Origin of the sequence: Methylobacterium sp. J-026, from assembly GCF_022829585.1 — a bacterium.
Taxonomy (GTDB): Bacteria; Pseudomonadota; Alphaproteobacteria; order Rhizobiales; family Beijerinckiaceae; genus Methylobacterium.
In genome coordinates this window covers 1-42,998 of sequence record NZ_JAKSYC010000183.1, presented here as the reverse complement: position 1 = coordinate 42,998, position 42,998 = coordinate 1, and the positions used below count along the sequence as shown (strand labels likewise).

Genomic DNA, 42,998 nt, shown 5'->3' with positions numbered 1-42,998 from the left:
CCGAAGCTGTCGGTGCCGATGCCGGCATAGGCCTGGCCGATGCGCTGCTGGGTGCCGGACTGGCCGACGCCGGAATAGCCGGTGCGGGCGCCGGCGTCCAAGCGCACGAAGGCGCGCAGGGTGCCGTAGGCGGTCTGGGTGCGGGCATCGAGGTTGATGCGCATCCGGCCCTGATAGCCCGACGTGTCGCCGGCATTGGTGCCGGCCTGGCGGGTGTAGCTGGTCTGGTAGCCGCCCTCGAACCGGGCGCGGCCCGAGACGCGCAGGCAGGTATCGGTGCCCGGGATGTAGAAGAAGCCGGCGCCGTAGGCGTTACAGACTCGGACGTACTCGACCGGCACCGCCTTCTTGACCGGCAGGTCGGCGGCGTGCGCGGCACCCACCGCCGCGAATGCGGCGGCGGACCCGAGCAGCGAGCTCTTCAAGAGCTTCATAGACATCTCCAAAACTTCGAGACCCAATGATGCGGACGTGTCCGGTTCTCCGGATCTTGCCGCGTTCCATGCGTTCGGCCCGCGTCTCGGGCGGCCGGACGATCCGGACCCGCGCTGGGCGTTGCCCGACTGCGCGATCATCATGCGCAGGCCGCCCGGTGGGAACAATACAATTTGGGTAACCGAAGCTATTGTTGGCGGCGCATGTGCTCTTTGGGCCACGAAATACCGATCCAGAAACAGTAGTAGCCGGCAAAATCTAGAAATATTTCGAAATGTATCTAGAATTTCAGGCGCGGATGCACACTCGGTGGCCTGCCTGCCGCCTTTATATCCAACGGCCCGGTTTGGGTTGGGTTCGTGAGGGCTGCCGGGCGGGAAGAGCGCTCCGGTGTGACCGGCCGCGTTCGACCCGCCGCGTCCCGGTCCGCCATCCCCGCTTCCCGCGGGTCCGCTGCGGGCGCTCCAGATCCGACGGGCGTCGGGATCGTCAGCGGGGCGGCACCGAATCGGGACGCGCGCGGCCCCGATATCCACACGCGACCCCAGCATTTTCCGGCGTGAGACCAGGAAAGCGAGAAACGGCCGCTTTCCGCCTCAATTGCCTATGGTTTGATAAGTAAAAGAGGAAAATCTTCGGCTGGGGCGTGCGCGATGTTCGAGAACTGGTTCTGGGGTGCGACGCTGGTCGCACTCATCGGCGTGGCGGCCCTGGTGGCGATCGGCGCCACCCAGGGGCCGCGCGTGGTCCGGCGGGACGTCGAACGCTCCCAGCCCGATCCGCGCCGGTCATTCGGACGCAAACGGCGTTGGCGCCGCCTCCCCGGGGCGGCGCGCCGCCCAGGCACCCTGCCGATCCGGTAAGTCGTTACATCCGCGCGCGGCTGCCCTCGCCGCACACCGGGGCAATTGCATATCAGCGACGCGGACGGTCGCCGTCGCCCGGCCGCCAGCGTGGCCCCGCGCCGCAGCCCGATCCTCGGAGATCCCTCATGAAGACCTACACCATCGCGGCCATCCCGGCGGACGGCATCGGCGTCGAGGTCATCGCCGCCGGCATCGAAGTGCTCGACGCCCTGGCCGAGAAGGCGGGCAGCTTCGCCTTCACGTTCGACCACTTCGACTGGGGCTCGGACTACTACAAGGCGCACGGCGTCATGATGCCGGCCGACGGCCGCGATCGGATCCGGAACCACGACGCGATCTTCTTCGGCGCGGTGGGCGCGCCGGACGTGCCCGACCACATCACCCTCTGGGGCCTGCGGCTGGCGATCTGCCAACCGTTCGACCAGTACGCCAATGTCCGTCCGACCCGGATCCTGCCGGGCATCACCAGTCCGCTGCGCCACGTCTCGGGTCCGGAACTCGACTGGGTGATCGTGCGGGAGAACTCGGAGGGCGAGTATGCCGGCGTCGGCGGCCGGGTCCATCAGGGCCATCCCAACGAGGTCGCCACCGACGTCTCGATGATGACCCGCTCGGGCGTCGACCGGATCATCCGCTACGCGTTCCATCTCGCCCGCTCCCGTCCGCGCAAGCTGCTCACCGTGGTGACGAAGTCGAACGCGCAGCGCCACGCCATGGTGATGTGGGACGAGATCGCCGCCGAGGTCGCCCGGGACTTCCCCGACGTGACCTGGGACAAGATGCTGGTCGACGCCATGACCATGCGGATGGTGATGAAGCCCGGGACCCTCGACACCATCGTGGCGACGAACCTGCATGCCGACATCCTGTCGGACCTCGCGGCGGCGCTGGCGGGCTCGCTCGGCATCGCCCCCACGGCGAACATCAATCCCGAGCGCACCTTCCCGTCGATGTTCGAGCCGATCCACGGCTCGGCCTTCGACATCGCCGGCAAGGGCATCGCCAACCCGGTCGCGACCTTCTGGACGGCCTGCCAGATGCTGGAGCATCTCGGCGAGAAACCCGCCGCCGACCGGCTGATGCGCGCGGTCGAGCGGGTGACGGCGGACCCGACCCTGCACACCCCCGACCTCGGCGGCACCGCCACCACGCGGCAGGTCACCGACGCCGTCCTCGCGGCCATCCGCGGCGACAACACCTGACGTCGGGAGATCGATCGCGACCCATGCAGGCCTCGGCGGCCGCCGCTCTGGCGTTCCCCGAAGATCCGGTGCGGGGGCCGCGATGGTTCCGCCCTGCGCCTCGCGCGGGCGGGACGTCCTCACGCGATGTCGGTCTGCCCCCTGCAGTGCGCGTGGCCCTCGATCACGCGGCGCAGGAGCCCGGAGAGGACGTCCTGCTCCGCCGGCGTGAGCGCCTGGACGGTCAGGGCGTGTGCCGCCCGCGCCGCCGGCTCCATCGCCCTGTGGAGTGCCGCCCCCTCGGCGGTCAGGCGACAGACCTGCGCGCGCCGATCCAAGGGCGATGACGCCCGGCTGACCAGGCCGCGCGCCGCCAGTCGCTTGAGGGCACCGGTCGTCGTCGTCCGGTCGAGGGCGACCGCGCTCGCGAGCGTGGTCTGATCGGCCTCCTCCAGATCCTGCAGGATCGAGAGCAGGCTGTACTGCAGCGGGGTGATGCGGAATGCGGCACAGCGCTCGGCGAACAGGCTGACGTGGATCTGGTGTAGGCGGCGGGCGAGGAAGCCCGGCCGCTCGACCAGGGGCCAACGCTGCGCTGCCGCAGATGCGTCCGCCCCCGTCGCCCCCTCCGCGCCGCCGACGTGCAGACCCTCAACCATCGAACCGTCTCCACCGAACCGTTCCGAACTTGGCACGCCCTGTGCGTGACGGAATACGAAGCATGCTTCGCTTTTGGCAAGCGTGATGCCGAAACGGGCGGGCCAGGATCACGAGGTCGAGATGGACAATCGCCGCTACGATCTGGTTCTGAGAGGCGGGCGCGTCATCTGCCCGGCCTCCGGCCTCGACGGGATCCGTGACGTCGCGGTGCAGGATGGGCGCATCGCCGCCGTGGCGGAAACCATCCTGCCGTCGTCCGCGGCCGCGGTGGTCGACGTCGCCGGCAAGCTCGTCTTGCCCGGCATGATCGACACCCATGCCCACGTCTATCAGTACGTCACCGGGCGCTTCGGCCTGAATCCCGACATGGTCGGCGTGCGCTCGGGCGTCACCACGGTGGTGGACCAGGGCGGCCCCTCCTGCATGACCCTTCCGGGCTTCCGCCACTTCATCGCCGAGCGGTCCGAGACGCGGGTGCTGGCCTTCCTGTCGGCCTACCTCGTCGGCGGTCTGGAGGGGCATTTCTACCCGAACCTCTACAGCCCGGACGGCGTCGATATCGACGCCACGGTGAAGTCGGCCACCGAGAACCGCGACCTCGTGCGCGGCATCAAGGGCCATGCCGAGATCGGCGGTTTCGCCCGCTGGGGCATCAAGGTCATGGAGATGGCGGCCGAGATCAGCCGGCGCTCCGACCTGCCGCTCTACGTGCATTTCGGCCAGCTCTGGGGCCTTCCGGAATCGGGCGCCAACGGCGAGGATGCCGACACCATCGTCGAGCGGGTGATCCCCCTGCTGCGGCCGGGCGACGTGCTGGCTCATCCGTTCACCCGGCATCCGGGCGGCTTCATCAACGAGCAGGGCGAGGTCCACCACATCATCCGCCGGGCGATGGACGCTGGGCTGAAGGTCGATGTCGGCCACGGCAGCCACTTCTCCTACCGCGTGGCCCGGGCGTCCCTGCCGGCGGGCGTGATCCCCTACACGCTGGGCGCCGACATGCACGGCTACAACACCGAGGTCCCCCAGCCCGCCGGCACCCCGGACGAGCATCACGACGACGAGAATCATCCCTTCCTCGGGCAGGCCCGGTTCAGCCTCACCCAGGCGATGAGCTCGATGATGGCGCTGGGCATCCCGCTGGAGGACGTGGTGCCGATGGTGACGTCGCACCCGGCCGAGATGCTGGGCCTGAGCGACAGCATCGGCGCCCTGAAGGTCGGCTACGCGGCCGATATCTCGGTGCTGCACGACGAGCGCGGCCGCTTCCTGCTGCGCGACAACGAGGATACGCGGGTCATCGCCGAGCGCCTGCTGCGCCCCGCCTTCTGCCTGCGCGCGGGGACGCGCTTCGAGGCCGATTCGCCGATCCTGCCTCAGGCGATCGCGGCCTGAGATGGCGCCGATGCCCGCCTTCGTCCTCGACGACCCGACACCGCCGGATCCCCGCCGCCGCTGGGCCGGCCTGGACCCCGCGGCCCGGGGCGCCTGCTACGACAACAACGCGGCCGTGGCCGACGCCGCGGCCCAGGTCGCAGCGCGCAACGCCGCCTCGGCGACGTACCGCGCCGCGCACCCGGCCGGCCTCGACATCGCCTACGCGGCAGGCGCCCGCACGGCCTTCGACCTCTACCCGGCGGCGGACGCACGGGCGCCCTGCCTGGTCTTCATCCATGGCGGCTACTGGCAGCGGAACGCGCGGGCCGATTTCGCCTGCTTCGCCGAGGGTCTCAACCGGGCCGGATGGTCGGTTGCGATGCCGGGCTACACCCTGGCGCCCGAGGCCAGCCTCGCCGGGATTTCCGCCGAGATCGGGGCCGCCCTGGATTGGCTCGGCGGGCATGGGACCGCCCACGGGATCGGCGGACCGATCGTCCTGGCCGGCTGGTCCGCGGGGGCTCAGCTCGCCGCCCTCCATCTCGGGCATCCCGCGGTGACGGCGGCCCTGGCGATCTCCGGCGTCTACGACCTCGCGCCGATCCGCGAGACCTACCTGAACGAGAAGCTCGGCCTGACCGATGCCGAGATCGAGACCCTGTCACCCCTCCGCCTGCCCGTCGCGGCCAAGCCGATGACGCTGGCCTACGGCAGCCGCGAGCTGCCCGCCCTCGTCCACGATGCCCGCAACCTCCACGCCCTGCGCAGCGCCGCCCATACCCCGGGCGCCCTGCTGCCGGTGCCGGGCGCCGACCATTTCTCGATCCTCGACGGGTTCCGCCGGCCGGACGGAATCCTGGTCCGCGCGGCGCAGGATCTGCTCGGAGGCGCCCGATGAGCCGCGAGGGCGTGGGGGTCGCTCTGCCCCGCAAGGAGGACGACCGCCTGATGCGCGGCCGCGGCCAGTATGTCGGCGACATTCGCCTGCCCGGGATGCAGGACGTCGCTTTCGTGCGCAGCCCCCTCGCCCACGCCCGCATCCGCGCCATCCACGTGCCGGACGCCTATCGCGACCGGGTGTTCACAGCCGCCGACCTCGACGGCGTGCTGCCGATCCGTGCCGTCTCGGGGCTACCCGGCTTCAAGGCCTCCGAGCAGCCGGTGTTGGCCACCGGCAAGGTCCGGCAGGTCGGCGAGCTGGTCGCGATGTGCGTCGCCGCGACCCGCGCCGAGGCCGAGGACATCGCCGCCGCCGTGGTGCTCGACCTGGAGGAGCTGCCCGCCATCCACGACATGCTGGCCGCCCGCGAACCGGGCTCCGCCCTCGTCCACGAGCATTGGGGCGACAACGTCTTCCTGGAGACCCTGGTCGATATCGGCATCGAGGCCGCCCTCGACGCGCCGATCCAGGTGAGCCGCACCATCTCGACGGGGCGCCAGTGCATGGCGCCGATCGAGGGCCGCGGCACCGTGGTGCAGCTCGATCACCGCCTCGACCAGCTCGTCGTCCACACCGCGACCCAGATGCCCCACATCGTGCGCAACGGCCTCTCGGAATGCCTCGGCATCGAGCAGGGCCGCATTCGCATCGTGTCGCCGGATGTCGGCGGCGGCTTCGGCTACAAGGCGATCCTGCTCGCCGAGGACGTGGCGCTCGCCTGGCTGACCCTGCGCCGCGGCCATCCGTTCCGCTGGCTGGAGGACCGGCGCGAGCATCTGACCGCCAACGCCAATTGCCGCGAGCACCATTACCGCATCACCGCCTACGCGGAGCGGGACGGCCGGCTCCGCGGCATTGATTGCGAGGCCACGGTCGATTCCGGCGCCTACTCGGCCTACCCGTTCTCGGCCTGCCTGGAGGCGGCGCAGGTCGCCAGCATCCTGCCCGGTCCCTACGACTTCCCTTCCTATCGCTGTCGCACGTGGTCCGTCGCGACCAACAAGTGCCCGATCTTGCCCTATCGGGGCGTCGCCCGCACCGGCGTCTGCTTCGCCCTGGAACTCGTGCTCGATGCCGTCGCCCGCGCCGCCGGGATCCCGCCCGAGGCGGTGCGCGAGAAGAACCTCGTGCGGCCGGAGCAGATGCCGTTCGAGAACATCACGAAGAAGCATTTCGACAGCGGCGACTACCCGGCGGCGCTCGCCCGGGCGCTGACGGCGATCGATGTCGACGCGGTCCGGGCCCGGCAGCGGGGGTCTGAGCCGGATGGACGCCGGATCGGCCTCGGGCTCTCGGTCTACTGCGAGCAGGCCGCGCACGGCACCTCGGTCTATTCCGGCTGGGGCATCCCGATGGTCCCCGGCCACGAGCAGGCCAGCGCCCGCCTGACCCCGGATGGCGGCCTGGAATTGCGGATCGGCGCGCATTCCCACGGCCAGGGCCTGGAGACGACGCTGGCCCAGGTCGCCCACGAGATCCTCGGCGTCCCGGTCGCGCGCACCCGCCTCGTCCACGGCGACACGGCGATGACGCCCTATTCCACCGGTTCCTGGGGCTCGCGGGTCATGGTCATGGCGGGCGGCGCGGTGGCGGCGGCCTGCGAGGTGCTGCGCGACCGCGCCGTCCGGATCGGCGCCCACCTGCTCCAGACGCGGCCCGAGGAATGCCGCTTCGCGGGCGGCCACGTGATCGGGCCCTCGGGCGACATCGCCCTGGAGGCCATCGCCCGGACTTGGTACCGGCGCCCGCAGGACCTCGCCCCCGATACCGATCCGGGCGGCCTCGAAGTCACCGCCGGCTACAAGCCGGTGCGGGATTCCGGCACCTTCTCCTACGCGGCCCACGCGGTCGTGGTGGCGGTCGATCCCGATCTCGGCGCTGTGGAGATCCTCGATTACGTCATCGTCGAGGACGGCGGCACGCTGGTGAATCCCCTGGTGGTGGACGGCCAGATTTACGGCGGCCTCGCGCAGGGGATCGGAACGGCGCTGTTCGAGGAGATGCGGTTCGACAGCCGCGGCCAGCCCCTCGCCTCGACCTTCGCCGACTATCTGCTCCCCGGTGCCGCCGACGTGCCGATGGCCCGCATCGACCATATGGAGACCCCCTCCCCCTACACGCGGTTCGGCCAGAAGGGCATCGGCGAGGGTGGCGCCATCGCGCCCCCGGCGGCGTTGGCCAACGCCGTCAACGACGCGCTCGCGCCCCTGGGCGTCGAGCTGCTGCACTCCCCCCTCACCCCGCGGCGGATCGTGGAGGCGGTGCTCGCCGCCCGGCCAACGGCCGAAACCGCCCGGGAGGCCGCATGAAGCCCGCCCCCTTCGCCTGGGAGCGCCCGGGCGGCCTCGCCGCGCTCCTGGCGCGCCTCGCCGGGGCCCCCGGCAACGTGAAGCTGATCGCGGGGGCCCAATCCCTCGGACCGATGCTGAACCTGCGCCTGGTCGAGCCGGACCTGATCCTCGACATCACCGGCGTGCCCGAGTTCCGCATCGCGCGGGTCGAGGGCGATACGCTCGTGCTCGGGGCCTGCGTGACCCATGCCGATATCGAGGACGGCCGCGTGCCCGACCTCACGCGGGGTGCCCTCCGGCGTGTCGCCGCCGCGATCGCCTACCGGCCGGTGCGCAACCGCGGCACGATCGGCGGGAGCCTGGTCCACGCCGACCCGGCCGCCGACTGGGTGAGCGCCCTGACCGCCCTCGGTGCCGAGGTCGAACTCGCGGGCCCGGACGGCCGCCGGACCCTCCCGGTGGAGCGCTTCGTCACCGGACCGCTCACGGTCGCCCTCGGTCCTGGCGAGATCCTAGTCACCGTGCGGATCCCGGCCCTGCCAGCGGGCGCGGCCTGGGGCTACGTCAAGCACTGCGCGAAGATCGGCGAGTTCGCCCACGCCATCGGCGCCGTGCGCCTCGAACCCGGCGCGGGACGGGGGCGGGCGGTGATCGGGGCGGTCGAGGGGCCGCCCGTGCTGCTCGCCGACGCCCGCCCGCTCTTCGGCGGCCGCATCGGCACCGATTTCGCGGAAAGGTTCGATGCCTCGGCGGCGGACGCGGTCCTGCGTGCCGCCGGCATGGCGGACGCGGTCGAACGCCACGTCCACGTGACGGTGCTGGCCCGCGCGGTCGCGCAGGCGGCCGAGCCCGCCCCCGTTCACCTTCCGGAGGCCGCATGAGCGCCGCCCTCGCGGAACCGCGGTCCGGCCGTCTGGTGCTGCCCCTGACGGTCAACGGCCGTGCCCTGCGGGTCGAGGCCGAGCCGCGCAGCCATCTCGGCGACCTGCTCCGCGACGGGCTGGATCTCACCGGCACGCATCTCGGCTGCGAGCACGGCGTCTGCGGCGTCTGCACGGTCCTGCTCGACGGCGAGCCGGCACGGGCCTGCCTGACCTTCGCGGGGGCCTGCGCCGGCGCCTCGATCACCACGATCGAGGGGCTGGATACGGACGAGATCGCGGGCGAGCTGCGGGCCGCCTTCAACCGCGCGCACGCCCTCCAGTGCGGCTACTGCACCCCCGGCATGCTGATCGCCGCCCGCGATCTGGTCCTGCGACTGCCGGAGGCCGACGAGCGGCGGATCCGCGTCGGCCTCTCGGGCAATCTCTGCCGCTGCACCGGCTATGCCGGGATCGTCCGGGCGGTGATGGCGGTGATCGGGGAACGGCGCGGGCGCGGCATCGGCCCGGAGACCGGCGCGGCCCGTGCCCTCGGCCCGGTCGGGGCCCGGATCGGCGAGACCATCGTCGCGCCCCTGCAACCGGCAACAGCCCCCCTCACCCCGGTCACCCCCGCCGCGGTGGCGGATCTCACCGCATCCTTCGTGCCGGCCCACAGCTTCGCGCAGGGCCTCGACCTCGCCCATCCGCCCGAGGCTGTCTTCGCGCTGCTGGGCGACATCGAGGCGGTCGCCGCCTGTCTGCCGGGCGCCGTTCTGACGGCCCGGCCGACCCCTGACACGGTCGAGGGCGGCCTGCAGGTGCGGATCGGGCCGATCGCCGCGACCTTCCGGGGTCGCGCCCGCATCGCGCGGGACGCGGCGGCGCGGAGCGGTTCGGTCCACGGCGCCGGCAGCGACGCGGGCGGCCGCTCGGCCACCGAGGGCCGGATCCGGTATCGTGTCGAGGCCGGGCCGACGCCGGACACCGCCCGGGTCGAACTCGAGGTCGGCTACACCCTGACCGGGCCGCTGGCGCAGTTCGGCCGCCCCGGCCTCGTGCGCGACCTCGCCGGCCGCATCGCCGCGGACTTCTCCCGCAACCTCGATGCCCGGCTCTCGGGCACCGCCGCCCCGGCCTCCACCGGGCTCAATCCCCTCCGCCTGCTCCTCGGCCTCGTCCGCGCGCGCCTGACGGCGTGGCTCGGCCGCGCCTGATCCCCCGCCGCTTTCCACCCACCCCGGAGACACGAGCATGCCTGGCCGGTTCACCCTCACGACCGCGATCCTGCTGGCGCTCACGGCGACGGGCGCCCAAGCGGACGCGATCCGCATCGGCGTCAACGAGCCCCTGACCGGGCCGTTCGCGGCTTCGGGCACCTACGTGGTGAACGGCGCCAAGATCGCCGCCGACGAGATCAACGCCAAGGGCGGCGTCCTCGGAAAGACCATCGAACTCGTGATCGAGGACAACAAGAGCAACCCGACCGAGGCCGCTGCAGTCGCCGAGAAGCTGATCACCAGCGACAAGACCCCGGTGATGATGGGGGCCTGGGGCTCCAGCCTGACGCTCGCCGTCATGCCGAAGCTCATGGATTACGAGACGCCGATGCTGGTCGAGACCTCCTCGTCCGGCAAGATCACGACGTCGGGCAATCCCTACGTGTTCCGGATCTCGCCGCCCTCGTCCCTGGAGGCCGAGACCTTCGCGCCGATGGTCGGCCGCCTCGGCCTGAAGAAGGTCGATTTCCTGGTCCTCAACAACGATTTCGGCCGCGGCGCAGCGACCGATTTCGGCAAGATGCTCAAGGACAAGGGCGTCACGGTCGGCCTCGTCGAGACCATGGACCAGGGCGCCCAGGACATGAGCGCCCAGCTGTCCAAGCTGAAGGCCTCGGATTCCGACACGATCATGATCACGAGTTCGGTGGATCAGCTGGTGCTGCTGTTCAAGCAGATGGCGGCGCTCGGCCTGAAGAAGCGGGTGATCACCACGGGCGGCTCCCAGAATCCGGACCAGATCATCGCCCAGGCCGGCGCCGCAGCCGACGGCACGATGCACCTGACGACGTTCCTGCCCTGGTCGCCCGACAGGACGCCGGACCCGAAGGCCACCGCGGCGTTCATCGACGCCTGGAAGAAGCGCGGCTTCGAATTCGCCGGCGTCACCGAGAGCTTCCGCGGCTACGATGGCATCCGCGCCATCGCGCACGCCATCGAGACGGCGGGCTCGACCGATCCGGCCGCGATCGCCAAGGCGTTCTGGTCCGTCGACTTCGTCGGCCTCAACGGGCCGATCCGCTTCGCAAAAGCCGGTCCCGCCGGCAAGGAAAGCGGGCAGAGCAAGCCCGACGTCTATCTGATCGAGATCAAGGACGGGAAGGTGATCGTGCCGACCCTGTAGGGGCAGCCCGTGCTCGCTCCCCACACCGGATTCACACATCGCTGCCGGATTGGAGCAACGACCGGCCCCGAGCGCCTTCCCCCCCGCAGTGAGGGTAGGGAGGGCGCGTGGCGGCTTTGGCCCGCCACACCGGTCGACCGGGCGATGATCCCGGACACGACCTGTGAATCGGTAGCCCCCCGCGGGAAGAGATGCTCGCCGCGGCGCCGGACATTCGGCCCGCAACCCGCCAGGAGAGGCCCGTGGACGAACTGATCCAGCACCTCGCCAACGCGCTGATCCTCGGCGGCACCTATGCCCTGCTGGGGATCGGCCTGACGCTGATCTTCGGGATCATGAACGTGGTGAACTTCACCCACGGCGCACTCTACACGGTCGGCGCCTACGTCATGTACTTGGCCGTCGCCGGGCTCGGGCTGAACTTCTTCCTGGCGCTGCCGGTGGCGATCCTGGGCGGGCTACTCCTCGGGGCCGCCATCGAATTGCTGCTGCTGCGCCCATTCCGGGGCTCGGATATCGACACCACCATGCTGGTGATGATCGCCGCCGGCATCATCCTGCAATCGGGCACGCTCTGGACCTTCGGCGGCGTCGCCAAGGCGATCCCCTCGCCCTTTCCGGAGGCACCGCTCCAGATCGGCCCGGTCTCGCTCTCCTGGCTGCGGCTGTTCGTGCTCGGGGCGGCGCTCGCCCTGATCGCGCTGTCCTACGCGCTGATCAACCGGACCAAGCTCGGGCTCGCCATGCGCGCCGCCTTCCAGGATGCCGATACGGCGGCGCTGATGGGCGTCGACGTCCGCCGGATCTACACCGCCACCTTCGCCCTCGGCTCCTCGCTCGCGGCGGCGGCGGGTGCCCTGCTGGGTCCGGTCTACGTGGTGTTCCCGCAGATGGGCGGGCTCGCCGAGCTCAAGGCCTTCGCCATCGTCATCCTCGGCGGCCTCGGCAACGTCACCGGCGCGGCCATCGGCGGTTTCATCCTGGCGCTCGCGGAGGAGTTCGGCGCCGGCTACGTCTCCTCCGGTTACCGGGACGCGATGGGCTTCCTGATCATCATCACGGTCCTGCTGTGCAAGCCCACCGGACTGTTCGCGCGGGCGGAGCGGATTGGATGAGCCGGTTCCTTCCCCTCGCGCTGCTCGCCGGCCTCGTCGTCCTGCCGCTGGCGCTCGGCCCCAATCCCTACCTGCTCAACGCGCTGATCGTGACGGGCATCCTGACCATCGGCGCGATGAGCCTGAACCTGCTCCTCGGCTATACCGGGCAGCTCAGCCTCGGCCACATCGCCTTTTTCGGCATCGGCGCCTATGTCAGCGCGCTCACGAGCCTCGGCTTCGATGTCGAGATCGGCTTCGGCCTCCGGGTGGTGCACGCACCCTGGCCGGCGGCGGTCGGGTTCCTGCTGGCGACGGTCGCGGCGGGGAGCTGCGGCTACCTGATCGGGCGGCTCTCCTTCCGGGTGCGCGGCGCCTATTTCGTGATCGTGACGATCTCCTTCGCCGAGGTCGTGCGGCTCGTGGCCCTCAATTGGGTGGAGCTGACCCAGGGGCCGCTGGCGCTCACCAACATCCCGGCGATCACCCTCGGCCTGCCCGGCCTCGGGATGTGGACCCTGAAGACCAAGCTGCAGAACTACTACCTCGTGCTGGCGGTCGGCACGCTCTGCTACGGCGTGATCGCCCGCCTCGTCGGCTCGCAGTTCGGCCGGGCGATGCGCGGTCTCAAGGAAAACGAGCCGCTGGCGCTCTCGGTGGGCATCAACGCCACCCGCACCCTGACGGTGGCGGCGGTGATCTCGGCCGCGATGGCCGGCGCGGCGGGCAGCCTCTACGCCCATTACCTGCGCATCATCGACCCCGACGTGTTCCTGTTCGCCACCACGGTCAGCATGGTCATCATGGTGGTGGCCGGCGGCAAGGGCACCCTGTTGGGCCCGATCGTCGGCGGCCTGATCTTCGGCCTGCTGCCGGTGGCGCTGCGCCCGGTCATGGCGCCCGAGGCCCAGTGGATCGTCTACGGTCTCGTGCTGATCGTGATCCTGTTCGTGATGCCGCGGGGCATCGTGCCGGGGCTGTCGGGCCTGCTCGGCCGTCGATCGGCGCCGACCGTCCCCGTCCTGGAGGCCAGTCCGGCGGTGCAGCGATGAGCGCGATTCTCTCGGTCGAGCATGTCGGTGTCCGCTTCGGCGGCCTCGTCGCCATCGCGGACCTGCATTTCGACGTCCAGGACGGCGAGATCGTCAGCCTGATCGGCCCGAACGGGGCCGGCAAGACCACCGCCTTCAACGTCATGACCGGTTTCCTCAAGCCCAGCCAGGGTGCGGTCCGCTTCCGTGGCACCTGCCTGGACGGGCTGGCGCCCCACGCGATCACGCGCCTCGGCCTGGCCCGCACCTTCCAGCGCACCAGCGTGTTCCCGGACGACACGGTGCTCGACAACGTGATGATCGGCCTCCACCGCCGGGGGGCCCCGATGAGCCGCACGTCATTCCGCGACGCGCTGCTCGGCCGTTCGGGTGCCGGCGAGCGCGCCCTGCGCGACCGCGCCGAGGCGCTGCTCGACTGGGTCGGGATCGCCGACAGGGCGCGGGAGAAGGCCGGCGCCCTGGCCTATGGGGAACAGCGCCTCGTCGGGGTGGCGCTGGCGCTCGCCACGGACCCGACCATGCTCCTCCTCGACGAGCCGGTCTCGGGAATGAACGCCTCGGAGACGCGGGTGTTCGTGCGGCTGATCGAGCAGATCCGGGGGCGCGGCATCACCATCCTGCTGGTCGAGCACGACATGCCGATGGTGATGGAGGTCTCCGACCGCATCGTCGTCCTGAACTACGGCCGCCTCATCGCCGAAGGGCCGCCGGACCGGATCCGCGCCGACCCCGTGGTGATCGAGGCCTATCTCGGCCAGGGCAGCGCGGCCCGGCAGGCCGCCGCCGCGGTGCTTGAGGCGGCCGATGCTTGAGATCCGTGACCTCGTCTGCGGCTACGGCCACGTCACCGCCCTGAAGGGTCTCACGATCGACGTGCGCGAGGGCCAGCTCGTGGCCCTCGTCGGGGCGAACGGCGCCGGCAAATCCACGACGCTCCGGGCGATCTCGGGCCTGGTGTCGCCGCGCGCCGGTGCGATCCGGTTCGCCGGGCGCGACATCGGGGGGGCGGAGCCCCGCCGGATCCTCGCCGCCGGCATCGCCCATTGCCCGGAGGGCCGGCGCGTCTTCCCGCAGATGACCGTCTCCGAGAACCTCGCCATGGGTGCCTATCTGCGCCGCGACCGGGCCGGGATCGCGGCGGATCTGGAACGCATCTACGGCGAGTTTCCCCGCCTCGCCGAGCGCCGCGACCAGGCGGCCGGCACCCTGTCGGGCGGCGAGCAGCAGATGCTGGCGATCGGCCGCGCGCTGATGGGGCGTCCGAAGCTCGTCCTGTTCGACGAGCCCTCCCTCGGTCTCGCCCCCAACATCGTCGAGCGGATGTTCGCGGTGATCCGGGCGATCCGCGACGCCGGCACGACCGTGCTCCTCGTCGAGCAGAACGCCTTCGCGGCCCTCGAACTCTGCGACTACGCCTATCTCCTCGAGACCGGCCGCATCGTGCTCGAAGGGACCGGGCAAGCCCTCATCGCCGATCCGCATGTGCGGGACGCCTATCTCGGTGGCTAAGACGGGCCGGCCGGGGTGGATCCGCCTGGGCCCGGACGATCGTCTCGGCGATCGCCCCCTGATGCCGATCACCGTGGGTGGCCACAGCCTGCTACTCGTCCAGGCGGGCGGCCGGATCGTGGCCGCCGAGCGGGCCTGCCCGCACGAGGGGGCCGACCTGTCCCTCGGCCGGTGCGTCGGCGGACGGCTGCTCTGCCCGAGGCATCGCGCCTCCTTCGACCTGCGGGACGGGTCCGTCTCGCCGGGCTGGTCGTTCCGCGCCCTGCGCCTGTTCAGGATCGAGTCCGCCTCGGACGGGCTCTGGCTGGCGGTGGAAGCCGGGCTTACGGTCCGGACCCCGTGACGGGGCGTTCCGCGCGGCCCCGGTTCGCCGAACCCCGAAAACAACAAAGCCCGCCAACGATTTGGCGGGCTGCTGTCAGTCGATTGGTGCCCAGGAAAGGACTCGAACCTTCACCTCTCGCGAGACTGGTACCTGAAACCAGCGCGTCTACCAATTCCGCCACCTGGGCATGTCGTCGGCCATCGGCCGGCGACGGCTTCGTTTAGGCAAGGGAACCGCCGCCGTCAATCGGGATTTCAGCGCTGCGGCCACTCCCGGATGTCGACGAAGCGGCCGGCCACCGCGGCGGCCGCCGCCATGGCGGGCGAGACCAGGTGCGTGCGCCCGCGCGGGCCCTGCCGGCCCTCGAAGTTGCGGTTCGAGGTCGAGGCGCAGCGCTCGCCGGGCCGCAGCTTGTCCGGGTTCATGCCGAGGCACATGGAGCAGCCCGGCTCGCGCCAGTCGAAGCCCGCCGCCTTCAGGATCCGGTCGAGACCCTCGGCCTCGGCCTGCGCCTTCACCAGCCCGGAGCCCGGGACGATCATCGCCGAAACGCCCTCATGCACCTTGCGGTCGCCGACCACCCGCGCGACCTCGCGCAGATCCTCGATCCGCCCGTTCGTGCAGGAGCCGATGAAGATCCGATCCAGGGAGATGTCGGTGATCCGGGTGCCCGGCGTCAGGCCCATATAGGCCAGGGCCTTCTCCTTCGACTGCCGCTTGTTCTCGTCGGCGATCTCGGCCGGATCCGGAACGCGGCCCTGGATCGAGATCACGTCCTCCGGGCTCGTCCCCCAGCTGACCAGCGGCGGCAGGTTGGCGGCGTTGAGGCGGACCTCGCGGTCGAAGAAGGCGCCCGGGTCGGTGACGAGGCTCTCCCAGTAGCGGCATGCCGCGTCAAAGGCCGCGCCCTTCGGTGCCTTCGGGCGGTCCTTCACGTAGGCGAAGGTCGTCGGGTCCGGCGCAACCATGCCGGCCCGGGCGCCGCCCTCGATCGACATGTTGCAGATCGTCATCCGCCCCTCCATCGAGAGGGCGCGGATCGCCTCGCCGGCATACTCGATCACGTGGCCGGTGCCGCCGGCGGTGCCGATCTCGCCGATGATCGCCAGGATGATGTCCTTGGCGGTGACCCCCGGCGGCAGGGTGCCGTCGACGGTGACGCGCATGTTCTTGGCCTTGCGCTGCACCAGCGTCTGTGTGGCGAGCACGTGCTCGACCTCCGAGGTGCCGATGCCGTGCGCCAGCGCCCCGAAGGCACCGTGCGTCGAGGTGTGGGAATCGCCGCACACGATGGTCTGGCCGGGCAGCGTGAAACCCTGCTCGGGGCCGATGATGTGGACGATGCCCTGGCGCCGGTCGAAGGCGTCGTAGAACTCGATGCCGAAATCGCGCACGTTCTCGGCCAGCGCATCGAGCTGGGTCAGGCTCTCGGGATCGTCGATGCCCTTCGACCGGTCGGAGGTCTGGACGTTGTGGTCGACCACCGCCAGCGTCTTTTCCGGATGGCGCACCTTGCGGCCGGCGACGCGCAGCCCCTCGAAGGCCTGCGGGCTCGTCACTTCGTGAACGAGGTGGCGGTCGATGTAGAGGAGGCAGGAGCCGTCCGGCTGGACATCGACGACGTGGTCGTCCCAAATCTTGTCGTAGAGGGTGCGCGGGCTGGTCATCGGTTTTCGTCTTCGAGAATGGGGCGGTACAGAGCTCTCGCGATGATGCGTCGTTCTTACTAGGCATCGCGCGGGCATTTCGGAAGGGGCGAGTTGCGCCCCGGTCGAATGACCGCCCGGCGCCGGGGCGCGGATGTCATCGACGGCGGGGGCGCCCGCTGGCGTCCCACCCCGCACTGGCCCTATGCGGGATTGAGGAACCGGCCGCGCCGCTGGACGGCCGAACGAGGGAGTGAGCGATGCCTGACGCGCCGTCCGAGATCCTGTTCCTGCGGAAAATGCATCCGCTCGTCGAAGCGGCCTTCGAAGGTCGGTACGGCGTCCATCGGCTCGCCGGCGCCGCGGATGCCGAGGCATTGCTCGCCGAGACCGGCCCGCGGATCCGCGCCCTGTGCGTCGGCGGCGCCGCGGCGGTCGACGCCGCCCTGATCGACCGGCTGCCGAAACTGGAGCTCATCGCCAATTTCGGGGTCGGCTACGACGCGGTCGACGCCGCGGCGGCGCACCGGCGCGGCGTCGTCGTCACCAACACGCCGGACGTGCTCACCGACGAGGTCGCAGACCTCGCGATCGGCCTCGTGATCGCCACCCTCCGCCGAATCCCGCAGGCCGACCGGTACCTCCGCGCCGGCCATTGGCCGAAGGCCCCATTCCCCCTCTCCGCCTCCCTGCGCGGGCGCCGCGTCGGCATCCTCGGGCTTGGGCGGATCGGGCGGGCCATCGCCCGGCGCCTGGAAAGCTTCGGCGTCGCCATCGACTATCACGGCCGCCGCCCGCAGGCGGACGTTCCCTACACCTATCACGACAGCCTGATCGGCATGGCGCATGCGGTCCATATCCTGATCGTGGTCGCGCCGGGGGGCGCCGACACCCGCGGGCTGGTGGATGCGGCGGTGCTGGAGGCCCTCGGCCCCGAAGGGATCCTGGTCAACGTCGCCCGCGGCAGCCTCGTGGACGAGGCGGCGCTGATCGCCGCGCTCAAGGCTGGGACCATCCTGGGCGCCGGGCTCGACGTGTTCGAGAACGAGCCCCACGTCCCGGGCGACCTCGCCGCCCTCGACAACACGGTGCTGCTGCCGCATGTCGGCTCGGCCTCTGAGCACACCCGTGCCGCGATGGCCCAGCTCGTCGTCGACAACGTCGTCTCGTGGTTCGAGGGGCGGGGACCGCTGACGCCCGTCGCCGAGACACCCTGGAGCCCGAACGCGTGAAGCCCGCACCGGCCGCCCTGCTGGCCGCCCTGGCCCTGCTCCCGTGGCCAGTGGCGGCTCAGGACGCGCCCGCGGCCCTGCCCGAACCGAGCCCCCCGGTCGCGGAGACGCCGGCACCGGCCGCGGCGCCGACCAGCCTGCCCGAGAAGCTCGGCGAAGCCCCCGGGACCTGGGATCTGTCCCGGGACGGCACCAACCGCCGCTGCGTGTTGACGCTCGTGCTCGACAGCGGCGAGGCCGGCCGGCGCCTGCGCTTCCCGGCCGGATGCCGGCGGGCGCTGCCGGTGATGAACGGGATCGCCGGCTGGCTGTTCGTCGAAGGGGCCGTGCGCCTCGTCGACCGCAACGTCCGTCCGGTCCTCGAATTCGCCCGGCGCCCGGACCAGCGCAGCTTGGTCGCCAAGATGGAGAGCGGCGAGCAGTACAGCCTCGTCCCCCTCGATATCGTGGCGATGCGCCCCGGCGGTCTGGCCGGCGCCGAGGCCGAACCGGTCCCGCCGGACCCGTCCACCCCGACACCGCTCCAGGCGGCGCCGCCCCTGCCGGCCGCGCTGCAGCCGGCCTCGACCGCCCCGGCCGGCCCGGCCCCGGGGACCTACGCCCTCGACCGGTTCCAGGAGCACGACACCTGCCGGATCACCCTCGACGGCGTCGGCGGCGGCGTGCGCCTGGTGCCCGGCTGCCACGATGGCGGCCTGGAGGTGTTCGATCCGGTCCGCTGGCGCTACGCCGACGGCCGGATGACCCTCACCGCCAAGCGCGGCCACAGCATCGACCTCGTACCGAGCGGCGACGGACGCTGGCGGCGCGATCCGGAGGTCGGCACGACCTTCGTCCTGCGCCGCGTGGAGTGATCGTTACCGGCTCGACCGCCGGCCGTCCTGGACCGGCAGCATCCGCTCCAGCAGGCCGTCCCGGCGGATCACGAGGTGCCAGACGGTGCCGGCGATGTGCAGCAGGACCAGCGCGTAGACGAACCACTGCCCGACGAGGTGGATCGAGTCGGCGATCTTCTGGGCCGCGTCGTCCTTCGGCAGCCCGGGGATCGTGAACAGCCAGAAATACGGCGTGTCGCGCCCCGACAGGGCGCTCAGCAGGTAGCCGCTGATCGGCATGATCAGGAAGATCGCGTACATCAGGTAGTGGTTGATGCGCCCGATCAGGGTCAGGAGTCGGGGCGCCTGGGGATCCGCCGGCGCGGGCCGGATCATCCGCCAGACGATCCGCACGACGACGATCGCCAGGATGGTCAGGCCCACCGACTTGTGCAGGACGAAGAAGTTGCCCTTGGCGGGTGCGGGCGGGAGGCTTGCGGCCACCCAGGCGAGCGGCAGGACCGCCAGGACCAGGGCCGCGGTCAGCCAGTGCAGGGCCTGGGCCAGCGGATTGTAGCGTGGCAACCCGGATGCCGTGACGTAGGTGGCGGGCAGCGCCACGGGGGCGGCCTTCCCGGTCGTGATCGGAGAACCTGACATGATCCCTCGCGGGTGAGCGTCGTCCGTTCGAGCACTTAGGGTCGGCAGCGTTTCCGGGGAGTGACCCGTCAGTTGGTCGGGCCGGAACCGGGCGGGCGCGCGAGGTCGATCAGGGACGCGAGTTCCGCCGCGGCGGCTTCGAGCCGCGCCGCGACGGTCCTGTCCAGGATCCGGCCGTCGACCAGGTCGTCCGAGCCCGCATAGACCGAGGTCGGTGCCACATGCGCCGCGAAGAAGCCGAACAGCGGCCGCAGGCTGTGCTCGACCACCAGCGCGTGGCGCAGGCCGCCGCCCGTGGCGGTGAGCACCACCGGCTTGCCGGCCATGCGGGCCGGATCGACGAAGTCGAACACGTGCTTGAACAGCCCGGCATAGCCGCCCTGGTAGACGGGCGTCCCGACGATCAGGGCGTCCGCCCCCTCGATCGCCGCGATCAGCCGCTCCGCCGGTGCGGACAAATCGTGGCGCTGCGTCGCGCCGAGGCCCGGTCCGGCATCGAGAAGGTCGTAGACCGCGAGATCGATCGGCCGCAGACGTCCGAGTTCGGCCCCGAGCGCCTCGACCAGAATGCGGGTGCGCGAGGGCCGCTTGGCGCTCCCCGAGAAGGCGACGACGCGGGGACGGCTCGGCATGCTGCTCGACTCGATCTTCACCGGGAAACCTTCCGCCGCAAGGCGCCCAGACGCGCGCGGCGGGCTCGGTCGAGGCTAGCGCATTTCGGCTCCGGAAGAACCGTCATCCGTGCCGCGCATCCTGCGTCCGCCCCGCGATCCGTATGGATTCTCATGTCTCCAACCGCCAGACGTGACTGCGCTTGATCTCGGCATCCTCGAGGTCGCGGGAGACCGGGACTTCGTAGGAGGCCAGACAGGTGAGCCGCGTGCGCGGCAGATAGGTGCGGCCCGGATCGCCGATGAGCACCGTGACGCCGCGGGCGTGAAGCCCGAAGAGCCAGTCGGTCACCGCGGCGGCGAGGTCGCGTTCGTAGAAGACATCCGCCGCCAGGACGAGATCGGCCTCGGGCACGGTGCCCAGGAGATCGTCGGAGATGGGCTCGACCCGTCCCGCGACGTCGTTGGCGGCAGCGTTCAGGCGGATTGCCGCCATGGCGAACGGATCGAGGTCGCTGGCAAGCACGCGCCGCGCGCCGGCGCGGGCCGCCGCGATCGCCACCAGGCCCGAGCCCGATGCGAAGTCCACGGCCATCGTGCCGTCCACGAGGACCGGGTTGTCGAGGATGTAGCGGGACAGCGCCTGACCGCCCGCCCAGGCGAAGGCCCAGAACGGCGGCGGCAATCCGATCGCGTTCAATTCGTCCTCGGTCTTCTGCCACAGAGCCGTCGCCTCGTCGGCGACGTGGAGCCGGATCTCAGGGGCGTAGGGGACCGGTAGGAGGCGGGTGTTGGCGCGGATGAAGCCGGCGGGATCGTCGGGCGGGCGCATGGTCAGGCCTCCAGCAGGTCGCGCCAGAGGGCGCGGACGCTGTCGGTCACCGCGGCCTCGGTGAAACCCCCGGCCTCGATCCGCGCCCGCGCCGCCGCGCCGAGGGCGGCGACGAGCCCGGGATCACGGCTCAACCGCACCAGGACCTGCGCCAGGGCCGGCGCATCGTCCGGCGGGACGAGCAGGCCCTCGACGCCGTCGCGCACGAGGCTGCGGCAGCCCGGAACGTCCGAGGCGACCAGCGCCCGGCCGCAGGCAGCGGCCTCCAGGAGCGTCCGCGGCAGCCCCTCCCCGCCCCGCGACGGCAGGCAGGCGACGTGATGGCCGGCCCAGATGCCGGCCACGTCCTCGGTGGGGCCGTGCCAGGCGACGCCGTCGCGGCTCCACGCCCGCAGCGTCGCCTCGGGGATGGCGCGCCGGTTCGACGGATCCGGCGCGCCGTACAGGGCGAGGTCCACCGATGCGCCCTGCCCCCGGGCGAGACGGACCGCCTCCACGGCGACGTCGATCCCCTTCGACCACAGCATGCGCGAGACGATCGCCACCGTCAGCGGCGGCATGGCCGGCAGCGGCTGCGGGCAATAGGCGTCGGGATCCACCCCGGCGCCCCCGATCACGGTGACCGTCTGCTCCAGCGGATCGAGGCCGAGGGCCCGGGCATCGTCCGGGTTCTCGAACAGAAAGCGGGTCTGGCGGGAAGCCAGGGGGCCGCGGATCAACGTCCGCAGGGCGAGCCGCGACGCGCGCCCGAGCCGGTCGGTCCGGGCCCCGACGAGGCCGAGGCCGGTCAGCGCGTAGACCCGGGCCGGGATGCCCGCCATCGCGGCCGCCGTGCCGCCGATCAGGATCCCGCGCAGCGCGATGCAATGGACGATGTCGGCGGAGAGCGCCTTGAGGATCGCGGCGAGCTGCCCGGCCGCGTAGCCGGCCGCCATGGGGTTGAGGCTCGCCCGCTCGGCCTCCAGGGGTACAACCCGCGCGCCGGTGGCCTCGATGGCGGCGCGGTGGGCCCGCACCCGCGTCACCACGGTCACCGCCAGCCCCATAGCGATGGCGGCCCGCGCCATCGGCAGGAAGTGCGAGGCGAAGAACCAGTCCTCGGTCACCACGAAGACGAGGCGGCGCATCGGGACGGGGGCGTGGTCGAGGGCGGCGTCGGGCATCATCGCTGCCCTCTAGCACGCCGCGGCGGATCGGCCTGCGACGGATGCGCAGACGCGGAACGGCGGTCGGGCGCCGCCGGTTGATGGTGACCTTCTCGCCGGGCGGGCCGTCCGGCGGCGTATGCGGGGGACGGGCGATGGCGGGTGTCGAGACGGTCGAGGGCGGCGGACCCCTGCGCGCTGCGGCGGAGGAGGCTGGGCTCGTCTACGTCGATGACGGCCGCCCGGGGCTGACGCGCCGGCGCAGCGGCACCGGCTTCCGCTACCTCGACGCGAAGGGCGTCCCCGTGCGCGACCGCACGATCCTGGCCCGTATCCGATCCCTCGCGATCCCCCCGGCCTACACGGATGTCTGGATCTGCCCCCGCCGGAACGGCCACATCCAGGCGACCGGCCGGGACGCGAAGGGACGCAAGCAGTACCGCTACCACCCGGATTTCCGTCAGGCACGGGAGGCCGACAAGTTCTCCCGGATCATGGCCTTCGCCGACGCCCTGCCGGCCATCCGCCAGCGGGTCGACGCCGACATGAAGCGGCCGGGCCTGCCGCGGGACAAGGTGCTGGCCACGGTGGTCCAGCTGCTCGAGACCACGCTGATCCGCGTCGGCAACGACGATTACGCGCGGACCAACAAGAGCTACGGGCTCACCACCCTGCGCGATCCGCATGTCCGCATCGCGGGCTCGGCCGTGTCGTTCCGGTTCAAGGGCAAGAGCGGCAAGACCTGGGACGTGTCCCTCAAGGACCGCCGCGTCGCCCGGATCGTCAAGGCCTGCCAGGACCTGCCCGGGCAGGAGCTGTTCCAGTATCTCGACGCCGACGGCGCGCAGCGCGACGTCACCTCGTCGGACGTCAACGCGTATCTGCGTGAGATCACCGGGCAGGAGTTCACCGCCAAGGATTTCCGGACCTGGGCCGGGACCGTGCTGGCCGCCCTGGCCCTGCGCGCGTTCGAGAGCTTCGACAGCGATGCCGGCGCCAAGCGCAACATCCGAACGGCGATCGAGAGCGTCGCGGGGCGCCTGGGCAACACGCCGACGGTCTGCCGCAAGTGCTACATCCATCCCCAGATCCTCGATTGCTATCTGGAAGGCGGGCTGCTCCTGCACCTGAAGGACGCCGTCGAGTCGGAGCTGAGCGAGGACCTGTCCAGCCTCAGATCCGAGGAGACCGCCGTGCTGGCGCTGCTCCAGGCGCGGCTCGCCGTGAACGCGGACGCCGCGCGGCATGGCAAACGGGTCAAGCCGAACGCCAGGACGGGTCCGCGTGCCGGGAAACCGCGGAGCAAGGCCGCGTCGGGCGCAAGGGACGAGCGTCCGTCGCGGGCCGGTGCCGATACGCGGGTCGGTGCCGCCTGAGACGGCCACCGGTCCCGCGCAGGTGCCCGGTCCCGGTCAATGCCGGGACTGGCTGTCGTTGCCCGACGAGCGCCGGTCGGTGGACCGCCGGACTTGATCGGTGTTGTCCACCACCGGCGCCAGGCCGAGCTGGCGGGCGAGCGACACGAGGTCCTTCAGGCGGCCGGTCTGCGTCTTCCGGCGGAGGTTCAGCCGGTGGGTCTCGACCGTGCGCACGCTGAGCGCCAGACGCCGTGCGACCTCCTTGTTGCTGAAGCCCGAGCTGAGGAAGCGCAGCACCTCCGCCTCCCGGGGCGTCAGGCCGAGGCTGTCGACCGGCTCGGTCGCCTCCGCCAGGGGCTGCTCCGGCGGCACGAGGCAATCCGAGCCCTCCGCCAGGGCGAGCAGCGCAGCCGCGAGGTCGCGGGGCGCCTTGGAGCGCGCCACGAAGGCGTCGGCCCCCGCAGCAAGCAGGGCGCGGAGATCGTCGGCGGTCAGCGCGCCGAAGACCACCAGCGTGCGCAGGTGCGGCTGCCGCTCCTTCAGGTCGACGAGGCGGGCGATCCCGTCCGCGAGCCGGATCTCGTCGAGGAAGACGAGCGCGACCGCGGGGCCGGCATCGGCCATCTCCAGATGAGCCTCGCCGATCGTGTGGAATTCCGGCATGTGTTCCAGAGTTGCGCGAACAGTCGCGCTCAGGTCCTGCGGTTCATCCAGAATCAAGACGCCAACGGCGGTACTCATAACCTCGCACCTCGCTCTCCCGGCTCGATACAGACGACCGGGATCGAAGGCGAAGTTCCAAGAACTGTTCCAGTGACAATTCGCGAATATTAAGCTTTATATTGGCCGTTTTCCTGCCATTTCGGAGATATTGGCCGGATCGGTGTCCCGATCCGGGACGCCGATCCGGCATGCTTAATGTCGGCGTGTCGAATCGGGGCAGCGCGTCCGGATCAATGCGCGACAACCGGAGCGGTGGCTCCCGAAGACTGTACGACGCGGTTACGTCCGCCAGTCTTGGCGGCATAGAGGGCGACATCCGCGCGCTTGATCAGGCCCTCGACACTGTCGTCCTCGATCCAGGTACTGACGCCGAAGCTGCAGGTCAGCTGGACAGTATCCTCGCCCGCGGGGATCCGCAGCGCCGCTACGCGCGCGCGCAGGCGCTCGGCGCAGGAGGCCGCCTCCGACAGGCGGCCCTCGGGCAAAATGAGGGCGAATTCCTCGCCGCCGAGCCGGCCGCCGATCCCCTCCCGGGCGATCAGGTCGGCCACGGCCGTGATCGCCGCGTCCCCGACATCGTGCCCGTGCGCGTCGTTGATGCGCTTGAAATGGTCGATGTCGGCGAGGATCGCCGAGACGCCGCCGGGCTCGCCGGCGCGGTTGGCCGCCAGGCGGGCCCGGTTGAAGAAGGCACGCCTGTTCAAGGCCCCGGTCAGGGGATCCGTCTCGGCGAGACGGATCAGCTCCGCCTGCATGGTGGTCAGGCGCTCGGCCGCGCGCAGCCGCGCATAGAGTTCTTCGGCGCTCGGCGGCTTCTCGATGAAGTCGTCGGCGCCGCTGTCGAGGGCTTCGGCCAGACTGCGGACGTTGCGTGCCGACGACATCGTGATCACGTGCAGCGGCCCGCGCTCCTCCGCGAGCAGGCGCGCGGCCCAGCACAGTTCGAGCCCGGAGAGCGGCCGAACCTCGAGGCTGGTGATCAGGACACGGATCGCAGGTGTCGTCTTCACGAAATCCAGCGCCTCGGTCGAATCCGTGAAGGCGTGAACCGCGTGGCCCCGCGGTTCGAGCAGGGAGGCGATGATCTGGAGAACGACGCGACTCGAATCGACGATGGCGATCTGCATGGCGTGACCTGGACCCGATATCCGCGGTCTAATCCGTAAGACTTAACCCACCTACAACGAGCATGAAGCCGCAATGAGCGTGGCAATACCAACACCGGATCGGCGGTATATCGTTGTTCGTGGACGTCTTTGGCGCAGCGCCGATCCCAACCTGTCGCCGGAGCGTCGGGCGGCTCTGGTCTCAGACCTGATGGCGGCCCGGCGCGCCGTGCGGGCCGCCAAGCAGGCCGAGCGCGACGGCGAGGCCGGCGCCGCGGACGCACTGAGGGCGGCGCGCGCCTCCGTGGACGCGGCCAAGACCGGATTGGGCGAGCGCGGACCGGTCTGGTGGACCGACGGCGCCCCCGATCTCAACCGCCACCTCGCCCGCAACACGCCCTATGCGGCGTGGTATGCCACTCTCACCGCCGAGGAACCTGAACCGCGATAACCTGCGCACCGGCGGTCCGGTCTTCCGCGACGGCGCGGCGGCGGCCCTTCGGCCCGACTCCCTGGATGACCAGGAGCGCCGGCTGCGCCGCGGGGGCCGGTGCAATACCCGAGACCGTGGGGACCCCGTAGGTGCCGTAACTCCAGGGCGCCGGCACGATCTGTGTCGGGCTCGGCACCGGTGTTAGCGGGGCACCGATATAGTCGCCGCGCAGGAATGGCCCGCCGAAGCCGTCCGTGTAGCCGGAACCGTAGGGAACGGCGCCACCGAACCCCTGCGCCGACGCTGGCGCCGCGAGCGCGAGGGCAAGAAGCGGAAGAATTGTCCGGATCGCCATGGGGCCGGTTCCAATGCGTGTTCGGCGCGAGCGTATCGCGCTGGAGGCTGGGAAACCGACCCGACGTGACCCCGTTCCGAACGGCCAGCCGCGGAGAGTGCTGATGCGTAACGCGCCTCAGCGGCAGGTCGTGATCCGCCGAACCACCCAGCCCTCGCCCTCGATCCAAAGCCGACGGCGCGACCGGCTGCAGCTCGCCTCGTCGTCCCGGTCCGCGCTGGTGGCGGAATGGACCTGCGGGCTGGCATCGGCGACCTTCGTGGCGTCCGGGACGCCCGCGGCCTGTGCCGTGGCGGCCGCGAACAGGAGCGCAACGCCGGCCGCGCCGCATGCGAGATTTCGGATCATCATGGTGGGGGGAAGCGCCCTGCGGCCGTGCTTGGATCGGTGCTGCAGGAATGCGCGGGTCGCGGCTTCGGTTGCATCGCAAGCGGTGGACGGCGTGCAACGCCGCACCATCGTCGGCGGCGCTTAGACTTCCCGGCAATCGCCGTTAAGGAGGGCGAGCCCCGACGCGGCGGCCGCCCAGGGGCCCGCACCGCGTTCCGGCCCCGGGACGGCGGGGTCCGGTCCACGAAGCAAGGATCCATGAGCAAGCCGAAAGCCCCGACCAACGCGCTCCTGACGCCGGAAAAGCGCTCTGAGGACGTCGATCAGACGATCCGTCCGCTGAGCCTGTCCGAGTTCATCGGCCAGCGCGCGGCCCGGGCGAACATGCAGATCTTCATCGAAGCCGCGCGCAAGACCGGCCAGGCCCTCGACCACGTCCTGTTCGTCGGCCCCCCCGGGCTCGGCAAGACGACCCTCGCCCAGATCGTGGCGCGGGAGCTCGGCGTCAATTTCCGCTCGACGTCGGGTCCCGTGATCGCCAAGGCCGGGGACCTCGCCGCGCAGCTGACCAATCTCGATGAGCGCGACGTGCTGTTCATCGACGAGATCCATCGGCTCAATCCGGCGGTCGAAGAAATCCTCTATCCGGCGATGGAGGATTACCAGCTCGACCTGATCATCGGCGAAGGGCCGGCGGCGCGCTCGGTGAAGATCGAGCTGCCGAAGTTCACGCTCGTGGGTGCCACCACCCGGGCGGGCCTGCTGACCACGCCGCTGCGCGACCGGTTCGGGATTCCGATCCGCCTGGAATTCTACGAGATCGACGAGCTCGAGCAGATCGTCGCCCGCGGGGCGCGGGTTCTGGGCGTGGGCATGTCGGCGGAGGGGGCCAACGAGATCGCCCGGCGGGCACGGGGCACGCCGCGGATCGCCGGGCGTCTGCTGCGGCGGGTGCGCGACTTCGCGGTGGTGGCCGAGGCCGAGACGGTGACGCGGGCGATCGCCGACCGGGCGCTCAAGCTCCTCGACATCGACGAGGCGGGGCTGGACGTCATGGACCGCAAGTACCTGAAGCTGATCGCGGGCTCGTTCGGGGGCGGTCCGGTGGGTATCGAGACGATCGGGGCGGCCCTGTCCGAGCCGCGCGACGCCATCGAAGACATCATCGAGCCCTATCTGATCCAACACGGCTTCGTGCAGCGCACCCCCCGGGGACGCGTGCTCACCCGGCATGCCTACCGCCACATGGGTTTCGCGGAGCCGAAGCGTGATCCACGCGGCCAGCCCATGCTGTTCAGCGATGACGGGGACTGACACCACTTCCGGCAGTCCTATGCAGGAAACTCAAGCCTGCAATTCGTCTCGCTCATACTGAGAGAACAGAAACGGCGCTCGAAGCCGCGGTCCGATGCTCGGGCGCGACATCCACAAGCTGTTGCCATTACAAAAGTTTTCGCGAGCTGTGCGAACGCTGCGGCCAAGCTTGAGCCAAGTTGTCGGGTCGACGTCCGACAGAAAATCTCGTGCACGTCATGGAACGGCGCGAACACGTGCCAGTTGTGGAGGCAACCGCGCCAACTCTGCGTGGCGCCGGCGAGACTGTCCGTGCCTGGGCTCTGCCCTTCGGATTGCGACAGATCTCCGAGCCTTCAAAAACAACGTCAGGGATCAACTTCCGCCATGAAAAAGATCACGCTCGCCGTCCTCGGCTTCTCCGCCGCTGCGTTCTCCGCTCCGGCTTTCGCGCAGGACGCGCTTCCGATCCGTGTGCTGCCCTTCGCCAACCAGGACAGCGTCGGCGCAGCCGGCACCGAGACCCCGGCCTTCCGCGCCGAGGCCCTGCGATCGGACGCCGCCAGCATCGAGGCGAGCCGGATCGCCCTCCAGCGGTCGCGCAACCCGAACGTCCGGAACTACGCGAACCGGGTCCTGGTCGAGCGCAAGGCGACCACCGACGCGCTGCTGCCGCCGAACACCTCCCTGTCGCGCAACGGCACGGTCGTCTCGGACAACCAGGGCATCCAGACTGACCTAAGCAACCCGGTCGGCCTCGTGCTCGCCCCCGTGACCGTGGCGGCCAACCTGGGCACCAGCATCATCGGCGGGGCCCTCGGCGCCGTCGGGATCGTGGATAACAGCCCCGGCGAGCCGGGTCGGCGCGTGGCCCTCGGCGAGCGTGGCCAGGCGCGTCTGACGCAGTTGCAGTCGGCCCCGAACGGCCGCGCCTTCGATCGCACCTACATCGATCAGCAGGCCCGCTCCGACGCCCGGACCCTGGCGCTGTACGATTCCTACGCCAAGGCCGGTGATAACGCGCAGGGCCGCCGCTTCGCCACCGAGGCGCTGCCCTACATCGCCGACGAGCACGCCCACTCGGCCAGCCTCGCCGCCCGCATCGGTGGCTGATAGCCCTTCCAGGCTTGGACTAAGTCTGCGAAGGCCGCCCGAGGGCGGCCTTCGTCGCATCTGGACGCCTCTTCGTGCTGAAATCGGTGCTTTGGTCCGGCAGAGGGAACACGCGTCGCGCCGCGGAGGAACCGCGGCACCTCCGGTCCGCTGGGCATGGACCGCGGTTCCGGCACCGAGACCGATGCGCTAAGGGACCGGCATGAGCGCCATTCCGCCCAACGCCGATGACCCAGAGGACAATGGTCGCCCGCCGCATCGCCTGAGCGTGCGCGTCTACTACGAGGACACCGATTTCTCGGGTTTCGTCTATCACGCAAACTATCTGCGCTTCCTGGAGCGCGGACGCACGGAACTGCTCCGCGACCTCGCCGGCGATCAGTCCGATCTGTACCGCGAGGCGCAGGGTCTGGTCTTCGTCGTGCGGCGGATGAGCCTCGACTTCGTCCGCGCCGCCCGGATGGACGATCTGCTGACGATCCTGACGCGCACGACGGCCCTGCGCGGCGCCTCTATGCTGCTCATTCAGGAAGTCCGCCGGGGCGATGCGCTCTTGGTCGCCGCCGAGGTGACGGTCGCCTGCGTCCGCGACGGCCGCGCCGTCCGCCTGCCGGATGTCCTGCGGCGACGGCTATCCCAGACATCGGCCGGTTGAGCCTCAGCCTGCCCGCGACGGGTCGGCCTGGTGCAACAGCCGGGCGAACGCATCCGCGATGGTCAGGGCGTCGTACTCGATCGACACCAGCTGGAAGCCCATCGCCACCATTTCCCGCGCCCGGGCCGCCGACGGCGCGAAGGCGCAGGGCAGCTTGCCCGCCGCCAGGGTCTTGCGCACGATCTCCCCGAGCGCGGCCGTGACCGCCGCGCCGAGCGGGTCGATGGCCGCGCCGTTGGACAGGGCGATCGACAGGTCGGCCGGCCCGACCAGGACGCCGTCGATGCCCGGCACCGCCAGGATCGCGTCGAGCGCGGCGATCGACTCCGCCGTCTCGCACATCGCGATGGTCAGCGCCCGGCTGTTGCCGACCGCGAGATACGCGGCCCCGTCCCGGAGACCGGACAGCAGGATCGCCCGGTCCGGGCCCCAGCTGCGCTGTCCGACCGGCGGGAACTTGGCGGCGGCGGCGAGCGCCTTCGCCTGCTCCACCGTGTTGATCATCGGCGCAACGATGCCGGCCGCGCCCGCATCCAGCATCCGCGACACCATGGCGACATCGCCGACCGCGACCCGCACCAGGGCGGCCTTGCCTGCCAGGGCCACCTCGGTGATCGCCGCGCAGCTCGATTTGTAGTCGTAGCCGCCGTGTTGCTGGTCCAGCAGCACGGCATCGAACCCCGCCCGCGCCAGGGCCCCCGCGATGGCCGGGTCGGCGATGCAGGACCAGCCGAGGAACCGGGCCGGGCCGGTCGGCAGAAGCTCCTGAAGGCTCGGAACGGGAAGGGTCATGCGCTTCCTGTACGTCTCTCGTCCGGCCGCGTGGCGATCGCGACTCGGCGCCGTATTCCGGGAGCATAGCGGCCCCGGTTTCCTAAGGTCCAGCCTGCAGCACCCGCCCTCGCCCGGCGCCCCCTTTTAGGATCGCCGGGATCGAAACCGATCCTTAACCCTGCCACGCCCTTAACGGGGTTGCCGCGCCGGCGGGATGCGGGCGTCGTCGACGGCCCATACTTTCGACAGATTCGCCAGCGATAGCATTGATATCGCTCACGGATCCGGCGGACGCGGGCTTCAGCCGGCGCAGTGCGGCCCGGAGCAGGAGACCTCGACGGATGAACCCAGCCGACGCGATGCAGGCCGCGCCTGTCGCCGACATGACGCTGCTCGGTCTGTTCCTCCAGGCCCACTTCGTCGTGAAGATCGTGATGATCGGGCTGCTCAGCGCCTCGATCTGGTGCTGGTCGATCATCGTCGACAAGACGCTGCTGTTCCGCCGGACGAAGGCCGAGATGGACGCGTTCGAGGACGCGTTCTGGTCCGGCCGCTCCCTGGAGGAGCTGTTCCGCTCGTTCAACGACCGTCCGGCGACCGGCCTCGCGGCCGTGTTCGTCGCCGCCATGCGGGAGTGGAAGCGGAGCTTCGAGGGCTCGGGCCGCCAGATCCAGTCCCTGTCGCAGCGCATCGAGAAGCAGCTCGACGTCACCATCCATCGCGAGGTCGAGCGGCTGGAATCCCGCCTGCTGTTCCTCGCCTCGATCGGCTCGGCCGGCCCCTATATCGGCCTGTTCGGCACGGTCTGGGGCATCATGACCGCGTTCACCTCGATCGCGGCCTCGAAGAACACGTCGCTCGCGGTCGTCGCCCCCGGCATCGCGGAGGCCCTGTTCGCCACCGCCATCGGCCTGTTCGCCGCGATCCCGGCGGTGCTCGCCTACAACAAGCTCCAGGCCGAGGTCACCAAGGCGCAGTCGCGGCTCGAAGGCTTCGCCGACGAGTTCTCCGCCATCCTCTCCCGCCAGATCGACGAGCGCCTTCCGCTCGCCGCCTGAGCACGATCCAGAGAGGAGCAATTCATGGGCATGGCAGCGGGTGCATCGCAGGGCGGCAAGCGCCGTCGGCGTCGGAGCCGCCGCGGCGGTCCCATCAACGAGATCAACATGACGCCGTTCATCGACGTCGTGCTGGTGCTCCTGATCATCTTCATGGTTGCGGCGCCGATGATGACGGTGGGCGTCCCCCTGGACCTGCCGCAATCCAAGGCCTCGCCGCTCAATTCTGACGTGAAGCCGATCACCCTGTCCATCCGCCAGACCGGCCAGGTCTTCCTCGGCGAGGACGAGCTCACCGACGACACGATCGTGCCCAAGCTCACCGAAGCCGCCAAGACCGGCACCGAGGAGCGCGTGTTCGTGCGCGGCGACAAGCGGGTCGATTACGGCCGCGTGGCACAGGTGATGGCGATCGTGACCGGAGGCGGCTTCAAGAAGGTCGCCCTCGTCACCGAGCCCGAGCATCAGTAGGGCCGACCCGTGGAGTTCCGCTTCGATCGCAAGGAACCGGGTGTCTGGATCTCCGCCGGCACCCACGTGGCGCTGCTCGCGCTGGCGCTGTTCAGCGTGGCGGCCCCGGCCCTGCCGGAGGCCCAGGAGGGCGTGCCCGTCGAGGTGATCACCGAGAACCAGCTCTCCGAGATCACCAAGGGCGAGCGGCAGGCCGACAAGCCGATGCCGAACGCCACGTCGCGGGCGGACCGCAAGGCCGAGAAGGTCGAGGACCGGGAGCCCGAGAACGCCAAGACCGACGCGCCGACCGCGCCGACCCGCACCGCCGAGATGAAGCTCGCCAACGCGGAGGAGATGCCGCTGCGCGGGGAGCCGGATCCGGAGGAGACGGCCAAGGCCGCAAGGGCGGCGCAGGAGAAACGCGACGCCGAGAAGGCCGCCGCCAAAGCCGCCGAGAAGGCCGCCGAAAAGGCTGCGGAGAAAGCGGCCGCCGAGAAAGCGGCCGCGCAGGCCGCCAAGGCAGAAGCAAAGGCCGAGGCGAAGGCCAAGGCGGAGGCCGCCACGAAGGCCGAGGCCGAGAAGCGCGAGCAGCTGGAGAAGCTGATCGAGAAGCAGGAGGCCGAGGCCGAGGCGGCCGCCCAGAAGGCCGCGGCCGCGAAGGCGAAGGCGGATGCCGCCGCCAAGGCCGAGGCGGCCAAGAAGGTGGCCGAGGCCAAAGCCAAGGCCGAGGCGGAAGCCGAGCGCCAGAAGGAACTCGCCGAGGCGAAGGCCGAGGCCGACGCCGAGAAGGCGGAAGCTGCCGCGAAGGCCAAGGCGGACGCCGCCAAGGCCGAAGCCGCCGCCAAGGCTGAGGCCGCCGCCAAGGCGAAGGCCAAGGCGATGGCGGACGCGAAGGCCAAGGCCGACGGGGAAGCCAAGGCGCGCAAGCAGGCCGAACTCGCCAACAAGTTCAACGCGGGCGACATCCGCTCGATGCTCGCCTCGAAGGTGCCCTCGCAATCGACCGGTGCCACGGGCCAGGCCGTGCAGAAGGTGGCGGCGCTGGGTGCTGCGACCGGCAACGCCCAGCGCCTGTCGCCGTCGCTGCGGGATGCCCTGGTCGGCCTGCTCCAGCAGCAGATCGAGCGCTGCTACGCGGCGCCCCCCGGGGCGACGCAGGGCGTGGTCCTGCCGGTGCTCGATATCCGCCTGAACCCGAACGGCTCACTCAGCACCGAGCCGCGGATCATGCGCGGCGGCGCCAGCGCGGTGGACCAGTCGATCGCCCAAGCCGCGCTCCGGGCGGTCCGCCGCTGCGCGCCCTACAACATACCGGCCACCTACGCGCCGTATTACAACGACTGGAAGGCCATCAACGCGGAGTTCGAGTTCACGGCGACCTGAGGCCCTCCAGCCCTCCCCTGCCCCCAACCGAACCCCGTCTGATCGTCAATCGGATCCGACCCATCATGCCGCACATCTCCTCCGCCGGGCGCCTCCCGACGTCCTTCGCCGCGCGCGTCGTCGCGGTCCTGGCCCTGCTGACGGCCTTCGCGGTCGGGCCGGCCCAAGCGCAGCTGCAGCTGCGCATCGGCGGCGGCAACTTCCAGCCGATGCCGATCGCCGTGGCGGATTTCGGCGGTGACCCGAGCCTCGGCGGCCTCGTCTCCGGCGTGGTGACCAACAACCTGCGCCGCTCGGGGTACTTCACCCCCCTCGACCATGCGCGGTTCCCGGAGCAGCCGAATTTCGACGCCGCCCCGAACTTCGAGAAATGGCGGGCCACCGGCGTCCAGGGCCTCGTCACCGGCCGGGTCGCCCGCGACGGCGGCCGGCTGAAGGTCGAGTTCCGCCTCTGGGACGTGACCTCCGGCCAGCAGATGACCGGCCAGCAATACGGCACCGACGCCGCCAACGCCCGGCGCACCGGCCACCTGATCTCGGATGCGGTCTACACCAAGATCACCGGCCTCGGTCCCTGGTTCGACAGCCGCATCGCCTTCGTGGATGAGACCGGCCCGAAGGAGAATCGCCGCAAGCGCCTGATGGTCATGGACCAGGACGGCGCCAACGTCCGGGCGATCACCAGCGGCGAGATGTCGATCGTCGCCCCGCGCTACTCGCCCGCCACGCAGGACATCGCCTTCATGGCCCAGGCCACTGGCCATCAGCCGCGGGTGCAGGTGATCAATCTGGAGACGGGCGCGCGGCAGGCGCTGGGCAACGTCGATTCGATGAGCGCGAGCCCGCGCTTCTCGCCGGACGGGCGCCGGCTGGTGATGAGCGTCCAGCAGGGCGGCAACGCCGACATCGTGACCATGGACATCGCCTCGAAGGCCCAGCATTCGATCACCAGCGGGATGGCGATCGACACCTCGCCGACCTACGCACCGGACGGCACGCAGATCGCGTTCGAGTCGGATCGCGGCGGCTCGCAGCAGGTCTACGTGATGGGAGCGGACGGCTCGAACCCCCACCGGATCACCTTCGGGGCGGGGTCCGCGTCGCAGCCGGCCTGGTCGCCGCGGGGTGATCTGATCGCCTATACCCGACAGCGCAACGGCGGCTTCGCCATCTGCGTGTCGAAGCCCGACGGCAGCGGCGAACGGGTGCTGACCGAGGGCTTCCACAACGAGGGACCGACCTTCGCGCCGAACGGCCAGTACGTGCTGTTCTTCCGCGATCCCGGCGGCCAGGGCGGCGGCAAGCTGTTCATGGTCGACATCACCGGCCGGGTGGAGCAGCCGGTCCCGACACCGGCCTACGCCTCGGATCCGACCTGGTCGCCGCTGCTGGCGGGGCGCTGAACGGGATCCGGCTCACCACTCGGGCTCCGGATCATCGTTCGTGCCGCGTCCGGGCTCGGGGGCGCAGAAATTGTAGGGATCTCGCCTGACCTCATTCCTGTTCGCGGCTGCTGCGGGTCATGAAGACCTTCCGGAGAGCCGGTCCGTACAGAAAAATTTCGGCTCAAGCCGTTGGTTGCATTGGCTTTATCCATGTCTCGTGCATCCGGCGACGGGAAATGGATAACCGAGGGCGGCTGCGGCGCATCGAGCGCGCGACGGAGCGTCACGCGATCGGCCCTTTGAGTCCGGTGAACTGAGCCGCGGCATAAACCGGAGGGCGCGCAAATCACGCCCGCACCATCAACCGGTCGCGGTTCCGCAGGGCCGGGAACAGCCGCCCCCAGAGCAGTGCGATCCCCACCGTCGCGACGCCGCCCGCGACCACCGCCGGGACCGCCCCGATGGCGGCGGCGAGCAGGCCGGACTCGAACTCGCCGAGTTCGTTCGAGGCGCCGATGAACACGGTGTTTACCGCCGAGACTCGACCGCGCATGGCGTCGGGAGTCTCGCCCTGCACGAAGGTCTGGCGGACATAGACTGAAATCATGTCGGCGGCGCCGGTGACGAACAGGCAGGCCATCGACAGCGGCAGCGAGGTCGAGAGCCCGAACACCACCGTGGCGGCGCCGAACACCGCGGCCGCCCGCAGCATGCGCAGGCCCGCATGCCGCCGGAGGGGCCGGTTCGCCAGCGTGATCGCCATGGCGACGGCCCCGAAGGCCGGCATGCTGCGCAGCGCCCCGAGACCGAGGGGGCCGACATGCAGGATCTCCCCGGCATAGATCGGCAGCAGCGCCGTGGCGCCGCCGAGCAGGACGGTGAACAGGTCGAGGCTGATCGCCCCGAGCACAACCGGCTGCGAGCGGATGTAGCCGATGCCCGCCGAGAGCGCCGCCCAGGTGATCGGCGGCCGCTCGCCCGAGGGTGCTGGCCGGAAGCGGATCAACGCCGTGAGGAGGCTCGCCAGGGCGAAGCTCGCCCCGGCACCGCCGAACACCACGGCCGGCCCTAACGCGTAGAGGAAGCCGCCGAGGGCCGGCCCGATCACGGAGGCGCTCTGCCACAGCGAGGCGTTCCACGCGATGGCCGCGCTGAATTGCGATCCCGGCACCAGGGTCGGCAGAAGCGCCTGGAGGGCCGGGTTGGCGAAGGCCCGGGCTGTGCCGACCAGGATCACCAGGGCGTAGATCGGCCAGACGATGTGCTGGCCCGTCAACGCGTAAGCCAGGAGGCCGAAGCTCGCCGTGCTCTGGAGGGCGAAGGCCGCCGCCGCGACGAGGCGGCGGTCGTAGGCGTCGGCCACGTGGCCGGTGATCAACGCGCAGACCACCGCGGGCAGGAACCCCGCCAGACCGACGAGGCCCAGCGCCAGGGCGGAATGCGTCAGGTCGTAGACGAACCAGCCGATCGCCACCGCCTGCATCTGATACGCGAGGCCCGTCAGGAAGCGGGCCGCCCCGAACAGACGGAAATCGCCGATGCCGAAGACGGCCCAGCCGGAGCGATCAGGTGCGGACATGCCTCCTGCTGCGCGGCGTGCGCCGAAGAATCAAGTCTCACCGCCCCGCGCCACGGCCAGGCCGGGCCGTTTCGGGCCGCTCAGTGCAGCGCTACGCCGGGCTTGCGCACCGGGGCGGCCGCAGGTCCCGGCGGCCGGGCATCCGGCAGGGGCGTGCGCTGGGATCGATTGGCCGGATCGAGGGGGAACGTGCAGGTGACGCAGGTGCCGGCCCCCGGCGCCGTCTCCAGATGAACCCGGCCGCCGTGGAGCTCCACGAAGGAGCGCACGATCGACAGGCCGAGGCCGACCCCCCGGTGGCGCGTGCCGAGGGTGTGGCTCTCGAAGCGGTGGAAGACCGAATCGGCGATCTCAGGCGGCATGCCGCGGCCATGATCGCGCACGCTGAGAAGGAGTTCCTGGGCGTCCCGGCGGGCGTGGACCTCGACGCGCTGGCCGGCATCCGAGAAGCCGACGGCGTTCGAGAGCAGGTTGAACAGGATTTGGCGGACCCGTTTCCCGTCCGCATGCACGCTGCCGATATCCTCCGGGACGTCGAGCACGAGGGTGATGGACGATTCGGCGAGCCGGTCCTCGATGCCGCGCACCGCCGCCTCGACGGTGGCCTGGATGTCGACCTCCTCCCGCTGCAGCTCCAGAGAACCGGCATCGATCGAGGCGAGGTCGAGGATGTCGTTGATGATGACGAGGAGCGCCGCCGAGGACCGCATGATGTGGTCGGAGTATTCGCGCTGCCGCTCGTTGAGGGCTCCGACCGTCTCGTCGCCCAGGAGCTGGGTGAATCCGATGATGTTCGTGAGCGGCGAGCGCAGCTCGTAGGAGACGTGGTGGACGAAGGTGTCGCGCAGTTGCGCCGCCTTCTCCAGGGCGTCGTTCTTCTCCGTCAGCGCCCGCTCGACATTCACGCTGGCGGTGATGTCAATGAGGGTGAGGAGTGTCGCACCCTCCGGCAGCGGTTGTGCGACGCAGTCGAGGACCGTTCCATCCACCACATGCAGGCGGCACGCGTGGGCGGTGCGCGATTCGAGGCCGACCACCGCGTCGCGGATGTCGAGCCACGGCTCCTCCGCGGGCGCGTGCTCGCGGCAGGCCGCGATGACGGCGTCCACGTGGGGACGCTCCTCCACCATGGCGGGGTCGAGTTGCCACACGGTGTGGAAGGCGCGGTTGGCCAGGGTCAGCCGCCCGTCCGCGCCGAATACCGCGACCGGCTCGGCGAGGGTATCGAGCGTCTCGGCCTGCAGGCGCCGGAGGGCGTTGTAGCGGGATTCCGCGTTCAGGTGGTCCGAGACGTCGTCGAACAGGTAGGTGAGGCCGCCCTGAGGATTCGGATCGGCGACGACGCGGAGCGTGCGGCCGTCGGGGAGGTACCACCACGTCTGGTTCGCCTCCGCGGCCCGGTAGGCGGCGAGCACGCCCTGCTTCCAACCACGGAAATCGGCGTGCTCCTCCAGCTTCCGCTCGGCGCGGAGGTGATCGAGGATCTCGCCGTCCGACGGGCGCCCGTCGAGGAAGGCCGGATCGAGGCCCCAGAGCTGGCGGTAGGCGGCGTTGTGGAAGATCAGGCGCTGGGAGACGTCGAACATCGCCACCGCCGTCGGCAGCTGGTCGAGGGTGCGGACATTGGCGTTCATCTGCCGCTGCAGGTCGGCGCGGACGCTCTCCAGCTCGGATACGTCGATGGCGATGCCGACGCGGCCATTGTCGAGGCTCGTCTCGAATACGTCGAGCATGCGCCGGCCGCCGGCCACGATCGCCGAGAGCCGCGGCACCCCCCGGGTCAGGCCGGCGGACCGGGCGGCCTCCTCGCGGACGATGGTTTCCCGGGCCGACCGGTCGAACAGCTCCAGGCCGGCATCGAGGGCGGCCTCGCGGCTCTCCGCCTCGACGGCGGTCACGTAGGCGGCGTTGACCCAGCTCAGCGTCCCCTCGCGGGTCCGCCGCCAGACCGGCTGCGGGATCGCGTCGAGCAGGCCGGACAGCGCCGAGAGACCACGGCGCGTCTCCTCCAGCGTGGCGCGCAGGTCGGCGATCTCGCTCCGCTCCTGGCTGGTCTCACGCAGGCGCAGGAGCGCCCGGCCGGCCACCGCCTGCCCGTGCGCCTCGATGCTCCGGCCCGTCTGGGTCCGGAGGCTCAGGCTGAAGCCCGTGCCCCGCGCCCGCAGGGTCTCCACCGCGGCCTCGACCGCATTGGCATCGGCGGCGACGAGCCAGGTGCCGAAGGCCAGCACCCGGCGGGCATAGCCCGAGGTCGGTCGCTCCCCATGGATCGCGAGGCTGATGTCGCCCTCCACCACCGGCTCGCTGCGCCGGTCCCAGGTGACGATGATCTGGCGCTCGGCGTTCAGCAGCATCTCGGCGCGGTCATGGGCGCCGCGCAGGACATCGAGGGTCGCGGCCAGCTCGCGCTCGCGGCGGGTCCAGCGGCCGCGCTCGAACAGGTGAAGCAGCGAGAGGATCACCGCGAAGGCGACGAGGCCGCCAAAGATCGCCAGGGCGGCCACGCTGTGGATCTCGCGGGTCGCATGCGCCGCCGGCGCGTCGGGGAGTTCGGCCAGGGCCGCACTCGCCAGGGTCAGGGCGAGCACACCCACGCAGATTCGAACGCGGGTCGCACGACCGACACCCATGGCTTGCCCTGTCCCCGCCCACCGACGGCGATGCGAGCAGCGCGCGCCATCGCGCGGCGCAAGACGCACCGTCCCCGCGGCGGTTCCCCTGAACCGGCGCGGCCCCATCGATCAAAGATTCGTCTGCACTCTACCGTGCGTCGGAATCGACCCGGAAGGGGAACGAAGCGTGGCTGTGGGCCGGTCGCGCATAATGAGTCGTTAACGACACACAGAAGACACAGTTCGATCCCGCATACACGGCTTGACAACGAGCAAGGCCCGACGCAGTGCGCCGGGCCTCGCAGGCCGTCCTCGAAATCCGAACCGGCGGACGGACCGGAACCCGGTCGCGCCGCGGGTCCAGTGCGTCAGTAGCGGTAGTGCTCGGACTTGAACGGGCCGGACTCCGAGACGCCGATATAGGCCGCCTGGTCCGGGCGCAGCTTCGAGAGCTTGACGCCAATCTTCTCCAGATGCAGGGCCGCGACCTTCTCGTCGAGGGTCTTGGGCAGGGTGTAGACCTGCTTCTGGTACTTGCCCGGGTTGGTCCAGAGCTCGATCTGGGCCAACGTCTGGTTGGTGAACGAGGCCGACATCACGAAGGACGGGTGACCCGTAGCGTTGCCGAGGTTCACCAGGCGCCCCTCCGAGAGGAGGATGATGCGGTGGCCGTCCGCGAAGGTGATCTCGTCCACCTGCGGCTTGATGTTCGACCACCGGAGGTTCTTCAGGCCGGCGACCTGAATCTCGTTGTCGAAGTGGCCGATATTGCACACGATTGCGCGGTCCTTCATGGCCCGCATGTGCTCAATCGTGATGATATCCTTGTTGCCCGTGGCGGTGACGAAGATGTCGGCCCGCGGGGCGGCATCCTCCATGGTCACGACCTCGTAGCCCTCCATAGCGGCCTGAAGCGCGCAGATCGGGTCGATCTCCGACACGAGCACGCGGCAGCCGGCGTTCCGCAGGGACGCGGCCGAGCCCTTGCCGACATCGCCGAAGCCCGCGACCATGGCGACCTTGCCGGCCATCATCACGTCGGTGCCGCGGCGGATGCCGTCGACCAGCGACTCCTTGCAGCCGTAGAGGTTGTCGAACTTCGACTTGGTCACCGAGTCGTTCACGTTGATCGCCGGGAAGAGCAGCTTGCCCTCCTTGGCCAGCACGTAGAGGCGATGGACGCCCGTGGTGGTCTCCTCGGAGACGCCCTTAATGCTGTCGGCGAGACCGGCGAACCAGCCCTTCGGCTTCTCGGCGAGCTTCTTCTTGAGCAGCGCGAAGAAGATTTCCTCCTCCTCGCTCTCTGGCTTGTCGAGGAAGGCGGTGTCGCCGTTCTCGGCGCGCAGGCCGAGATGGACGAACATGGTGGCGTCGCCGCCGTCGTCGAGGATCATGTTCGGCATGCCGCCGTCATGCCAGTCGAACAGGCGCGAAGTGTAGTCCCAGTAATCCTCGAGGGTCTCGCCCTTCACGGCGAAGACCGGGATGCCCGCGGCCGCGACGGCGGCGGCGGCGTGGTCCTGGGTGGAGTAGATGTTGCACGAGACCCAGCGGATGTCGGCGCCGAGCGCCTTCAGGGTCTCGATCAGCACCGCGGTCTGGATCGTCATGTGGAGCGAGCCGGCGATCTTGGCGCCCTTCAGGGGCTGCGCAGCGCCGTACTCCTCGCGGACCGCCATCAGGCCCGGCATCTCCGTCTCGGCGATCGAGATCTCCTTGCGGCCGTACTCGGCCAGCTCGATGTCCTTGACGATGTAATCCTTGGCCATGACGCGGCAGCTCCGTGTTCGCGTTTCGGTTCGGAGCCAGCCTCTATCACCTCGAGCGGCGCGAAGCAATCAAGACATAAACATGTCTTTATGCGTTCCGGGCGGGGGACGGCCGTCGATCCGGCCGCCCCGCCGCCTGGCGGGACCGCGTGCCTCAGCGATTGGGCCGAGCCAGCCAGCCGAGACCGAACGCGACCGCGGCGACGAGGGCGAGCGTCGCGGCCCGGTTCTCGTCCGCGCGTGCCGCGAGGTGGCGGCCGTGATGGACGGCCCGGTCGCGATAGTGCTGGCCCCGCTCGATGGCCTCGTCGGCCAGGTCCCGGCCGCGCTGGCTGACTTCACGATACCGGGTCCGGCCCTCCTCGACGAGGTGCTCACCCCCGTCGCGCAGGTCGCGCACGGCGTCGCGCGCCTCGCCGTAGGCATACTGAGCCGCGCCGGCAGCCTGATCGTAGGCGCCCTCGAACTGGTCGCCGGCCCGGCCGCGCACCGCTCCGGCCACCGTCTTGGCCCGGCCCCGGAGATGGCGGACACCGCCCTCGATATGATCTCTGTTCATCTGTCCTCCGATCCGGCGCGCGCCGATGGGCGCATCGCCTAGGTCGGGGCGGAACGAGGCGGGACGGCAACGGTTCCCCGCAAATCGGGGAACGGCGCCTCAAGGTTTCGTGCGTTCCTTGCGGACCTGCCGGGGAAATTCCGGCGCCTCAGCAGTCGTCGCCCGTCGCGTGGCGGATACGGCGCGGCGGTCGGCCCGATCCGGTGGGCACGAACGGTATCCGTACTCTTCCGAAGCCTGACGATGCTCCCGCCGGAGCGCGTCGATGACTGGGGCGCAGCGCGCCTCTTCTCGGGGACGCCGATCAGATCTCGATCTCGGTGCCCACCTCCACCACCTGCCGGGTCGGCACGCCGAAGAAGGCACCGGTGCGCTCGGCGTTGCGCTGCATGAAAGCGAACAGCCCCTCCCGCCAGGGCATCATCCCGCGGTCGTCGCTCTTCGGGATGATGGTCTCGTGCCCCACGAAGACGGTCATGTCTTCGAGGACGTGCGGCGGCAGGTGCCGCGATTCCACCGCGCAGGCGAGGCCCTCCGGGATCGAGGCCTCCTCCATGAACCCGTAGCGAAGGATCACCCGGTAGAAATCCGGCGCCAGGATCGTGACATGGGCGCGCTGCGCCGTGGGGACGGTCGGCGTCTCCTCGTAGAGCGCCGTGATGATCAGGATTCGCTCCATCAGCGCGTGATTGCGCTCCACAAATCGCGAGAGGTGCAGCGGGATCCCATGCTCGGCCGCGGACAGGAACGCGGCCGTCCCCGGCAGACGCAGCAACGGGCGGTGCTGCAGACCGGACAGGAAGACGTCCTCCGGCAACCGCAGGGCTACGCGGGCCTCCTCGACCAGCTCGTTGCCCCTCTTCCAGGTCAGCATCATCAGCGCGACGAGACCGGCCAGCACCAGGGGAAACCAGCCCCCCTCCAGGATCTTCACGCTGTTGGCGGCGAGAAACACGGCGTCGATGACCAGGAAGAAGCCGTTCACCGCGAAGACGAGAATCGGATTGTAGCCCCAACGCAGCGCGATCAGCGCCGCGAGCAGCGTGGTGATGCCCATCAGCATCGACACCGCGATCCCGTAGGCACCGGCCAGGGCGTCGGACGATTCGAACATCACCACCGCCACGATGGTAGCCACTGCGAGCAGCCAGTTCACCATCGGCACGTAGATCTGTCCGCGCTCGTCGCGCGCCGTCTGTACGATGCGCATCGCCGGGAGGAACCCGAGCTGGACCGATTGCTGGGTCAGCGAGAACACCCCCGAAATGATCGCCTGCGAGGCGATGATCGTCGCCATCGTGGCGAGAAGAATGAGCGGCAGGTGGGCCCAGTCCGGGCACAGGCGGAAGAATGGGTTCTCGAGGGCATCGGGATCGGCGAGCAGCAGCGCGCCCTGGCCGAAATAGTTGAGCACCAGCGCGGGCAGGACCAGCACGAACCAGGCGGCACGGATCGGCAAGGCACCGAAATGGCCGAGATCGGCATACATCGCCTCGCCGCCGGTGACCGCCAGGAAGGCCGCGCCCAGCATCGCGAAGCTGACGGCGAGCCCGGCATGCAGCATGAAGTCCAACGCCTGGTACGGGTTGGCGGCCGCGAGGATCTCCGGCCGGCCTAGGATGCCGTCGATGCCGAGCAGGGCCAGGACCACGAACCAGACCATCATGACCGGCCCGAACACCCGGCCGATGGCGGCCACGCCCTTGTGCTGCACCAGGAACAGCCCGATCAGGATCACCAGGGTGATCGGCACCACGTAGGGACCGAGCGCGGGCGCATCGACCTTCAGGCCCTCGACCGCCGACAGCACCGAGATCGCCGGGGTGATCGCCCCGTCGCCATAGAGCAGCGCCGCGCCCACGAGCCCGACCACCAGCAGCAGCGCCTTCCACGTCCCCGGCCGGAGCGCCCCATGTCATCCAGGCACCACACCCTGCCGACCGACCTCCCCGCGCCCGTCGATGACGGCGCGGCCGATCACCTGCGCGGGATGCGTTTGCCCGACGTTGCGCTCACCGCCACGGACGGGCGCACGGTCTCGCTGGCGCGGCTGCCGGGCCGCACCGTGGCCTACGCCTATCCGCGCACCGGCGAGCCGGGGAAGCCGGGTCTCACGCCCGACTGGG

General features: G+C 70.5%; 40 protein-coding genes, 1 tRNA gene and 2 pseudogenes. 25 read left to right on the top strand and 18 right to left on the bottom strand.

All coding sequences use genetic code 11. The features are described 5' to 3' along the window. On the bottom strand, nt 1-434 hold a 434-nt coding region (locus MKK69_RS17285), incomplete at its 3' end, for a porin (protein WP_243969799.1). Between the two features lie 654 nt (nt 435-1,088). Between MKK69_RS17285 and MKK69_RS17280 the strand changes: the two genes are divergently transcribed. Further along, nucleotides 1,089-1,298, top strand: coding sequence for a hypothetical protein (locus tag MKK69_RS17280; protein ID WP_243969797.1), 210 nt, complete (start codon nt 1,089-1,091; stop codon nt 1,296-1,298). 128 nt (nt 1,299-1,426) lie between these two features. Next, nucleotides 1,427-2,503: a tartrate dehydrogenase gene (locus MKK69_RS17275; RefSeq protein ID WP_243969795.1), complete on the top strand. Its 1,077-nt coding sequence runs from the start codon at nt 1,427-1,429 to the stop codon at nt 2,501-2,503. Nucleotides 2,504-2,622: 119 nt separating this feature from the next. Here MKK69_RS17275 and MKK69_RS17270 read toward each other — a convergent pair whose 3' ends face one another. Then, on the bottom strand, nt 2,623-3,141 hold the full coding sequence (locus MKK69_RS17270; RefSeq protein WP_243969793.1) for a MarR family winged helix-turn-helix transcriptional regulator: 519 nt from the start codon (nt 3,139-3,141) through the stop codon (nt 2,623-2,625). 121 nt (nt 3,142-3,262) lie between these two features. Here MKK69_RS17270 and MKK69_RS17265 point away from each other — a divergent pair, with 121 nt between their 5' ends. The 11 genes from MKK69_RS17265 (at nt 3,263) to MKK69_RS17215 (ending at nt 15,011) form a co-directional block, all read left to right on the top strand. Then, nucleotides 3,263-4,537, top strand: coding sequence for an amidohydrolase/deacetylase family metallohydrolase (locus tag MKK69_RS17265; protein WP_243969800.1), 1,275 nt, complete (start codon nt 3,263-3,265; stop codon nt 4,535-4,537). 10 nt (nt 4,538-4,547) lie between these two features. After that, nucleotides 4,548-5,417, top strand: a complete 870-nt coding sequence (locus tag MKK69_RS17260; RefSeq protein ID WP_243969791.1) for an alpha/beta hydrolase — start codon at nt 4,548-4,550, stop codon at nt 5,415-5,417. Beyond that, nucleotides 5,414-7,768: a xanthine dehydrogenase family protein molybdopterin-binding subunit gene (locus MKK69_RS17255; protein ID WP_243969789.1), complete on the top strand. Its 2,355-nt coding sequence runs from the start codon at nt 5,414-5,416 to the stop codon at nt 7,766-7,768. The genes MKK69_RS17260 and MKK69_RS17255 overlap by 4 nt, the downstream gene beginning before the upstream one ends. After that, nucleotides 7,765-8,631: an FAD binding domain-containing protein gene (locus MKK69_RS17250; RefSeq protein WP_243969787.1), complete on the top strand. Its 867-nt coding sequence runs from the start codon at nt 7,765-7,767 to the stop codon at nt 8,629-8,631. Before MKK69_RS17255 ends, MKK69_RS17250 begins: the two co-directional genes overlap by 4 nt. Beyond that, nucleotides 8,628-9,827 (top strand): xanthine dehydrogenase family Fe-S subunit, encoded by a 1,200-nt coding sequence (locus MKK69_RS17245; RefSeq protein WP_243969785.1) that lies wholly within the window; start codon nt 8,628-8,630, stop codon nt 9,825-9,827. The genes MKK69_RS17250 and MKK69_RS17245 overlap by 4 nt, the downstream gene beginning before the upstream one ends. A gap of 37 nt (nt 9,828-9,864) precedes the next feature. Next, nucleotides 9,865-11,013: an ABC transporter substrate-binding protein gene (locus tag MKK69_RS17240; RefSeq protein WP_243969783.1), complete on the top strand. Its 1,149-nt coding sequence runs from the start codon at nt 9,865-9,867 to the stop codon at nt 11,011-11,013. A gap of 242 nt (nt 11,014-11,255) precedes the next feature. After that, nucleotides 11,256-12,128 (top strand): branched-chain amino acid ABC transporter permease, encoded by an 873-nt coding sequence (locus MKK69_RS17235; RefSeq protein ID WP_243969782.1) that lies wholly within the window; start codon nt 11,256-11,258, stop codon nt 12,126-12,128. Beyond that, nucleotides 12,125-13,159 (top strand): branched-chain amino acid ABC transporter permease, encoded by a 1,035-nt coding sequence (locus MKK69_RS17230; RefSeq protein WP_243969780.1) that lies wholly within the window; start codon nt 12,125-12,127, stop codon nt 13,157-13,159. Before MKK69_RS17235 ends, MKK69_RS17230 begins: the two co-directional genes overlap by 4 nt. Continuing rightward, the gene (locus tag MKK69_RS17225) at nt 13,156-13,971 is read left to right on the top strand and encodes an ABC transporter ATP-binding protein (RefSeq protein WP_243969778.1); all 816 of its coding nucleotides are present in this window, start codon (nt 13,156-13,158) and stop codon (nt 13,969-13,971) included. The genes MKK69_RS17230 and MKK69_RS17225 overlap by 4 nt, the downstream gene beginning before the upstream one ends. Then, entirely contained in the window at nt 13,964-14,668 is a 705-nt protein-coding gene (locus MKK69_RS17220; RefSeq protein WP_243969776.1) for an ABC transporter ATP-binding protein, read from the top strand. The genes MKK69_RS17225 and MKK69_RS17220 overlap by 8 nt, the downstream gene beginning before the upstream one ends. After that, nucleotides 14,640-15,011 carry a Rieske (2Fe-2S) protein gene (locus MKK69_RS17215; protein WP_279598446.1) on the top strand — a complete coding sequence of 124 codons (372 nt, stop codon included), beginning with the start codon at nt 14,640-14,642 and terminating at the stop codon, nt 15,009-15,011. Before MKK69_RS17220 ends, MKK69_RS17215 begins: the two co-directional genes overlap by 29 nt. Before the next feature lie 84 nt (nt 15,012-15,095). On the opposite strand, the gene MKK69_RS17210 is transcribed toward MKK69_RS17215, so the two are convergent. Next, nucleotides 15,096-15,180 (bottom strand) — tRNA-Leu (locus MKK69_RS17210). Between the two features lie 67 nt (nt 15,181-15,247). Then, complete coding sequence (gene leuC / locus MKK69_RS17205) at nt 15,248-16,660, bottom strand: 3-isopropylmalate dehydratase large subunit (protein WP_243969772.1); 1,413 nt, start codon at nt 16,658-16,660, stop codon at nt 15,248-15,250. 239 nt (nt 16,661-16,899) lie between these two features. On the opposite strand from leuC, the gene MKK69_RS17200 reads away from it, so the two are divergent. Both MKK69_RS17200 and MKK69_RS17195 read left to right on the top strand, forming a co-directional pair. Continuing rightward, nucleotides 16,900-17,871, top strand: a complete 972-nt coding sequence (locus MKK69_RS17200) for a 2-hydroxyacid dehydrogenase (protein WP_243969770.1) — start codon at nt 16,900-16,902, stop codon at nt 17,869-17,871. After that, nucleotides 17,868-18,725 carry an AprI/Inh family metalloprotease inhibitor gene (locus MKK69_RS17195; RefSeq protein ID WP_243969767.1) on the top strand — a complete coding sequence of 286 codons (858 nt, stop codon included), beginning with the start codon at nt 17,868-17,870 and terminating at the stop codon, nt 18,723-18,725. Before MKK69_RS17200 ends, MKK69_RS17195 begins: the two co-directional genes overlap by 4 nt. A 3-nt stretch (nt 18,726-18,728) precedes the next feature. Here MKK69_RS17195 and MKK69_RS17190 read toward each other — a convergent pair whose 3' ends face one another. The 4 genes from MKK69_RS17190 to MKK69_RS17175 all read right to left on the bottom strand — a co-directional run bounded on the left by MKK69_RS17190 (nt 18,729) and on the right by MKK69_RS17175 (nt 21,955). After that, nucleotides 18,729-19,346, bottom strand: coding sequence for a cytochrome b (locus MKK69_RS17190; RefSeq protein WP_243969765.1), 618 nt, complete (start codon nt 19,344-19,346; stop codon nt 18,729-18,731). Between the two features lie 68 nt (nt 19,347-19,414). Next, the gene (locus MKK69_RS17185; RefSeq protein WP_243969763.1) at nt 19,415-19,978 is read right to left on the bottom strand and encodes an NAD(P)H-dependent oxidoreductase; all 564 of its coding nucleotides are present in this window, start codon (nt 19,976-19,978) and stop codon (nt 19,415-19,417) included. 151 nt (nt 19,979-20,129) lie between these two features. Further along, nucleotides 20,130-20,789, bottom strand: a complete 660-nt coding sequence (locus MKK69_RS17180) for a class I SAM-dependent methyltransferase (protein WP_243969762.1) — start codon at nt 20,787-20,789, stop codon at nt 20,130-20,132. A 2-nt stretch (nt 20,790-20,791) separates the two neighbouring features. Beyond that, nucleotides 20,792-21,955, bottom strand: coding sequence for a glycosyltransferase family 4 protein (locus MKK69_RS17175; protein WP_243969760.1), 1,164 nt, complete (start codon nt 21,953-21,955; stop codon nt 20,792-20,794). 134 nt (nt 21,956-22,089) lie between these two features. Here MKK69_RS17175 and MKK69_RS17170 point away from each other — a divergent pair, with 134 nt between their 5' ends. Beyond that, on the top strand, nt 22,090-23,310 hold the full coding sequence (locus tag MKK69_RS17170) for a DNA topoisomerase IB (RefSeq protein ID WP_243969758.1): 1,221 nt from the start codon (nt 22,090-22,092) through the stop codon (nt 23,308-23,310). 36 nt (nt 23,311-23,346) lie between these two features. Here MKK69_RS17170 and MKK69_RS17165 read toward each other — a convergent pair whose 3' ends face one another. Continuing rightward, complete coding sequence (locus MKK69_RS17165; RefSeq protein WP_243969756.1) at nt 23,347-24,033, bottom strand: LuxR C-terminal-related transcriptional regulator; 687 nt, start codon at nt 24,031-24,033, stop codon at nt 23,347-23,349. Between the two features lie 212 nt (nt 24,034-24,245). Next, a complete protein-coding gene (locus MKK69_RS17160; RefSeq protein WP_243969753.1) occupies nt 24,246-25,142 on the bottom strand; it encodes a diguanylate cyclase in 897 nt (298 codons plus the stop codon). 73 nt (nt 25,143-25,215) lie between these two features. Here MKK69_RS17160 and MKK69_RS17155 point away from each other — a divergent pair, with 73 nt between their 5' ends. Next, complete coding sequence (locus tag MKK69_RS17155) at nt 25,216-25,572, top strand: hypothetical protein (RefSeq protein ID WP_243969751.1); 357 nt, start codon at nt 25,216-25,218, stop codon at nt 25,570-25,572. Here MKK69_RS17155 and MKK69_RS17150 read toward each other — a convergent pair. After that, a complete protein-coding gene (locus MKK69_RS17150; RefSeq protein ID WP_243969749.1) occupies nt 25,544-25,909 on the bottom strand; it encodes a hypothetical protein in 366 nt (121 codons plus the stop codon). The genes MKK69_RS17155 and MKK69_RS17150 overlap by 29 nt on opposite strands. Nucleotides 25,910-26,026: 117 nt before the next feature. Continuing rightward, nucleotides 26,027-26,260 carry a hypothetical protein gene (locus tag MKK69_RS17145; RefSeq protein ID WP_243969747.1) on the bottom strand — a complete coding sequence of 78 codons (234 nt, stop codon included), beginning with the start codon at nt 26,258-26,260 and terminating at the stop codon, nt 26,027-26,029. 237 nt (nt 26,261-26,497) lie between these two features. Between MKK69_RS17145 and ruvB the strand changes: the two genes are divergently transcribed. The 3 genes from ruvB to ybgC all read left to right on the top strand — a co-directional run bounded on the left by ruvB (nt 26,498) and on the right by ybgC (nt 29,300). Further along, nucleotides 26,498-27,553, top strand: coding sequence for a Holliday junction branch migration DNA helicase RuvB (gene ruvB, locus MKK69_RS17140; RefSeq protein WP_243969745.1), 1,056 nt, complete (start codon nt 26,498-26,500; stop codon nt 27,551-27,553). A 366-nt stretch (nt 27,554-27,919) separates the two neighbouring features. Beyond that, the gene (locus MKK69_RS17135) at nt 27,920-28,645 is read left to right on the top strand and encodes a DUF4142 domain-containing protein (protein WP_243969743.1); all 726 of its coding nucleotides are present in this window, start codon (nt 27,920-27,922) and stop codon (nt 28,643-28,645) included. Between the two features lie 202 nt (nt 28,646-28,847). Then, entirely contained in the window at nt 28,848-29,300 is a 453-nt protein-coding gene (gene ybgC / locus MKK69_RS17130; protein WP_243969741.1) for a tol-pal system-associated acyl-CoA thioesterase, read from the top strand. A 3-nt stretch (nt 29,301-29,303) separates the two neighbouring features. Here ybgC and MKK69_RS17125 read toward each other — a convergent pair whose 3' ends face one another. Continuing rightward, nucleotides 29,304-30,092 carry an HpcH/HpaI aldolase family protein gene (locus tag MKK69_RS17125; RefSeq protein WP_243969740.1) on the bottom strand — a complete coding sequence of 263 codons (789 nt, stop codon included), beginning with the start codon at nt 30,090-30,092 and terminating at the stop codon, nt 29,304-29,306. A gap of 323 nt (nt 30,093-30,415) precedes the next feature. Between MKK69_RS17125 and tolQ the strand changes: the two genes are divergently transcribed. The 4 genes from tolQ to tolB all read left to right on the top strand — a co-directional run bounded on the left by tolQ (nt 30,416) and on the right by tolB (nt 34,371). Continuing rightward, a complete protein-coding gene (tolQ, locus tag MKK69_RS17120; RefSeq protein WP_043349106.1) occupies nt 30,416-31,132 on the top strand; it encodes a protein TolQ in 717 nt (238 codons plus the stop codon). A 24-nt stretch (nt 31,133-31,156) separates the two neighbouring features. Continuing rightward, entirely contained in the window at nt 31,157-31,603 is a 447-nt protein-coding gene (locus tag MKK69_RS17115; protein WP_243969739.1) for an ExbD/TolR family protein, read from the top strand. A gap of 9 nt (nt 31,604-31,612) precedes the next feature. Further along, nucleotides 31,613-32,968, top strand: coding sequence for a cell envelope integrity protein TolA (gene tolA, locus MKK69_RS17110; protein ID WP_243969738.1), 1,356 nt, complete (start codon nt 31,613-31,615; stop codon nt 32,966-32,968). A 65-nt stretch (nt 32,969-33,033) separates the two neighbouring features. Further along, nucleotides 33,034-34,371 carry a Tol-Pal system beta propeller repeat protein TolB gene (tolB, locus tag MKK69_RS17105; protein ID WP_243969736.1) on the top strand — a complete coding sequence of 446 codons (1,338 nt, stop codon included), beginning with the start codon at nt 33,034-33,036 and terminating at the stop codon, nt 34,369-34,371. A 328-nt stretch (nt 34,372-34,699) separates the two neighbouring features. Here tolB and MKK69_RS17100 read toward each other — a convergent pair whose 3' ends face one another. The 5 genes and pseudogenes from MKK69_RS17100 to MKK69_RS17080 form a co-directional block, all read right to left on the bottom strand. After that, a complete protein-coding gene (locus MKK69_RS17100) occupies nt 34,700-35,932 on the bottom strand; it encodes an MFS transporter (RefSeq protein WP_243969734.1) in 1,233 nt (410 codons plus the stop codon). An 80-nt stretch (nt 35,933-36,012) separates the two neighbouring features. Continuing rightward, entirely contained in the window at nt 36,013-38,562 is a 2,550-nt protein-coding gene (locus MKK69_RS17095) for a sensor histidine kinase (RefSeq protein ID WP_243969733.1), read from the bottom strand. Nucleotides 38,563-38,912: 350 nt separating this feature from the next. Then, complete coding sequence (gene ahcY / locus MKK69_RS17090) at nt 38,913-40,313, bottom strand: adenosylhomocysteinase (protein ID WP_243969731.1); 1,401 nt, start codon at nt 40,311-40,313, stop codon at nt 38,913-38,915. Nucleotides 40,314-40,467: 154 nt separating this feature from the next. Continuing rightward, on the bottom strand, nt 40,468-40,872 hold the full coding sequence (locus MKK69_RS17085) for a CsbD family protein (protein WP_243969729.1): 405 nt from the start codon (nt 40,870-40,872) through the stop codon (nt 40,468-40,470). A 304-nt stretch (nt 40,873-41,176) separates the two neighbouring features. Beyond that, nucleotides 41,177-42,775, bottom strand: a pseudogene (locus MKK69_RS17080) (potassium transporter Kup); the annotation flags it as partial. A gap of 9 nt (nt 42,776-42,784) precedes the next feature. Here MKK69_RS17080 and MKK69_RS17075 point away from each other — a divergent pair. Next, nucleotides 42,785-42,998: pseudogene (locus MKK69_RS17075) on the top strand (peroxiredoxin); the annotation flags it as partial.

What these genes read in the sequence shown, in the direction of transcription:
- MKK69_RS17280 (WP_243969797.1), top strand. Translation starts at nt 1,089, where the DNA reads ATGTTCGAGAACTGGTTCTGGGGTGCGACGCTGGTCGCACTCATCGGC.
- MKK69_RS17275 (WP_243969795.1), top strand. Translation starts at nt 1,427, where the DNA reads ATGAAGACCTACACCATCGCGGCCATCCCGGCGGACGGCATCGGCGTC.
- MKK69_RS17270 (WP_243969793.1), bottom strand. Translation starts at nt 3,141, where the DNA reads ATGGTTGAGGGTCTGCACGTCGGCGGCGCGGAGGGGGCGACGGGGGCG.
- MKK69_RS17265 (WP_243969800.1), top strand. Translation starts at nt 3,263, where the DNA reads ATGGACAATCGCCGCTACGATCTGGTTCTGAGAGGCGGGCGCGTCATC.
- MKK69_RS17260 (WP_243969791.1), top strand. Translation starts at nt 4,548, where the DNA reads ATGCCCGCCTTCGTCCTCGACGACCCGACACCGCCGGATCCCCGCCGC.
- MKK69_RS17255 (WP_243969789.1), top strand. Translation starts at nt 5,414, where the DNA reads ATGAGCCGCGAGGGCGTGGGGGTCGCTCTGCCCCGCAAGGAGGACGAC.
- MKK69_RS17250 (WP_243969787.1), top strand. Translation starts at nt 7,765, where the DNA reads ATGAAGCCCGCCCCCTTCGCCTGGGAGCGCCCGGGCGGCCTCGCCGCG.
- MKK69_RS17245 (WP_243969785.1), top strand. Translation starts at nt 8,628, where the DNA reads ATGAGCGCCGCCCTCGCGGAACCGCGGTCCGGCCGTCTGGTGCTGCCC.
- MKK69_RS17240 (WP_243969783.1), top strand. Translation starts at nt 9,865, where the DNA reads ATGCCTGGCCGGTTCACCCTCACGACCGCGATCCTGCTGGCGCTCACG.
- MKK69_RS17230 (WP_243969780.1), top strand. Translation starts at nt 12,125, where the DNA reads ATGAGCCGGTTCCTTCCCCTCGCGCTGCTCGCCGGCCTCGTCGTCCTG.
- MKK69_RS17225 (WP_243969778.1), top strand. Translation starts at nt 13,156, where the DNA reads ATGAGCGCGATTCTCTCGGTCGAGCATGTCGGTGTCCGCTTCGGCGGC.
- MKK69_RS17220 (WP_243969776.1), top strand. Translation starts at nt 13,964, where the DNA reads ATGCTTGAGATCCGTGACCTCGTCTGCGGCTACGGCCACGTCACCGCC.
- MKK69_RS17215 (WP_279598446.1), top strand. Translation starts at nt 14,640, where the DNA reads ATGTGCGGGACGCCTATCTCGGTGGCTAAGACGGGCCGGCCGGGGTGG.
- leuC (WP_243969772.1), bottom strand. Translation starts at nt 16,660, where the DNA reads ATGACCAGCCCGCGCACCCTCTACGACAAGATTTGGGACGACCACGTC.
- MKK69_RS17200 (WP_243969770.1), top strand. Translation starts at nt 16,900, where the DNA reads ATGCCTGACGCGCCGTCCGAGATCCTGTTCCTGCGGAAAATGCATCCG.
- MKK69_RS17190 (WP_243969765.1), bottom strand. Translation starts at nt 19,346, where the DNA reads ATGTCAGGTTCTCCGATCACGACCGGGAAGGCCGCCCCCGTGGCGCTG.
- MKK69_RS17185 (WP_243969763.1), bottom strand. Translation starts at nt 19,978, where the DNA reads ATGCCGAGCCGTCCCCGCGTCGTCGCCTTCTCGGGGAGCGCCAAGCGG.
- MKK69_RS17180 (WP_243969762.1), bottom strand. Translation starts at nt 20,789, where the DNA reads ATGCGCCCGCCCGACGATCCCGCCGGCTTCATCCGCGCCAACACCCGC.
- MKK69_RS17175 (WP_243969760.1), bottom strand. Translation starts at nt 21,955, where the DNA reads ATGATGCCCGACGCCGCCCTCGACCACGCCCCCGTCCCGATGCGCCGC.
- MKK69_RS17170 (WP_243969758.1), top strand. Translation starts at nt 22,090, where the DNA reads ATGGCGGGTGTCGAGACGGTCGAGGGCGGCGGACCCCTGCGCGCTGCG.
- MKK69_RS17165 (WP_243969756.1), bottom strand. Translation starts at nt 24,033, where the DNA reads ATGAGTACCGCCGTTGGCGTCTTGATTCTGGATGAACCGCAGGACCTG.
- MKK69_RS17160 (WP_243969753.1), bottom strand. Translation starts at nt 25,142, where the DNA reads ATGCAGATCGCCATCGTCGATTCGAGTCGCGTCGTTCTCCAGATCATC.
- MKK69_RS17155 (WP_243969751.1), top strand. Translation starts at nt 25,216, where the DNA reads ATGAGCGTGGCAATACCAACACCGGATCGGCGGTATATCGTTGTTCGT.
- MKK69_RS17150 (WP_243969749.1), bottom strand. Translation starts at nt 25,909, where the DNA reads ATGGCGATCCGGACAATTCTTCCGCTTCTTGCCCTCGCGCTCGCGGCG.
- MKK69_RS17145 (WP_243969747.1), bottom strand. Translation starts at nt 26,260, where the DNA reads ATGATGATCCGAAATCTCGCATGCGGCGCGGCCGGCGTTGCGCTCCTG.
- ruvB (WP_243969745.1), top strand. Translation starts at nt 26,498, where the DNA reads ATGAGCAAGCCGAAAGCCCCGACCAACGCGCTCCTGACGCCGGAAAAG.
- MKK69_RS17135 (WP_243969743.1), top strand. Translation starts at nt 27,920, where the DNA reads ATGAAAAAGATCACGCTCGCCGTCCTCGGCTTCTCCGCCGCTGCGTTC.
- ybgC (WP_243969741.1), top strand. Translation starts at nt 28,848, where the DNA reads ATGAGCGCCATTCCGCCCAACGCCGATGACCCAGAGGACAATGGTCGC.
- MKK69_RS17125 (WP_243969740.1), bottom strand. Translation starts at nt 30,092, where the DNA reads ATGACCCTTCCCGTTCCGAGCCTTCAGGAGCTTCTGCCGACCGGCCCG.
- tolQ (WP_043349106.1), top strand. Translation starts at nt 30,416, where the DNA reads ATGAACCCAGCCGACGCGATGCAGGCCGCGCCTGTCGCCGACATGACG.
- MKK69_RS17115 (WP_243969739.1), top strand. Translation starts at nt 31,157, where the DNA reads ATGGGCATGGCAGCGGGTGCATCGCAGGGCGGCAAGCGCCGTCGGCGT.
- tolB (WP_243969736.1), top strand. Translation starts at nt 33,034, where the DNA reads ATGCCGCACATCTCCTCCGCCGGGCGCCTCCCGACGTCCTTCGCCGCG.
- MKK69_RS17100 (WP_243969734.1), bottom strand. Translation starts at nt 35,932, where the DNA reads ATGTCCGCACCTGATCGCTCCGGCTGGGCCGTCTTCGGCATCGGCGAT.
- MKK69_RS17095 (WP_243969733.1), bottom strand. Translation starts at nt 38,562, where the DNA reads ATGGGTGTCGGTCGTGCGACCCGCGTTCGAATCTGCGTGGGTGTGCTC.
- ahcY (WP_243969731.1), bottom strand. Translation starts at nt 40,313, where the DNA reads ATGGCCAAGGATTACATCGTCAAGGACATCGAGCTGGCCGAGTACGGC.
- MKK69_RS17085 (WP_243969729.1), bottom strand. Translation starts at nt 40,872, where the DNA reads ATGAACAGAGATCATATCGAGGGCGGTGTCCGCCATCTCCGGGGCCGG.